Annotated in this window: 49 protein-coding genes and 1 pseudogene (1 of these 50 only partly in view); 29 read left to right on the forward strand and 21 right to left on the reverse strand. The window is 69.2% G+C overall.

Annotated features, from left to right (window positions below; translation table 11 throughout):
- The 14 genes and pseudogenes from FF041_RS34145 to FF041_RS34210 all read left to right on the forward strand — a co-directional run.
- Positions 1-101, forward strand: partial view of a DUF4326 domain-containing protein gene (locus tag FF041_RS34145; RefSeq protein ID WP_153526309.1) — the 3' end only. It extends 229 nt beyond the left edge of the window; 101 of the gene's 330 nt are visible here — the last part of the coding sequence; the start codon falls outside the window, past its left edge; its stop codon occupies positions 99-101.
- 85 nt (positions 102-186) lie between these two features.
- Positions 187-516, forward strand: a pseudogene (locus tag FF041_RS34150) (DUF6195 family protein); the annotation flags it as partial.
- A gap of 65 nt (positions 517-581) precedes the next feature.
- The gene (locus FF041_RS34155; protein WP_228388821.1) at positions 582-1,670 is read left to right on the forward strand and encodes a DUF2637 domain-containing protein; all 1,089 of its coding nucleotides are present in this window, start codon (positions 582-584) and stop codon (positions 1,668-1,670) included.
- Between the two features lie 182 nt (positions 1,671-1,852).
- On the forward strand, positions 1,853-2,308 hold the full coding sequence (locus FF041_RS34160) for a hypothetical protein (protein WP_228388822.1): 456 nt from the start codon (positions 1,853-1,855) through the stop codon (positions 2,306-2,308).
- A 701-nt stretch (positions 2,309-3,009) separates the two neighbouring features.
- Entirely contained in the window at positions 3,010-3,390 is a 381-nt protein-coding gene (locus FF041_RS34165; RefSeq protein ID WP_228388823.1) for a hypothetical protein, read from the forward strand.
- A gap of 10 nt (positions 3,391-3,400) precedes the next feature.
- On the forward strand, positions 3,401-4,378 hold the full coding sequence (locus FF041_RS34170) for a C40 family peptidase (RefSeq protein WP_153526312.1): 978 nt from the start codon (positions 3,401-3,403) through the stop codon (positions 4,376-4,378).
- 46 nt (positions 4,379-4,424) lie between these two features.
- Positions 4,425-4,763 (forward strand): hypothetical protein, encoded by a 339-nt coding sequence (locus tag FF041_RS34175; RefSeq protein ID WP_323393533.1) that lies wholly within the window; start codon positions 4,425-4,427, stop codon positions 4,761-4,763.
- Between the two features lie 2 nt (positions 4,764-4,765).
- Positions 4,766-6,085: a hypothetical protein gene (locus FF041_RS34180; protein WP_194292290.1), complete on the forward strand. Its 1,320-nt coding sequence runs from the start codon at positions 4,766-4,768 to the stop codon at positions 6,083-6,085.
- The gene (locus FF041_RS34185) at positions 6,066-7,790 is read left to right on the forward strand and encodes a hypothetical protein (RefSeq protein WP_228388824.1); all 1,725 of its coding nucleotides are present in this window, start codon (positions 6,066-6,068) and stop codon (positions 7,788-7,790) included. The genes FF041_RS34180 and FF041_RS34185 overlap by 20 nt, the downstream gene beginning before the upstream one ends.
- Positions 7,790-9,313 carry an SCO6880 family protein gene (locus tag FF041_RS34190; protein ID WP_153526313.1) on the forward strand — a complete coding sequence of 508 codons (1,524 nt, stop codon included), beginning with the start codon at positions 7,790-7,792 and terminating at the stop codon, positions 9,311-9,313. The genes FF041_RS34185 and FF041_RS34190 overlap by 1 nt, the downstream gene beginning before the upstream one ends.
- Positions 9,310-10,746 (forward strand): ATP/GTP-binding protein, encoded by a 1,437-nt coding sequence (locus tag FF041_RS34195; protein ID WP_323393535.1) that lies wholly within the window; start codon positions 9,310-9,312, stop codon positions 10,744-10,746. The genes FF041_RS34190 and FF041_RS34195 overlap by 4 nt, the downstream gene beginning before the upstream one ends.
- Positions 10,743-11,117 (forward strand): DUF6238 family protein, encoded by a 375-nt coding sequence (locus tag FF041_RS34200; RefSeq protein WP_153526314.1) that lies wholly within the window; start codon positions 10,743-10,745, stop codon positions 11,115-11,117. Before FF041_RS34195 ends, FF041_RS34200 begins: the two co-directional genes overlap by 4 nt.
- A 404-nt stretch (positions 11,118-11,521) precedes the next feature.
- Complete coding sequence (locus FF041_RS34205) at positions 11,522-12,847, forward strand: type IV secretory system conjugative DNA transfer family protein (RefSeq protein WP_228388825.1); 1,326 nt, start codon at positions 11,522-11,524, stop codon at positions 12,845-12,847.
- On the forward strand, positions 12,844-13,326 hold the full coding sequence (locus FF041_RS34210; RefSeq protein WP_153526316.1) for a hypothetical protein: 483 nt from the start codon (positions 12,844-12,846) through the stop codon (positions 13,324-13,326). The genes FF041_RS34205 and FF041_RS34210 overlap by 4 nt, the downstream gene beginning before the upstream one ends.
- A 90-nt stretch (positions 13,327-13,416) precedes the next feature.
- Here FF041_RS34210 and FF041_RS34215 read toward each other — a convergent pair whose 3' ends face one another.
- Together FF041_RS34215 and FF041_RS34220 are read right to left on the reverse strand one after the other, a co-directional pair.
- Entirely contained in the window at positions 13,417-13,650 is a 234-nt protein-coding gene (locus tag FF041_RS34215) for a DUF397 domain-containing protein (protein WP_194292291.1), read from the reverse strand.
- The gene (locus FF041_RS34220) at positions 13,647-14,510 is read right to left on the reverse strand and encodes a helix-turn-helix domain-containing protein (RefSeq protein ID WP_323393539.1); all 864 of its coding nucleotides are present in this window, start codon (positions 14,508-14,510) and stop codon (positions 13,647-13,649) included. The genes FF041_RS34215 and FF041_RS34220 overlap by 4 nt, the downstream gene beginning before the upstream one ends.
- A 485-nt stretch (positions 14,511-14,995) precedes the next feature.
- On the opposite strand from FF041_RS34220, the gene FF041_RS34225 reads away from it, so the two are divergent.
- From FF041_RS34225 to FF041_RS34265, 9 genes are all read left to right on the forward strand, one after another.
- A complete protein-coding gene (locus tag FF041_RS34225; protein WP_153526317.1) occupies positions 14,996-15,310 on the forward strand; it encodes a hypothetical protein in 315 nt (104 codons plus the stop codon).
- Positions 15,311-15,990: 680 nt separating this feature from the next.
- Positions 15,991-16,362 carry an endonuclease/exonuclease/phosphatase family protein gene (locus FF041_RS34230; RefSeq protein WP_194292292.1) on the forward strand — a complete coding sequence of 124 codons (372 nt, stop codon included), beginning with the start codon at positions 15,991-15,993 and terminating at the stop codon, positions 16,360-16,362.
- On the forward strand, positions 16,362-16,529 hold the full coding sequence (locus tag FF041_RS34235) for a hypothetical protein (protein ID WP_153526318.1): 168 nt from the start codon (positions 16,362-16,364) through the stop codon (positions 16,527-16,529). Before FF041_RS34230 ends, FF041_RS34235 begins: the two co-directional genes overlap by 1 nt.
- Complete coding sequence (locus tag FF041_RS34240) at positions 16,529-17,407, forward strand: Scr1 family TA system antitoxin-like transcriptional regulator (RefSeq protein ID WP_153526319.1); 879 nt, start codon at positions 16,529-16,531, stop codon at positions 17,405-17,407. The genes FF041_RS34235 and FF041_RS34240 overlap by 1 nt, the downstream gene beginning before the upstream one ends.
- 353 nt (positions 17,408-17,760) lie before the next feature.
- Positions 17,761-17,943 (forward strand): FxLD family lanthipeptide, encoded by a 183-nt coding sequence (locus tag FF041_RS34245; protein WP_153526320.1) that lies wholly within the window; start codon positions 17,761-17,763, stop codon positions 17,941-17,943.
- A gap of 136 nt (positions 17,944-18,079) precedes the next feature.
- On the forward strand, positions 18,080-21,139 hold the full coding sequence (locus FF041_RS34250; RefSeq protein ID WP_153526321.1) for a lantibiotic dehydratase: 3,060 nt from the start codon (positions 18,080-18,082) through the stop codon (positions 21,137-21,139).
- On the forward strand, positions 21,136-22,365 hold the full coding sequence (locus FF041_RS34255; protein WP_153526322.1) for a lanthionine synthetase C family protein: 1,230 nt from the start codon (positions 21,136-21,138) through the stop codon (positions 22,363-22,365). The genes FF041_RS34250 and FF041_RS34255 overlap by 4 nt, the downstream gene beginning before the upstream one ends.
- 31 nt (positions 22,366-22,396) lie before the next feature.
- Positions 22,397-24,481, forward strand: a complete 2,085-nt coding sequence (gene fxlM / locus FF041_RS34260; RefSeq protein WP_153526323.1) for a methyltransferase, FxLD system — start codon at positions 22,397-22,399, stop codon at positions 24,479-24,481.
- Between the two features lie 5 nt (positions 24,482-24,486).
- On the forward strand, positions 24,487-25,578 hold the full coding sequence (locus FF041_RS34265; protein ID WP_153526324.1) for a hypothetical protein: 1,092 nt from the start codon (positions 24,487-24,489) through the stop codon (positions 25,576-25,578).
- A gap of 73 nt (positions 25,579-25,651) precedes the next feature.
- On the opposite strand, the gene mobF is transcribed toward FF041_RS34265, so the two are convergent.
- Both mobF and FF041_RS34275 read right to left on the reverse strand, forming a co-directional pair.
- The gene (mobF, locus tag FF041_RS34270) at positions 25,652-29,974 is read right to left on the reverse strand and encodes a MobF family relaxase (protein WP_228388826.1); all 4,323 of its coding nucleotides are present in this window, start codon (positions 29,972-29,974) and stop codon (positions 25,652-25,654) included.
- A 290-nt stretch (positions 29,975-30,264) separates the two neighbouring features.
- Positions 30,265-31,584 carry a helix-turn-helix domain-containing protein gene (locus FF041_RS34275; protein ID WP_194292293.1) on the reverse strand — a complete coding sequence of 440 codons (1,320 nt, stop codon included), beginning with the start codon at positions 31,582-31,584 and terminating at the stop codon, positions 30,265-30,267.
- Positions 31,585-31,952: 368 nt separating this feature from the next.
- Between FF041_RS34275 and FF041_RS34280 the strand changes: the two genes are divergently transcribed.
- The 6 genes from FF041_RS34280 (at position 31,953) to FF041_RS34305 (ending at position 38,881) form a co-directional block, all read left to right on the forward strand.
- Positions 31,953-33,122 (forward strand): cytochrome P450, encoded by a 1,170-nt coding sequence (locus FF041_RS34280; RefSeq protein ID WP_153526325.1) that lies wholly within the window; start codon positions 31,953-31,955, stop codon positions 33,120-33,122.
- Positions 33,123-33,192: 70 nt separating this feature from the next.
- Positions 33,193-34,599 carry a preATP grasp domain-containing protein gene (locus tag FF041_RS34285; protein WP_153526326.1) on the forward strand — a complete coding sequence of 469 codons (1,407 nt, stop codon included), beginning with the start codon at positions 33,193-33,195 and terminating at the stop codon, positions 34,597-34,599.
- Positions 34,600-34,614: 15 nt separating this feature from the next.
- Positions 34,615-35,586: an aspartyl/asparaginyl beta-hydroxylase domain-containing protein gene (locus tag FF041_RS34290; protein WP_153526327.1), complete on the forward strand. Its 972-nt coding sequence runs from the start codon at positions 34,615-34,617 to the stop codon at positions 35,584-35,586.
- A 34-nt stretch (positions 35,587-35,620) separates the two neighbouring features.
- Positions 35,621-36,772 carry a glycine amidinotransferase gene (locus FF041_RS34295; protein WP_153526328.1) on the forward strand — a complete coding sequence of 384 codons (1,152 nt, stop codon included), beginning with the start codon at positions 35,621-35,623 and terminating at the stop codon, positions 36,770-36,772.
- The gene (locus tag FF041_RS34300; RefSeq protein ID WP_153526329.1) at positions 36,769-38,085 is read left to right on the forward strand and encodes an ATP-grasp domain-containing protein; all 1,317 of its coding nucleotides are present in this window, start codon (positions 36,769-36,771) and stop codon (positions 38,083-38,085) included. The genes FF041_RS34295 and FF041_RS34300 overlap by 4 nt, the downstream gene beginning before the upstream one ends.
- Positions 38,075-38,881 (forward strand): methyltransferase domain-containing protein, encoded by an 807-nt coding sequence (locus tag FF041_RS34305; RefSeq protein ID WP_153526330.1) that lies wholly within the window; start codon positions 38,075-38,077, stop codon positions 38,879-38,881. Before FF041_RS34300 ends, FF041_RS34305 begins: the two co-directional genes overlap by 11 nt.
- 38 nt (positions 38,882-38,919) lie before the next feature.
- Here the strand turns inward: FF041_RS34305 and FF041_RS34310 are convergent, their stop codons facing one another.
- From FF041_RS34310 to FF041_RS34385, 17 genes are all read right to left on the reverse strand, one after another.
- On the reverse strand, positions 38,920-39,936 hold the full coding sequence (locus FF041_RS34310; RefSeq protein WP_228388827.1) for a phosphotransferase family protein: 1,017 nt from the start codon (positions 39,934-39,936) through the stop codon (positions 38,920-38,922).
- A gap of 416 nt (positions 39,937-40,352) precedes the next feature.
- Positions 40,353-41,063, reverse strand: coding sequence for a hypothetical protein (locus FF041_RS34315; protein WP_153526331.1), 711 nt, complete (start codon positions 41,061-41,063; stop codon positions 40,353-40,355).
- Positions 41,060-41,338 (reverse strand): DUF6211 family protein, encoded by a 279-nt coding sequence (locus FF041_RS40665; protein ID WP_350802352.1) that lies wholly within the window; start codon positions 41,336-41,338, stop codon positions 41,060-41,062. The genes FF041_RS34315 and FF041_RS40665 overlap by 4 nt, the downstream gene beginning before the upstream one ends.
- Before the next feature lie 219 nt (positions 41,339-41,557).
- Positions 41,558-42,157: a DUF6349 family protein gene (locus tag FF041_RS34320; protein WP_153526332.1), complete on the reverse strand. Its 600-nt coding sequence runs from the start codon at positions 42,155-42,157 to the stop codon at positions 41,558-41,560.
- Positions 42,154-42,534: a DUF6181 family protein gene (locus tag FF041_RS34325; RefSeq protein WP_153526333.1), complete on the reverse strand. Its 381-nt coding sequence runs from the start codon at positions 42,532-42,534 to the stop codon at positions 42,154-42,156. The genes FF041_RS34320 and FF041_RS34325 overlap by 4 nt, the downstream gene beginning before the upstream one ends.
- 62 nt (positions 42,535-42,596) lie before the next feature.
- Complete coding sequence (locus FF041_RS34330; RefSeq protein WP_153526334.1) at positions 42,597-43,028, reverse strand: DUF6197 family protein; 432 nt, start codon at positions 43,026-43,028, stop codon at positions 42,597-42,599.
- 60 nt (positions 43,029-43,088) lie between these two features.
- On the reverse strand, positions 43,089-43,592 hold the full coding sequence (locus tag FF041_RS34335) for a hypothetical protein (RefSeq protein WP_153526335.1): 504 nt from the start codon (positions 43,590-43,592) through the stop codon (positions 43,089-43,091).
- Between the two features lie 69 nt (positions 43,593-43,661).
- On the reverse strand, positions 43,662-44,684 hold the full coding sequence (locus FF041_RS34340; protein WP_323393542.1) for a DUF3560 domain-containing protein: 1,023 nt from the start codon (positions 44,682-44,684) through the stop codon (positions 43,662-43,664).
- A gap of 322 nt (positions 44,685-45,006) precedes the next feature.
- A complete protein-coding gene (locus FF041_RS34345; protein WP_153526337.1) occupies positions 45,007-45,435 on the reverse strand; it encodes a DUF6409 family protein in 429 nt (142 codons plus the stop codon).
- Between the two features lie 108 nt (positions 45,436-45,543).
- On the reverse strand, positions 45,544-46,443 hold the full coding sequence (locus FF041_RS34350) for a hypothetical protein (RefSeq protein ID WP_153526338.1): 900 nt from the start codon (positions 46,441-46,443) through the stop codon (positions 45,544-45,546).
- A gap of 121 nt (positions 46,444-46,564) precedes the next feature.
- Positions 46,565-46,924, reverse strand: coding sequence for a hypothetical protein (locus tag FF041_RS34355; RefSeq protein WP_153526339.1), 360 nt, complete (start codon positions 46,922-46,924; stop codon positions 46,565-46,567).
- Positions 46,925-46,946: 22 nt separating this feature from the next.
- A complete protein-coding gene (locus FF041_RS34360; protein ID WP_153526340.1) occupies positions 46,947-47,579 on the reverse strand; it encodes a hypothetical protein in 633 nt (210 codons plus the stop codon).
- A 656-nt stretch (positions 47,580-48,235) separates the two neighbouring features.
- Positions 48,236-49,456, reverse strand: a complete 1,221-nt coding sequence (locus FF041_RS34365; RefSeq protein ID WP_228388829.1) for a hypothetical protein — start codon at positions 49,454-49,456, stop codon at positions 48,236-48,238.
- Positions 49,457-49,595: 139 nt separating this feature from the next.
- A complete protein-coding gene (locus FF041_RS34370; RefSeq protein ID WP_323393548.1) occupies positions 49,596-50,015 on the reverse strand; it encodes a hypothetical protein in 420 nt (139 codons plus the stop codon).
- 65 nt (positions 50,016-50,080) lie between these two features.
- On the reverse strand, positions 50,081-51,820 hold the full coding sequence (locus FF041_RS34375; protein WP_153526341.1) for a ParB/RepB/Spo0J family partition protein: 1,740 nt from the start codon (positions 51,818-51,820) through the stop codon (positions 50,081-50,083).
- A 103-nt stretch (positions 51,821-51,923) separates the two neighbouring features.
- Positions 51,924-52,367, reverse strand: a complete 444-nt coding sequence (locus tag FF041_RS34380) for a DUF6197 family protein (protein ID WP_153526342.1) — start codon at positions 52,365-52,367, stop codon at positions 51,924-51,926.
- A gap of 79 nt (positions 52,368-52,446) precedes the next feature.
- Positions 52,447-53,199 (reverse strand): DUF2786 domain-containing protein, encoded by a 753-nt coding sequence (locus FF041_RS34385; RefSeq protein WP_153526343.1) that lies wholly within the window; start codon positions 53,197-53,199, stop codon positions 52,447-52,449.
- Between the last annotated feature and the right edge of the window lie 1,190 nt (positions 53,200-54,389).

Genomic DNA, 54,389 nt, shown 5'->3' on the forward strand with positions numbered 1-54,389 from the left:
GCACCTGTCCACCGGGAACTGCCTGCCATGCCGATGTCCTGCTCCGACTCGCCAACGACCCCGACCATGACTCCCCTCTCCTGAAAGGCACCACCCGATGACCCACCCCCTCATGCTCGCTGCCGCCAAGCAGCTCGTCATGGCCGAAGAGGAGCGGACCACGGCGCGGAGAAGGCGTTCCGGACCTGGGAACCGCGGTCGGTCGCCGCCGCCACGGCGTACGCCCACCGCGTCCTTGGCGACGACGCACGCTCGCTGACGTGGGAGGTCGTTGGGTTGCTGCCGTTCGACGAAACCCTTCAGGCTGTCGCCTCGCTCGACACGGTGACCGGCCAGCACCTGGAGCTTCACTACAGCGGCACCGAGGAGGCCGGACGGATTGCCCTCCGCGTCTCGTGCATGTCGTGCCCGAACCAACGGATCGAGGATGTGACATCGCTGGAGCAGCTCGGCCGACTGCTGTCGCACACTCCAGTCTGGTCGGCCATCAACCCGCAGAACGGCGGCACGCTCTGATGGATGGCAGCCTCATAGAGCCCACCGTTTCACCGGGACGGCCGCGACGCCTCGACCTCGCGCGGATGACCGGATGGGACTCGACCGCGATCGTCCTCCTGGGCGCGGCCGGCTTCGCCTTCTCGTACGACGCCTTGCGCGAGATGGCCATCGCGATCCACGCCCGGCCAGCGCTCAGCTATCTCTTCCCGGTCTTCATCGACGGGTTCATCGCCTACGGCGTCAGGGCACTTGTGCTGCTACGGAACCGGGCCTTCGGTGCCCGGCTGTATGCCTGGTTCCTCTTCCTCGCGGCGACCGGCGCGAGCATCTGGGCCAACGTGCTGCACGCGGTCACCCTCAACCAGAATCCTCCGGACGGACCGTCCGCGCTTTACCTCGGGGACACTGCGGTCGGGGTGTTGTCCACCCTGGCGCCTCTGGCTCTGGGCGGCTCAGTCCACCTCTTCATCGTGGTGACCCGCACCGGGGAACCGTCCGTCCCGGACCGGTCCGGCACCAGCAGCGGACCGGTCCGCGAATCTCTTGAGGGGAACGGCGGCGAGCCATCTGCCCCGGAACGAACAGCCCCGGCCGGAATGCCGCCGGGCTCCGCCGGCCGGGGGAGCACCATCGGCCCGTATCAGGCTCGCGGGCGGCATGGTGGGGGGACGGACCGGTCCTGGGCTGGTCTGATGGCACAGGATGCCCCTGCGACGGGTCACCCCGCGGACGGGGAAAGGGATCCGTCCGCAGTTCGTGAGCACCGTGAGCCTACGGTCCGCGGCACCGACGAGGGGTCTCCGGAGCACGGTCCGGACGGCTTCGATCCTGCGGACCGAACTGCCACTCCAGGTGCTGGTCCGGACGTCCACTCGCCGGATTCCGCTCAGGATCAGTCACCCGCAGGTGCCGGTTCGGTCCCCGTCCCGGACGGACGTCCCCCTGCGGACCGGGAGCTGGTGGACGAGTCCCTGGTGGAGTTGTTGCCTCTCGCGCGCGAGGCCGCCCGCCGGGCGGGCCGGATCAGCCGGTCCGCAGTCGCGGAAGCGGTCCGCGCTCATCAGCCGATCAGCAATGACCGTCTCGGCGAGCTGCTCGTGCTGCTCCGAGCGGAGGAGAAAGTCGGGCAGCCAACGACCGCTGCTGCTGACGACTCCAGCCACCTCTGGTGACCTCAGCCTGATGTATCACCCGGTCGCCGCACGGTGATCTGCTGCGCGGCGGCCGGGCCGCGCTCGTCATGAAAGGACAGCTCATGTTCCTCCGCAGGAAGCCCGCCAGAGAGAGCGCACCAGACTGTGGACACGCCGCAGATCTGCTCAGGAAGCAGCTCACGGCTGGCGGTGGCCTCCCGGTGACAACGGCACCGGGTCTGCCCCTGGAGCACGGGGAGATCGCCTACGCGGACAGCATCTGCGGTACGGCCCGCCGCTACGCGACCCCGGTCGCCTACCCGCGCCCGGCCGGGTACTACGAGGACCATCCCGCCTTCGGCCGCCGCTGGGTCTCCAACCCCCGGCTGACCGCCCGGCGGAACCGTACTGCTGAGGCCGACGCCCGGGAACGGTGGCGCGATCAGACATCCGCCCGGGTCGTCCTCACCTCGGTCGGCCTCCGCATCAAGCCAGCCGGGACCGGGGTCTGGCTGCCGTTCGACCACTCCCTCCTCACCGCTGTGGTGCCCTCCCCGGAGCAACTGTCGGTGGAACTCTCCTACAGCGTGTGTGCTCCGCTGCTTCTCTCCGGGCCATCGGTGCCCTGGCTGACGGTGGCTATCGAGCACCTGACGGCCCCGAGCACGGGACCGTGAATAGAGACGGCATTAATTACCGGAACTGAATTCATGGAAGAATCTTCCTAATTCGATACGAGCTCGAATTTTCCGCACCTTCCTGCAAGGATCTGAGCACAGCCGGTCGCCCGTGGCGAATTTCGGCTACCTGACACATGAGCATTTGCCGAAGCGCTATCACGAAGCGAGGTGGTCCATCTTGATATGAGTCGAGGGCTCGCCCCGTTCTCAGGGGCAGAGCAAGAACGGTTAGACAGGTCCTCGCCACAGGCAGAGGAAAGGGCACATGAAGCCCTTTAACGAAATCATCGGTCCTGCCCTCGATGTGGACAGGGCTGCCCGCCCGGCTTCTGCCGGTCGATGAGTTCATCGGGTCTGCAACGCGCTCTGGGCTTGGCCCCGCGTTCGGATCCGCGCTTCCACTGGAGTGCTGGCCCGCGATCCGGGCCGCATGCCTCCTTTCTGCTCCTCTGCGCCAAAGGCTCCCATCACCCATGCCTCATGCCCCCCGTTTCCCTGCTCTATCAGGCTCCATAGCCGCTGCTGGATTCCTGATAGCCGCCGCGACCGGGTGCTCCGCTCTGCCCGACGCGCCACTTCCGAACGGCGGCGCCCCGGCGACGACATCGCTCTCCAGCGCCCCCACACCCCGATCCTCCACCCCGTGGACCGGCCCTGCCTCTAACGCAGATCAGGACCTCCCCTCTGACGTAGCGAAGGTGGCGACGGCGTTCACCCTGGCCTTCGTCCAGCACGATGCCCGCGCCGGAGGAGACCGCTCCTTCGCCACCGCCGGGGTCCGTGCCGCAAAGTTCGCCAGTGGCGAGCTGGCGAAGGCTCTTCCGCAGGAACGTCCCGGCCAGGCAGCGCCTTGGGCTGCCCTCAGGGCCGAGCAGGCCGTCACCACCGCCGAGATCACCTCCGTCGTCGTGCCCGACGGGGCCCCGCCCCCCACAGCCACGTCGGCTCTCGTCCGGGTGGCCTACACGCTCACCACGACGCCTGTGGCCGGTGCTCCCCGGAAGGAACGCGATCACCTCGCCCTCCGCCTGGAGCCGACACCTGACGGGTGGCGCGTCACCGCGCTGCCCTGGTCATGACGGGACCGGGATGAAGAAAGCGGTAATCGGCGGCCTGGCTCTGATATTCGCCTTGGCCCTCTCGACCGTGACCCTGCTGACGACGTTCGGCGGAGGCAGCAGTGCCTCGGCGCAGGCGGTGGGTCCCGGCGGGGGGCTCTCCGCCGACGCGCCGGTGCCCGAGTGGGTACGGGTGCTGGTGAACAAGCACGCTGGCAAATGCCCGCAGGTCACAGCCTCGCTCCTGGCCGCCCAGCTCTTCGCGGAAAGCGGCTTCAACCCCAAGGCCGTAAGTCCCGTCGGCGCGCAGGGCATCGCCCAGTTCATGCCCGCCACCTGGGCCGCGTACGGCATGGACGGTGACAACGACGGGGACAAGGACCCTTTCGACCCCGTGGACGCGATCCCCGCACAGGCGAACTACGACTGCGTCCTCGCCGGTGAGGTCCGGAACGTGCCCGGCGACTCCACGGACAACATGCTGGCCGCGTACAACGCGGGCGGCGGCGCGGTGATCCGGTACGGGGGCATCCCTCCGTACGCCGAGACCCGCTCCTACGTGAAGCGCATTCGGGACTTGACCGCGAAGTGGGCCGACCTCAGCGTCCCCAACCTGCCCGGGGGCAAGGGCGCCGCCCGTGCCATCTCGGCGGCCAAGACGGCGCTCGGCACCTGGTACCAGTGGGGCGGCCAGTGCGTCCCTCCCTACCAGGCAATGGGTGGCTGCGACTGCTCCTCGCTCACTCAGATGGCCTGGTCCGCCGCCGGGGTGAACCTGCCCCGGGTCACCTACGGCCAGGTCCACTCCGGAACTCCCGTGAAGAGCGTCGCCCAACTCAGGCCCGGCGACCTGATCTTCACCCGTCCCGGACCGGCAGGTCCCGAGCACGTGGCCATGTACCTGGGCGACAGCCAGGTCATCGACGCCCCCCGCACCGGCAAACGGGTGCAGATCACCCCCCTGAGCCAGTGGACCGCGGACATCATCGCCATTCGCCATATCGGCTAATACCTGCATGAACCTGCTCTTTTCACCACATAACTAAGGAATTGCTGTGCACAACCTCCTTGCCGCCGCTGCGGACCCGACCCTCCACACCACACTGGCGGCCGGTGCCGATGTGGTCTCCGGGGTGAAGCCCGACTGGGGCCCCTTCGGGAAGCTCGGGAACACCGCGAAGGTCGTCCTCGGCGTGATCGCCGCCATCGTGCTCGCCATCGGCGTCGGTGCCTTCCTCACCGGCATCGCCAAGTCGAAGGGGTGGTTCGGTGAGGGCCAATCCAGCATGGACAGCTCGCGAGGCAAGGGGATGATGGTCGGCGGCCTGGCCTGCATATTCCTGGTGGCCTCCCTCGGCACGATCGTCGGCATCACCTACGGCATGGGTGTGTGACCGTGCCTGCACGACGACACAGCATCGCTGGTAGGTCCGCCGAGGAAGTCAGACCTTCCCGCGCCAGGATCTGGGGAATCGCGGTCGGCTCGATAGCCGCCTTCACCGCTGCCGGTCTGGCTCTGGGCCCCATCACCGCGGAGGCCCCGGCCCCGGCCTCAGGAGCGGCTCCCTCGACGGCGACGGCGACAGCGGTGGCCCCCACCACTGTCGAGCGCCGGGGGAAGCTCGCCCACGGAGTCCCCACACGTCACGCTCGAACCGAGGCCGGCGCGAAAGCCGCAGCAGCCAACTACACCGTCGTAGCGGGCACATCCGCGTTCCTCACCGATCGGGACACGCGGCACCGTGCCCTGTCGGTCATGACGGCCCGGGAATCTCGGGCTGGGGCGACGAAGCAGGCAGACCACGCCGTCGAGCAGGCCAGCACTGATCTCGACACCGACCGGACGGGGCTGAAGAAGTCGCAGACCGTCGCGGGCACTGGTGTGCTCTCCGCGGCCACGCTCGGCTTCGATATCCACAAGGCCACGATCCGACTGTGGACAACAACCGTACGGGGAACTCCTCAGGGCTCCGTACCACCTCGCGCGGACTTCCATTCGGTGACCGTCTCCCTCATCTGGGAGTCCAACGACTGGAAACTGGAGAGGACTTCCAGCACCCGCGGGCTGGTCGCTCCGATCGACGTCCGACAGACGACCAGCGCTGCGGCCGACTTCTCCAACTACGCCGACAGCACCGCAATCAACCCCGTGTTCAGCGGAGCGACGGCGGACAGCGGCTTCCCATCGGCATACGGACGCGACGAGCGGGGAGCGCACGCCGCGGCGACCAGCGCCGCGATGCTTCACGGCGACGCTCGGGTCTTCGCGGACGCCGACTGGCGGCACCGGATGCTGGAGGCCACGGCGGCACCGGATGTCCTGGACACCGTCACCGCGGACGCGGACTCGACCGCTGATCTGGTGGTCGAGAACCGCGCACTCGGTGAGGACGGCCGGACCGCCGACGGCGGTCTCCTGGTCACGCGGACAGCGGTTCTCGGGACACGGTCGATCAGCGTCTCGGACCAGGCCGCCAGCGTCGAACTCTGGACCGCTTCCATCGGCGGCGTCGCGGGGAACGACGAGACGGAGCGCCCCCAGATCGGCTTCCTCCGGATGACAGTGGACCTGACCTGGGCTGACGGTACCTGGAAAACCACGGCTGTCACGCCGGGAGAGCCCTTGGTGCCGTCCTTCGCGCTCACCGTCCCCGCCTCCCCGGCGAACAGCTTCGTCGCGGTCGGAGGTGAGAAGCATGCGCCTGCGCTTGCGTGAGGACGCGCCCGGCCTGCTGGCTGTGGAACGGTCGACCCGGCGGCACGGTCGGGGCTGGGGCCGCTGGCTGTACACGCTGGCATCGGTCCAGATCTTCATCGGGTTCTTCTTCGTCCCGTCGGCCGTCGCCAACCCGTTCTGCCATATCCCGATGGTCTGTGAGGTGAAAGATGCCATCGACTTCGTGCAAGACCCGCTCGGCTTCCTGCTTCAGAAGCTGGTGGAGACCAACATCTGGTTCCTCCGGGAAATGCTGGAGCTGATCCAGGCCAGCACCAAGATCGACCTGACCGGCGCAGGCTTCCTGAAGCAGTACGCCATCATCTTCGCCGCCAGCTCGCTCATCACGGTGGCCCTGTGGCTGGTCGCCGTGGCGAAGCGCGCGGTACGGGGTGTCCCGGTCACGACCGCGATCAGTGAGGCGGTTGGGTTCCTCGCCCTCTCGGTCACCGTCAACGCCCTGACGCCGGGTGCCATCGGGTTGCTGATGGCAGCGATCAACGACGTAGCAGCCGTTTTCGAACCGTACGCCGTCTCCAACTTCAAGCCCTTCTTGGAGAACCTGCTCAAGGTCATGGCAGCCGATCCCACCGACGGCGTAGGAACGCTGCTGGTCGTCAACCTGGTGATGCTGTTCGGCGCTCTGCTGATGTGGGTCGAACTGCTCATCGCCAGTGCCGCGATCTACGTGGGTGTGGCACTCGGCCCCGTCGTGAACGCGGGCCTGGTGGACAAAGACCTCTGGGGCAAGAGCAAGAAGTGGTTCGCGGCCCTCCTCGCTATCGGCATGAGCAAGCCCATCCTCTTCGCCCTGCTCGGGCTCGGCGGCGCCATCCTCAGCGACTCCACTGGTAGCCGGTCGGACGCCGTCTCCCGAACGCTCGTCGGCGCGCTGATCCTGTTCCTGGCCGTCTTCGCGTCCGCCATGATCTACAAGTGGGTGCCGGTCTTCGGTGACGAGATGATGCAGCTCAACCACGACCGCAAGGCCCTGCAATCCACGGGCCCCGCGTCCGCCGTGGATGGACCGGCGCAACACGCCAACCGTGCGATCAACACCCATGTCCAGGACGCCCTGGTCGGAGGCGGACAGTCCGCGGGAGCGACAGCAGGTAGGGCTGGCCCGGCCGACGGCAAAGCCGCCGTCGGCAAACAGGCTGGTACGGCGAGCGCGAAGGGCGCAGTCGGCTCCGGTGGTACTGCTGCGGCCGGTCCGGTCGGCATGGCGGCGGCGGCCGTCAAGGCCGGTGCAGACATGGCCAAGGACAAGGCCATGAGTTCCCCGGGAGCCCAGGGAATGGAAGCGGTCGGCGGCAATGCGGTCGGAGCGGAACACGGCCCCGACTCCACCGGGGAATCGGTCCCCGCCTCCGCGACGCACCACGGCGCGGCAGCCGGACCGACCGTGATCACGCCCTCCGGCGGCGAGCCGGAGGCCACGCCCAGCCCGGCGGAGATGCCCGCCTCCGCTCGACCTCATGGTGGATCGGCAGCACCGATCGTCGGGGCCCCCGGAGCAGGAGCGGAGAGCGGCCTGACCTCCGCAGGCCCGATCGCCCCGCCGCCTTCGGCTCCAGCCGCGCCTTCGTACGGCTCCGGCAGGTCCACGGTCCCCGGCTCCGTCCCGTCCACACCCCCCGTCCCACCCGCACGACCCACCGACGATGAGCCCGCCCCGCGGCCGTCCACCGGTAAGGACAAGTAATGCCTCGTACCTATCAGTTCGGAAAGCACCGCCCTACGGGGCTGGTGGGCCGCCGGGACCTTGGTGAACAGGTCGCTCTCGGGGCCGGCGCCACGCTCGGCATCGCGCTGGGATTCGTGTTCAGCGGGCGGACCCTGCTCGCCGCGGTCGGCCTCGGGCTGCCGATCCTCCTGGCGCTGGTCGTCGTCTACCTGCCGTATCGGCCGAAGGGGACCGTACAGCGCCGCACTCTCTACCGGTGGTGGCGGATCAAGAGGTACCACCGCCGCGCGCTCGCACGGACGGGCGGCGTCTGGGTGTCCCCGGCCGTCGAGGCCGGCGTCCAGCGCGACGGTACGCCGCCGGACGCCGCTCTGGTCTCCCCCGAGGGCATCGCGGGGATGACCTGGCTTCCCGTGACCGTCCGCGGCGAACAGGCGGTCGTGGTCCTCCAGCCTGAGTCCGGCTGCGTCACCGCGACTCTTGAGGTCTCGTCCCCGGGGTTGGGCGGCAAAGAGGTCGGCGAACAGCAGGTCGCGCTGGAGCGATGGGGAGAGCTGCTCGACGCCTTCGGGAACGCCGCTGACCATCCGGTCAAGCGGATCCAGGTGATCGCGCGGCAGATGAAGTCCGACCCGTACGCGCATCAGCGGTTCGTCGGAGAGCGGGATCAGTCCGCGGCGACCGGGGGCGTGCCGGAGTGGCTGAAGGAGTCCTACGACGTCCTGACTCAGGCGGTCTCGACTTCCGCAGAGGAGCACCGCTACTACGTCACCGCGCACGCACAATTCACCCGGGACCTGGCCGCCGACGGGGCGACCCGTGGAACCGGGGACGAGGGGATCGCCGCGGCGATGGGTGCCTACCTGGAAGAGCTGTGGGCGCGGTGTGAGGACGCTGACCTGTCGGTCATCGCGCCGCTGGACGAGCGCCGACTGACGGCGTTCATCCGTAACGCCTACGACCCCGACCACCCGGTCTGGGACACGGCGCTTCCCCGGCCCCATGCCTTCCCCCGGAACATCGATGTCCGGTCCGGCGGTCACGTGAGATCAAGGGCGGCCGGTTCCACGGAGAGCTGGTTCCACGCCACGGCAGCGGTCGTCTCCTGGCCGACCACCCCGGTCGGACCGGATTTCCTGTCGCCGTTGCTCATCGGGATGCCCGACGTGATCAGGACAGTGGCGGTCACCCAGGACCTCGAACCGAACGACAAGGCCGTGGAGCGGGCACTCGCCGAGGACACGAACAACCAGGCGGAACTGCTGCGGGACCGGCAGCGGGGCAAGACCGCCGACCCGCGCGACCTGATCGCCGCTGCGGCCACCGGCTCGCGCGGCATGGCCCTGGCCTCCTCGGGCGCGGCCGGCTCCGCCGTGGTCGGATACATCACCGTCTCGGCCCGGAGTGCGGAAGAGCTGGAGCGGGTGAAGCGCACGGCGGCGTCCCGGGCACGGAGCGCCCACCTGCGAATCGAGTGGCTCGACCTTGAGCACGCCCGAGCGTTCTTCAACACGCTGCCCTTCGCCGGAGGCATCAAGTGACCAGCGCCCTCGACCTGAACCTCCTGGCCCCGGCACATCAGACCGTCCGGCGCCCCCTGCACACCGAGACCACCGCGAGTCAGGCGCTCTACCTGCCGATCGCACCGCCCACCCTGGGGACACGCGGAGCCGTCATCGGCCGGGAGCTTTACAGCGGGAAAGCCTTCATCTACTGCCCCTTCTCCACCTTCGGCGACGGGCTGCCCGGCGGAAACGTGATCGTCATGGGGGACACCGGGCGCGGCAAAAGCTCGCTGACCAAAACCTATACCGCCCGCCAGATCCGACTGGGCCGACAGGTCGTCGTCCTGGACACGAAGGAGCAGAAGGAACGGGAAGAGGGCGAGTGGGCCGCGCTCGGACGCTCGCTGACCGGGAAAGCTCCCGTGAAGTTCACCCCCGGCGGCGGGCGTGATGCCTCGTGCATCAACCCGATGGACCCGGCCATCGCGGGCAAGCGACAGATCGAGCTGGTCCGCACGATCGTGGAACTGGGGCTCGGCAAGCCTTTGGACGAGTTCGCCGGGTCGGCACTCCGGCTCGCCATCCGCAGGGCCCGCCTCCGCTCGGCGGAGACCGGGCGTACACCGGTCCTCGCCGATGTCGCGGCGGCGCTGCGAGACCCGGAGGAGACGGACGCCGCCGCCAAGCGACGGAGCCTGGACGAGTTGCTCAACGACGGACTGGAGGTCTCGTACGTACTCGACCGTCTCTGCGGCAGTGGTGACGACTCCACCGGCGACCTGACCGGCATGCTCGACGGGCCGACCAGCATTGGCGTTGACCTGGACGCGGACATGATCGTCTTCGACCTGACCAAGGTGCCCTCCGGGGGCGTCGCCATGACCATCCTCGTCGCCGTCATCTCCGTCTTCTTGGAGGAGGTCTGGCTACAGCCGGTCTGCGAATGCGGCACAGGGCCGGGCGAGCACGAGCGGACCACCGTCGATGCCCGCTCGGGAGCCTGGGAGCTGGGTGCCAATCCGGTGACTGGCTGCCGCAGGTACACCCAGCGGAAGCGGATCATGGTGTGTGAGGAGGCGTGGCACGTCCTGGGGACCCCTCAGCTCGCGGCGCTGCTGGAGCGCTTCCTGAAGTTCGCCCGCGGCCTTGGGCTGAGCTGCGTGTTCATCGTGCACCACCTGAGCGACGTGGACGACTCCCCGGAGACTCAGGCCGCGCTGAAGATGGCGGACACCGTCGTCATCTACTCGATGAAGAAGGCGGAGGCGGAGGACACCGTCGCCCGGCTCGGACTGCCGTCCTGGACTGTCGAGCACATCATGCGCCTCCGCCGGGGCATCGCCCTCTGGAAGGTCGGCGAAGTGATCTACCCCGCCGTCCAGCACCTTCTTACCGAGGCCGAACAGCACCTCTGCTTCTCATCCGGGGCCATGACGGACCTGACCAGCTCCTCTCCGGAGCTGGAGTGAACGCCACCAGCACCCACGCCCGCCGAGCCCCAGAAACCACCGAAAGGGACCCGCTGCTCACCATGTCCGCCTCACCCGTACCGTCCGCCACTCCCTCGATCCGCGACGAGATCGACGCGCTTTACGCGTCCTACCTCCAGCTGGCCCGCACGAGCGCGGACCTCGCCAAGGCCCTGGATCGCGGGGACTCGTCCGCCGCCGGCGGGCGCGTCCGCGCGGCCGTCGGCCACATCTGGCGGGCGGCCGAAGATCTCCACACCGCCTTCCACACCGCGCCGCCCCGCGGAACTGAACCGCCGACGCCGCTCGCCCGGCTGTGCGGTCGGCGCATGAGATACCTGGCCACGCGGGCAGCACGGGGGGCGAAGTAGTGGACCTCCTGCCCGCTGGCCTCTCAGTGGCGCTCTACGGGGTCGTCGCCGTGTGCGGTCTGGTGCTCATCGTCTTGTGGATCAGTTCCTCCCGGGAGCGGAGAAACGCAGGCTTCGCCACGAAGGAGCAGCTCAGGCGTCAGCTATCTGCCCGTGCAGTCCTGCGGGCATCGGAGATCCGGCCCTCACTGAGCCAGAAGAAACGATCCCCTCGGTACCCGGTGAGCCTCAGCAAATCCCGGCACTCCTCCTGACCGTCAACCGCTCTTCCCACCTGCTCGGAGCAACACGTGCACCACCCTCTTGATCCCTCGGATTTCGGGTACTCCCTGGGCACCTCCCGACGCCCCCGAGGCATGGACCTCTGGTCCCGTGCCGACAAAGCCTGCCGGGTGATCGGACCGATGGGATCCGGTAAAACACTGCGGTTCTTCGCCCCGACCACCCGCCGATGGCCGGGGCCGGTGGTCGCCACCTCGACCAAGCCGGACCTGGTGGAACTGACTCTGGACGCCCGACGACGGGACGGGCGCCCGGTACTGGCCTTCGACCCGCAGAACATCGCCCCGTATCTCCCGCGCTTCAGGTGGCTCCCGTTCGCGGGGGCCTCGTCTACCGAGGTCGCGATGACCCGGGCGAAGGCGCTCGTCGCCGGTTCCCGCTCCCCGGGCTCGACCGGTCAGTCCGAGGGGGCGTCCTTCTTCCGGGGCCAAGCCTCCAAGGTCCTGGCGGCGCTGCTGCACGCCGCCGCGCTGGACGGTGCCCGCCTAGACCACCTGCTGACATGGGCGCGGAAGATGGACGACCCCGCGCCGCTGGCCATTCTGGAGTCCCACCCCGGAGCGGGCCCGGGATGGGCGGACATGCTTCGCTCGGCGACCACCGGCGACTCCCGGACGGTCGGGAACACCGCGGTCACGCTCCATGCCGCCCTGGAGCCTCTGGCCCACCAGTCCGTGGTTGATGCCTTGCAAGGCGACGGCGGCGAACCGACTGACTTCCGGAGCTTCCTCGACGCGGGCGGCACCATCTACCTCCTCGGCAAGGACTCCGAGGCGAACTCCGTGGCGCCGTTGACCACAGCGGTCACGGAGGATCTCCTCGACCTCGCTGAATCCCACGCCATCGCCTCCCCAGCCGGCCGCCTCGACCCGCCCCTCCTCGCCGCCCTGGACGAGGCCCCGAACATCGCCCCCATCCCGTCCTTGCGCCAGCGCGTCGCCGACGGCCGGGGGCGCGGGATCACCGTGATCTACGGGGTCCAGGGCTGGGCCTCGGCCGTCGCCCGGTTCGGCCCGGACGCCGCCGCCGAGCTGGCCTCCTTCACGAACCACGTCGTGGTCTTCGGCGGTGCCAAGGACCCTGAGTTCCTGCGGGGGATGTCCGACCTGTGCGGCCAAGTCGAACGGGTACAGAAGACCCGAACCACCTCCGGAGGCGACCGCGGCGGGGTCTCCACTGCCACCCACACAGCGCTGGAGCCGGTCCTGCGCGGCGATCAGATCAAGGGGCTCGGGGAGGGGGAAGCGCTCCTACTCGCCGACAACCTGGGGCCCGTGATCACCCACTTCCCCGGCATGTGGACCTGGGACTCCTGGGGGGAGATCGAGCAGCATGTCCGTGAACTCCGGCGGTCGGCCGAAGCTGAACGGGTACGTGAGCGGACCGCGCGGGCCGACCGCGCCCGTAGTACAGCGGCCCTCTGGACAGCCCGGAAAGGAGCGGCATGACGGAGGGCCTCCTCACCGCCTGCACACCCTTCCCCGAGCAGCCTCCCGCCATCGCCGACTACCAGGCGGCCCGCATCGCCGACACCACGATGGTGGACGCACCCGCTCCATGGGACCTCGGTGCCCTGTCCGACGACCTGGTGGTACCACTGGATTCGTGGCTGGATGAGGTCTGCCGATGGTTGAACTCCACCTTCGCCTGGCAGCCGTACCAGGTGATACCGCCCTGCTGGCGCGACCACGGCCAGATCGCCTACGAGGTGGCGGCCCTGGCTTTCGCCCGCTCCGACGCCATGTGTGCAGCGGCCTCAACCGTGAGCTGGCATGAGCAGCTCGACCGGTTCGTCCAGCGAATGAACACCATGCTGGGAAGGTCTGGAGACGAGTGTCGGGCCGGGCGTCATGCTGATCGCCCAGCCCGGTACCAGCTCGGCTCCTGGCAGATCGATGGCAACCGTCCGAATTCGGAGACCATCTGATCACCGGTGGCAACCGCAGGTTGCGGCCCCACCAGAGCCTTAGGGGGACGGGTGCTTCGGCAGGGTTGACCGTTGCACCCGCCCCTGGGTTTACCGACCGTTCGCCTCTGAGACCGCGAAGCCCACGAAGGCGGACCAGGCCGGTGCCTCAACCGCCAGCGCCGGCCCGCTCTTCTTCTTCGAGTCCCGAATTCCGATCCGGTGCCCGAGGACCGCAACCTCAACACAGTTGCCGTTGTCCTGAGAGCTGTAGGAGGACTTGAACCAGGCAGTCTCCGGAGCCAGGTCCGTAGCGGTCACATGCGGGGGGAGATTCGTCTTCATTTCCACAGTCTCTTTTCAAGGTCGTCCAGGATTTGCGGGGTCTGCGACGGCCCTGGTGCCGCCATGGCCATGGCGACGAACTGCCGCTGGAACTGCCCCACGTCCGACTCCTTCGACCACATAGTGGTGGCCTTCGCGCTGTCGCTCTGAGTCACGGGCCCAAGGCCCGTGAACTCCAGCACCGTGAAGTTCCAGCCGGAGCGGTAGGTGGGAAGGTCTTCCGGAATGATCTGCACCTCCACCTTCTCCAAGGCACAGAGCCGTTTGATCTCTGCGTACTGCGCTCGCATGACCTCCGGTGACCCGATGACCGTACGTAGCGCACTCTCGGTCAGGATGATGTGCACCTCCGGTCCGTCCGACTGGGTCAGGAGCTGCTTCCGCTCCATCCTGAGCCGCACGCCTTGTTCGACAAACGACGTAGTGCGCTCCTCAACCACTTTGGCGGAGTGCGCGAGTGCCGTGGCGTAGCTCTCGTCCTGCAAGAGTCCGTGAACGACGTGGTTCTCGTTGCCACGGATCCGAGTAGCGTCCCGCTCCAGCCCGAGGTAGATCGGCATGCCGGAGGGCAGAAGGCTCGTATAGGACGTGAACGGCTCCTTGCTCAGGGAGCCTCGCTGCATTTGCAGGAGGGCATCCCTGGCGTCGATGTCGTCCACCCCGTACCTGTCAAGAAGCCGTTCGAGGTCGTTCAGCTTCGGCAGAGGGATGTCCCCGCTCTCAACCCTGCTGACCTTCGAGCGGGAGAACCCCAGCTCAAGGGAGACAGCCTCTGCCGTAAGCCCTAGCTGATCGCGAAGCGTTCGCAGTTCCTTGCCGAGCGCGACCCGCAGGTACGTCGGTCCTCGTCGTGCGGCCACCTGTCTGTCCCCTCATCCTGATGGGCTGTCCGTCAGATCGAGGCCCCTGTCCGGCTGCACAGGTTATCTGTCCACCATGCCAGGGGCTCAGTCCGGAGAGCGACCTCGCCTGCTGCGCGTTCCACAAGTTCAGTCGGTTACCGGGCATTTGCCAATGTGCACTCCTGGGAAGTTCCCCTTGAATGTTAACTGGACTGTGCATCACGCTAGTTGACCCCAGCACCTTGCCGGGGCACCTCGCGGAGCTGCACACCCTCCGCAGCAGTTGACGCCCCCTGTTCAGACCGCGGGAGACCTGTATGCCGATCACAATCGTGGTTCCTGATAGTGATCTTGGCGTCCACGGGGCTATCGCTGCCCGACAGGCCGGCGGCCCGCCGTCTCTGCCCAGGGCCCCGTCTCCGCCTGCGTATGAACCTGCGGTAGCCGAGGCCAGGGAAATCGCTGAAGCGCGCTCTGGCGTTCCGACTGAGCGCTGGGTGCGGATGATCGACGCTCTGCGCCTCAACCACTTCTCGGTCACGAGTGTCTACGACGACCTGGATGACGTCATTGGAGAGCATCCCCTCAGCGAGCCCTCCGACGTAGTGGCCGAGCGCCTGGCCAAGGTGCTTGATCACGCCTTGGTTCGCATCGAAACGCCGAAGCTCTCAGCGCGGTGTCCGCCCGATGCCATCGACCGGGCACGGCGTGCACGTGTGCGTATGCCTTCTGATGGCGTCCAGCCGTCCGTGGGCGATGTCCGGGTTCTGGCGCTGGCTGTCCTTGAACTTCTCGATTTGGTGGGTGATGTCCTGTGAGCTCTGCGTTGTTCCCCGGGATCGGAACTCCTGTCCGAAGGGAAGGCCACCGGCACGACGGCGCTCCTCAGGACAGGCTGTCCGGCGAGGCCAGACCCTCGTCGCAGCACTCCGACAGTCTGGGTGGCTACCCCGACGAGGTCATGATTCCCCGGCCGATGACTGCGGCGCTGGTCCTCATGGACGGGGGCCAGCTGTGAAATCGCCTGGTCACGCTCAGCGGGACGACGACGGCCAGGGGTTGATCCACTCTGCTCTTCACCCGGTCCAGTCCCTTCGCGCCGGTCACAGCCGGTCGCTGAAGGCCAGCGGCTTCGGCCTCGGCCAGCTCGTCGGCATGGCCGTGTCCTTCGGCGGGGTCTGCGGTTGGCTCGTGATCCAGTTCGCCCCGCACTTCCCATAGGCCGGTCGCCTCTCTCGCTCCGCCCCCCTGCGGGCGAGGGGCGACCTCCAGGAGGCGCCTTCCTCTGCTGCTCCATGGCGGCCGACCTCGGGTCGGCCGAAGCGGCATGGCGCACCAGGGGAACTCTCGCCTCCGACCTGCCGCGTAGGCGGCACGAGCTGGGGCCCCGGCTGTCAAGAAGGAGAGCTTGCGGCCGGGGCCCCTTTATCTCCCCATAGTTAGTCAGCAAGGAGTACCAGTGAGTTTGCCGCGTTTCGGCGACCGGACCTTAACCCTCATGACCGCGAACCTGGAGCACGACGGAGGACCGGACGAGAACGACGCCCCGCCCCGGAAATGGGTGGAAGCCCACGAGGGCATCTTCTCTCCGTTCAAACCCGATGTCCTGTTCCGGCAGGAGGCGACCCACAGCCATTTCCACGGCCGCCGCCGACTGCACGCCGCAGAGCGGATTCTCGGCACGAGGAGCTTCCTCAGCGAGCCGCGCGCCAGCCGGAACGCCACCGCCCTGTTCGTCCGGCCCGACCTCTTCGACGTGCACGCCCACTTCGAGCACCGGGACCCGTGGAGGACACCGCCGACGAACATCGTCGCCCAGCTACGGGGAGCGCGGAACCCGCTGGTGCTGCTGCCGGTGGGGGGTGCCTGATGCCGATCACGTCCTGGCTGGTCAGAACGCTGGTGGAACTGCTGACCACGGACACCGGGGGTTCCGGTGATCCGTACACGATCCTGGTGACGCTCCCGTACTGGAAGGGGATCGCCCGGTTCTTCGGGTCCCTGGCACCGGTGCGATTCACGGTGGAGGGCTTGTGATGCCCGGCGGGAGCACGCTCTCCCTTCCCTCGGCTCCGGTCACTCGGCCGGACGGCGACGTGCTGGTGGTCCCGTCGGCCGGCGCTCAGATGGTGGGGACGTACCTGCGGGCCCAGCGCCGACGGCGCGGACTGCTGCTGAGGGACACGGCGCGGGCGATTCGGTGGACGAGCGGCGCGACGGCCCAGCTGGAGGCGGGCCACACAGTGCCGTCCGCGAGCGTCCTTGAGCGCCTGCTGAAGCTCTACGAGATCCCTGGCCCGGACGACGACGTACGGCGGCTCTGGGAGCTGGCGCACGGCGGCGGGGATTACGCCGTCGATATCGACCCCGGCTGGTTCGAGCGGGTGGCCGCCTGCGAGTTCGAGGCGGACCGGATCATCACCTTCTCCGCCTGGGGCATCCCGCACCTCGTGCAGACCGAGGGATACGCGACCCGCTGGTGGACGAACACCCCCGTCGGGCACGTACCGCCCCCGGATGCCATCGCCGCCCGGCCCCTTACCGGCGACCACGACAAGGAACTCGTCCTCCTGCTGGAAGAGACCGTCCTGCTGCGGAGGACCGACAGCGCGGTCATGGCGGAGCAGCTCGATCACCTCCTCCACCTCGTGCGGCACACCCGTACCAGCGTCCGGATCGTTCCCCTGCACGCGGGGGTCACTCCGCCCCACGGCGCGCTCACCGTGCTCGGACTGCCCAACGGACGCTGCCTGCACGTGGAAGAGGCCGCCGCGACCGTCTACTGCACGGGCCGCCCCGCCGCCCGGCTCCAGACGGTCATCGACTCGGCGCTCGCCGCCGCACTCCCGGTGGCCGCCAGCCTCGACCTGATCCGCCAGACGCGTGCGGCGTGCGCGAGGGAGGCGGCACGGTGACCGCCCGGACACTCAAACGACTGCCCATTCCACGCCAGGCAGCGGGACGGTGCTGTGGGCCCACCGCAGCAACCAATCGACTTCGGCCATCCTCGACCGTCGTACCGACGGAATCAGGGCATCCCGGCCTCTTCGCCTTGCAGGCTCTCCAAGAGAGCGGTCCGCCTGGTTAGCCTCCCCCGCGTAGGCCGGCATCCCAGCCCACGCATAACGGCCCCGGCCTGGTGTCGCGGGTCTCCAGGAAGCCGGGATACCTCAAGCAGCATGTCTGCTCACATCTCCTGACCCGCCTGTAACCACAAGCGGATCAGGTCCACAAGAGCACATCCACATCCCCTAACAGAGGATTCGAGATGGATACGACAGCGAGCGACATATTCCTCGACCCGGGTCCCGGCGAGACGTCTGAGGCACCTGAAGGCTTCGAGCTGGACATCACCCTCCTGGAGCTGGCAGACCCGGCGGTCCTGGTCAACATGACCGACGACGGCTGTGGAACCACCTGCGCAAAGACCACCTGCATCAGCGCCGCCTGACGTTCCTCGTCGGCCGGGCGCCACCGTGTGCCGAGTCCAGTGCCCACGGCGGCGTCCGGCCGTCATTCATCCAACTCGGGAGGTACCTGTGCGAACAGCTAGCGGTGACGCGACTTTCCGGTCCACAGGCCAGGCAATGGTCCGTTCCGTCCCCCATGCCACGCTGGACGTTCCATCCTGGCCTGATCTCACCGGTTCCGACGACGAGCGCGCCAGACAGCAAGTGGACTGGCTCCGGCAGGTATGGGTGAGCTCCGATATCGCGGTCGCCATCAGCCACGCCAGCCCCGAACTCGCTCGGCAAGTCAAGGGGCTGTGTTCCGCAGACCTTCCCCGGGCACGGGAGGCGCGACGGGCGACCCTGTCAGTGGCCCGCTATCTCCTCCGGATGACCGGTCGGCCAACGCCGACCGGGCTCCTTGCCGGGGTGTTCCCCGCGGTGTTCGGCGCGGATCCATATCTTCATTGGGGCTCCGAACACCGGGCAGTGGCCAGGGCCGACGCAGGTTGGCTGGCAACCGTCGCCGACCAGGCAGAAGGGTCACCCGGAGCGCTGGAACAGCTTCTCGTGGTGACGAACTCCACCCTGCTGGTGCGTGGAGACCGTGTGATCGTCCCGTACCGGCTCCTCCCCGGTGACCGGGCAAAGGCAGCGGAGGTATCGCTCCTGAACACCGCTCCGGTACAGGTCGCACTCGAATCGGCCCGCGCACCGATCCGCTACAAGGACCTGAGCGAGAAGATCGGGGCCAGTTTCCCCACGGCCTCGGCCAAGAGCGTGGTCAAGCTGCTCATCGAGCTGGTCATGCACCGCGCGCTGATCACCAGTGTCCACGCACCCGGAACCGAGCCCGACGCCCTGGGACATTTGTTAGGTCGGCTGATGAGGGACGGTGCCTTGGAGCTGACACCCTTCACCGATCTCCTGGAGATCCACAGGCTCCTGGAGCTACACCACCGGGTACCGGCCCGCGAAGCCCGGAACATCCGCGCGGAGGCGGCCGTGCGCATGCGCCGACTGGCCCGGTCCCGACGGCATCCGGTCGCGTTGGACCTCATGCTCGACGCGGATGCCGTCCTTCCAACGGAAGTCGCCCGTGAGGCGGAGCATGCCGCCCTGCTCCTGGCCCGACTGAGCAGCGCACCACATGGAACGCACATGTGGCAGGACTACCACCGGCGCTTCTACGAACGGTTCGGCACGGGATCCCTCGTGCCGGTCCTCGATGTCGTCGCGGACAGCGGTATCGGCTGGCCCGCGGGCTACCCGGGCACACAGGAGTCGGAGCCACGGCCGGAGCGTACGCGGCGCGATGAGAGGCTGCTGAGCCTCGCGCAGGCAGCCGCGCTGGACGGCCGCAGGGAGATCGTCCTCGATCAGGCACTGCTGGCCGACCTGACACCGGACAGCAAAGGGGAGGCCCGGTTGCCTTCCCACCTGGAGTTATGTGGCCGTCTGTACGCCTCTGACCTGGAAGCGATACAGCTCGGAGAGTTCTGGCTCGCCGTCACCTCGGTGTCCCGGGCGTCCGGGGTGCTGACCGGACGGTTCCTGGGTGCTCTTGATCCGAAGAGTCGAGATCAGTTCGTCTCCGATCTCGCCGATCTGCCGGGAAGTGACCCGGAGACGGTGTGCGCGCAGTTGTCCTTCCCCCCGTTGGATCCGGCAACAGCACATGTGACCCGAACGGTCCGGACCCTCCCGACCGTGATCACTCTCGCCGAGCACCGGGACACCGCGCCATCGGATGTCCTCACCGTGGAAGACCTCGCGGTGGGGTGCGATGGCCACCGGCTGTACTTGGCCGCCCCCGCACTCGGTAAGCGGGTGGAAGCATGGGGGATGCACGCACTGAATCTGCGTCGGCATACTCCACCGCTCGCCCGGTTCCTGACCGAACTCTCCCGGGCCGGGTGCGTCCAGGTCACCGATTTCGACTGGGGTGCGGCGACCGGGCTGCCTTTTCTGCCGCGGCTACGGTCGGGCCGCGTCGTGCTTTCACCAGCTCGATGGCGGTTGAACTCTTCTGAGCTGCCCGAACGAGCCGCGCCTTGGACGGCGTGGGACACAGCCCTGTCCGAGTGGCGTTCCCGTCGCCGTCTGCCGAGCTCCGTGCATCTGGCGGACGGCGATGGGCGGCTCCCGCTCGATCTGGACGAGACCGGGCACCGGGTGCTGTTACGGGAGCATCTGCTCGCCCACCACAACGCGGTTCTTGAGGAAGCACCGTCCAGCGCTGACACCGGGTGGTGTGAAGGCCGTGCACACGAGATCGTCATCCCATTGTGTGTCCGGCAGTCGGCAGGGTGGCCGCCACTGCCGCGCCCGACGACGAAGCGGATCGTCCGACGCGACCACGGCCACGCCCCGGGTGTCTCCCCGGTTCTGTTCGCCAAGCTCTACGGCGACGGGCAGCGCCAGAACGAGATCCTCGCCAGACGGCTACCCGATCTCTTCTCCCTGTGGGGGGAGGACCAGCCGACATGGTGGTTCATACGATTCCGCGAGGGCCGTGACGACTCCATACGATTACGTATCGCACTTCCCGACGCAGGGCAGACCGCATTCGCCGAGGCAGCCCGACGCGTGAGCGATTGGGCTGACGGGCTGTGCAAGGCCCGCTTGCTCCGGGAAGTGGCCTACGCGACCTCCCACCCCGAAACCGGCCGCTGGGGTTCCGGAGAAGCTCTGTCTGCCGCCGAGACCGTGTTCGCTGCCGACTCCCGTGCTGTCCTCGTTCAGCTCGGTCAAACCGCACGCCCTCACCCTCAAGCACTTGCCGCGGCGCACTTCACCGCCATCACGACCGCGTTCGCCGGCAGTGTCGAGACAGGGATGGAGTGGCTGCTCAACCACGTCCCGGCGACCTCCACCGCAACGGTGCCGCGTCCGGTGTTCTCCCAAGCCGTCCGGCTAGCGGATCCGCGTAGTGGCTTCCGGGCCCTGCGCCGGACTCCTGGTGGAGCCTCCATCGTCGGCGCATGGTCGGAACGGTCCGCCGCACTGGCCGGCTACCGCGCTCATCTCCCCGGGCCGGGCACCGAGGGCATCGACCCAGACGCCGCCTTGGGCTCCCTGCTGCACACCCACTTCCTCCGCGCGTACGGCATCGATCCCGAAGCGAAGTCCGCCTGCTTGTACCTGGCCCGGGCAGCGGCCCTCGCCTTCACCGCCCGCGAAAGGGGCCGCTCATGACCCCGGAGGAAGCCATGGCCGTCGCCGACCGACTGGCACGGCCGGACGCACCCCACCTGCCCTCGAACGAGGCGTGGTGGGCCCAGTCACTTGCCCACGGTGCCCCCGGGATCGCCCTGCTCCACATCGAACTGGCGGCAGCCGGTCTGAGACCCTGGCGACGAGCCCAGGACTGGCTGAGCGTGGCGGCGGCCTCCCCCATCACATCCGGCTCGGGCACAGCCCTTTTCTACGGAGCGCCGGCCGTCGCCTACGCGCTCGCGGCAACCGCCGCCGTACGCCCTGCCGCGTACAGAAGTGCCCTGGAGGCGCTGGACACGCAGATCGCTGTGGACGCGCACCGTCGAGTGATGGCGGCAAACGCCCGGATCCACGCAGGGCTCTTGCCGGAACTGGCCGAGTTCGACGCGATTCGCGGTCTGGCGGGAATCGGCGCGTACCTGCTGTGGCGCGATCCAGGCGGGAGCGCGGTGAGGGCAGTTCTCGACTACCTGGTACGCCTCGTGGACCCGCTGAGTGCCGACGGGATACCAGTGCCAGGGTGGTGGACCGATACCGGGCCCACCGGGCGCCCGGATGATGAGTTCCCCGGCGGTCACGGCAACGCGGGCATGGCTCACGGCATCAGCGGGCCTCTCGCACTCCTCGCCCTCGCTGCCCGGCAGGAGATCACCGTGCCGGGTCAGCTCGACGCCATCGCCTCCATCTGCGCCTGGCTGGACTCCTGGCGCATCGAAACAGAGGCCGGCTCCCGCTGGCCATACATGATCACCCGTGAGGAGCTGGCTGTGCGGGCCACCCATCCACACCACAGTGGGGCGAGGAGACGTCCGTCCTGGTGCTACGGAACGGCGGGGCTGGCCCGCGCGCAACAACTCGCCGCGCTCGTCTCCGGCGATTCCGAACGCAGCCGAATAGCCGAGGAAGCCCTCGTCGGCGCCCTCACCGACCCGGCCCAGTTGTCCGCGACCACCGACGGGTCCCTCTGTCATGGCTTCGCCGGACTCGCCCGGATCACCGCCCGTGCTTCGGCCGACGCCACCGAACCGATAGCAGCGCAGCTGCGAGCGCTGATCCCAGGTCTGCTGGCCGCCATGGGGCGCCCAACCGACAGAGAGTCCCCGGGTCTGCTGGAAGGCGCCGCGGGCACTGCCCTGGCTGCCCTTGCCCCGGCTGGCGAGCCCACACCCTCGTCCACATGGGACACCTGTCTCCTCATCACCTGATCCACCCACCGAAGAAGGGAAAACGGACCTGATGGTGTCCGACTACACCTGGCCCCAGCGCCTGGTCGAGTTCACTCGCACGGCCGAGACAGAGCAGACCGCGGCCCGGGAGATCGCACCCGCCCTGAACACGGTCTCGGACGTCGGCGTTCGGAGGACCTGGTGGTTCATCCGTAAGTCTCCGGCGTGGCGGATCCGCTTCAGGCCCGAAGACGCGGACCTGTCTGTGGTAGACGATCTTCTCGACGGGCTGAGGGTCGGGGGCCACATCACGAACTGGACCCCCAGCATCTACGAGCCCGAAACCCTCGCCTTCGGTGGTGAAGACGCGATGGAGGCAGCCCACATCCTCTTCCATCACGACAGCCGGTACTTCCTCGAACGTGAACTCGATGGTGCGAGGCAGGGCCTGGGACAGAAGGGCACCACAACGCTGTTGTTCAGCGCCATGCTGCGGGCTGCCGGTCTGGATTGGTACGAACAGGGTGACGTCTGGGCAAGGATCGCCGTACTTCGACCGGCCAAACTCGCCCACCCGGTGCCCCCTGAGCAGTCTGCCGAACTGGACAGGGCAGTCCGCCGCCTGATGACGGCCGACTCCCGCAGCGTTCCCGGCGTTCTGTCCGATGAATGGTTGACTGCCTTCGAATCAGCAGGCCAAGCCTTGGCCGCCCTCGCCAGGAAAGGCCGACTGGGACGCGGCATCCGCGCGGTCCTCGCCCATCACTTCATCTTCCATGCGAACCGTGTCGGTCTCACAGCAGCCGATCAGGCGAGTCTGGCAAAGCTGGCTACGGAACACATCTTCCACGCGCCCGACCGGCCGAATTCCTCCGGCGCTTCGCCCGTCGCCACTAGGGTCCGCGACATGACGACCGCCGTAGGTGACAGCTCCACTTCCGCTCAAGACCTCCGCAACACCCTGGCCGACAAACTGCGATCCGCAGGGAACCTTCGCACCTCCGCCGTGGAGACCGCACTCCGCGCCGTACCTCGGCACCTCTTCCTGCCCGGCGTGTCCATGGCGGATGCATACGCTGACGAACCCATCTACACCAAGCACGACCGCAGTGGTGCCCGCATCAGTGCCGCCTCCCAGCCGGCCATCGTCGCCATGATGCTCGAACAACTCCAGCTCGAACCCGGGCACCGAGTCCTCGAACTGGGCGCGGGCACCGGCTACAACGCCGCCCTGATGGCGTCCATCGTCGGCCCCAGCGGACACGTCACGACCATCGATATCGATGAAGATCTGGTGGAGGACGCGCGCAAGCACCTCGCTGCCGCAGCGATCACCGGTACGGATGTCGTCCTCGCGGACGGGGCACTCGGACACTCCGACGCGGCCCCGTATGACCGCGTCATTGCCACCGTCGGTGCTTTCGAGACACCGACGGCGTGGCTGGAGCAGCTCGCCCCCGGCGGGAGGCTCGTCGTTCCTCTCCGGTTGGCCGGTGCCGCATCCCGCAGCGTCATCTTCGAACGCGGCGAGAATGGGTGGAGCAGTCTGGGCAGCGAGATGAATGTGTTCATGCCCCTGCGCGGTATCGGCGACGACTCACGACGTCTGATCGACCTCGCCGGGACCGGAGAGATCATGCTCCAGACCCATAAGGACAACACCTCCGCCACCGATACCACCACCCTCGTCGGGGTCCTGGAGACGCCCCGCCATGAGTTCTGGACCGGCGTCCACTTCGTGCCGATGGAGTCATTCGAGTGGCTCGATCTCTGGCTGGCCTGTCGGCTGCCCAATCCGATCATGCGCATGGAGGTCGAGCCCGGCACGAAGAGCAGCGAACTCGTCACGCCCATGTTCCCCACCATGGCCATGGCCACCACCTCCGCGGGCGGAAGCCTCGCCTACCTCACCATCCGCCCCGCAAAGCCCGCTGAAGACGGTGGAAGGCGATACGAAGTCGGCGTCGTGGGCCATGGACCGAAGGCCATCAGCCTCGCCGAACAAGTGGGCCAGGAGATCACCACCTGGAACACGGACTTCCGCACTCGGAGCGTCCGCTTCGAAATTCCCGACACTCCCAGGACAGAAGCCCCGGGCACCGGACGTTTCGTTCTAGACCGCCCCAACCATCCCATCACCATCATCTGGGAGTAATCGGGATGGATCCCACGGGGTCGATAGTCCGCCGCTTCCCACTCGTTCCCCGCCAGCGTCCTGCTTGCCGCCCCCTGGACCAACGCGTCGAGGACATCTGCCAGCAGGCTCGGACAGCCGACAACAGCAACGACCTGGCCGCCGCGTCTGCCGTATTCAACCTGGCGGCTCTGCTCGCCTCGGACTGCGGACTGCCCGACCTGGCCCGGAAGTGGTGTCATCAGCAGACGTCCATGTATCTGCGCGCCCGTCCTCTGGGCGCGCAGGCCGCACGCCTTGCTCTCGAACCGATCATCAATCTCGCTCGTCTCCATATCCGTGATGCCGAGGGCGAACGCGCCTACCGCCTGATGGAGGCCCTCTACTCTGCTGTCGCCACTCGGACCGATACGGTCCTCGACGGGATCGAAGTGCCCGGCGGCAGCCTCATCAGCGACCCGGAGGCGCACGCAGAGGTGTCCCGCTGGCTGTGGGCCACCTTGCTGGCCACCGGCGCCCGGGCCCTCGCTGTCTCGGGTCGGTGGTCTGAAGCAGCAGCGCGGCTTCGGGAGCACAAAGGCATTGGCCGTCGCATGTTCGACGGCCGCCAGGTGGCGGTCATCGCAAAAGCCTCCGAGGGCGACGCCAACGACGCTCTCGCGCTCCTCGACTCCACCGAACCTGGTGAGACATGGGAGAACACCGTCACCGCTTGCTTGACACTGCTCTACCGAAGGGACAGCCGGACCGCCTCCACGCTGTTCGATCAGTATCGGCGACTCGACGCGACGGCGTCTGGCCTCGTCGTGTTCCGAACACAACTCGGCATATCCGTCATGGATGCCCTCGGCGGTATCGAGCACCCGCACGGTCGGGACATCGCCCTCTCTCTGATCGCCGAGATAACAGCCAACCACGATGGATACGCAGCACGGGGACTCCTCGCGCATCATGGGATCACGCGTCTCATGTCCGGAATTGAAAGGCGGGCCCTTCGCAGCACAGTGGACAGGTGCGCTCTGGCCCGGCGCTCCCTCCCCTCCGTCCTGCGAAGGGACCTGGATAGCGCGCTGCGATCCAGCGCCGCCGTGATCACCCGTGTGTTGGTCTCGGGCTAGCGCCACCCCGCGGTGGTCCCCGGTGCTACCCGGGATCCGACCTTCGATCAGCGCCTCCGCACAGGCACTGCCGCTACAGTCCAGGTCCTTCAGGCGGAAGCACTGGTGAGGGGCCCGAGTGCTGAACCTCGGCCGGGGAGCTCGCCGGGTAACCGGTGGTGACTCGCGTCCCGTGCTCCGCAACCGGGGAAAGCCCATCGGATCGGGTACGCGTCACCTGTTCAGCGCGAAGGCCCTCCTCACGGTGAGCGGCTGACCGGGCCGCCGCTCTCGCCTTGATCGCCTCGGACCGAAGACTCTTGGCAGCCCGATCGTCGCGGTTCCTGGCATCGCGAAGAAGTGTGCCCGTGTCATTCCGGAACATCTCCGCCTCGGCGAGCACGGCGGCGTGTTCCGTCGTGGGGCCAGCAGTCTTCACAGCGTGGTGGAGCCGGGCCCGGAGAGTCTCCAGCTCCGTGGAGGTCGCGGTGTGCTGGTACCGCAGGCTCGCCCGCTCCGATTCCGCCCGGTTCCGGTCCGACCCTCGGAGAGCGGGACGGCCGAATCGGGTGGTGGCCGTCAGCCTGTGCTCGACCAGATCCAGCAGCTCGGCCGTGCGCCGATCGGCTTGGGTGTGTCGGTTGACGGCTGCGGTCAGGAACCTGACGTCCTGGATCGCCTCGACCCGCGCCGTCAGAACGTCCTGGCGACGGCCGAGCGCAAGGGTTTCCGGGCCGCTGCCAGCCGCCGCTTGCTGTTCGGCGTGATCCGCTCGGGCCTCCGCCTCCTCCGCTGCTCTGCGGGTCGCGTGCGCTGCGGTGACCGACCGGCGGATGGCCTCCCGCAGGTTCTCGGCGCTGAGATGGCCGTACGGACGGTCGTTCTGTCGTACGGCGTCAGCGGTCCGGTCTTCGGCTGGGATATCCGGATCGGGGCGTTGCTCGGCATACCCGGGCGCCCGGGGCACGGGAAGGTCGGTCACGGCTTCGCGGACGTGAGCGGGCACCTTGTCCTCTGGTAGTTCTGTCAGGATCATCCGCTCCTCAGTGCCCGTCTCGATCTCGCGGATGAGGCCAGCGACTGCGCGATCCAGCAGCTCCTGCTCTGTCTCAGGTTCCCCGGCTACTGCACGGTCGGCGTCACCCTCGTAGACGGCCAAGGGGAGGAAGAGGTGCGATTCCTTCCTGTCCCGGGACAGCATGGTGTAGAGCGCGTTTGCCCCCGCCCCGGGGCCGTAGACCAGGGCTTCCTGGACACTAAGCCCCTGGCTCTTGTGACCGGTGATGGCGTACCCGAGGCTCAGTCCGCCCTGGGCGATGTAGTCGGTATCGATCCATTCGGCGTGGTCCCTGTGCCCGTCGACGGTTTTCTCCCGCCATTCGACAAGGATCCGGCGCTGGTCATCCACGGCCCGGACGATTCCGCGGTACCCGTTGAGCACGTCTTCCTGCTCTCCGCCGGTCCGCCGGGAGCGGTAGTCATTGGCTCGGAGGAGAACCTGATCGCCGACGGAGATCGTCAGTTCGCCGCCACCGGCGAGCGCGTAGGTGTGCTCCGGGCCGGTGAGGTGGCCGGCCGCCTTGCGGAGGGCGCGGGCCCCGAGGTTGAGCTCCTCCACGACGCCGTTGGTGGATGCCAGCATGAGGAGTTGCTGCACGGCGGTGTGGTCATCGATGTGGGCGGCGCGCTTGTCGGCCCACACAGTGAGCATCGCCGCCAAGGTCTCGTCCTTGTCGGCGAGGGCGTGGACACGGCCGGTGCCAGCGAAGGTCCGGAGGGCTTCTGTCCGCAGGTCGTCGCGCCAAAGCTGGAGTGCGCGGCGCTCGACGGCATCGCGCTGGCGGAAGTTCTCCGTAAGTTCCAGTCCGTCCACCAGGTGGTGGACGGCGGCGAAGTGCCCACCGACACCTGGCGAGTGGAGCTGCTTGGGGTCACCGATGCCGACGATTTTGGTTCCGGTCGTCGCGGCGTGCGCGAGGAGTTCCGCGATGTCGCGGTCATCGCACATCGCGGCTTCGTCCACGATCAGGACGTCCACTCCGTTGAGCCCCTGGCCGCCGGTACGGATGCCGGTGAGCCAGGAGGCGAGGGTGCGGGAGTTGATGCCCGCTTCCGCCTTGAGGTTGGCGGCGGCGACGGCCGCCGTGCTCGCGCCCACGATGACGAGCCCCTGGGCCTCCCACGCCTGCCGGGCGGCGTCCATGATCGTGGTCTTGCCCGCGCCGGCGACTCCGATCACCGCGTCCACACCGTGCCCGGCCGTGAGCAACCGTTCCAGCACGGCACGCTGCTCGGTGGAGAACGCGAAGCCCTGCTGGGCCTCGACAGCGGACATGGTCATCTCAACAGTGTCCGGGCCGACGACGGCGGCCTGTTCGCCAAGGCGGCGGGTGGTTTCGGAGACGATCAGCGTCTCCGCAGCGACGATGTCCGCCGTGGTGTAGCGGTCGGCGTGGCTGTAGTGCTGGGCACCCTTGGGGTTGAGCTGGACCGCGTACCCGGCGTGCTGGAGTACGGACTCGGTGAGCTTCTCGGCCTCGGCGGCGGTGCCGATGCCGTACGGGAGGGCGTCCAGCACCGCCGCGATGGCGGCGGCGTGGGTGAAGGTCTTGGAGTTGCTGGTCAGACCGGTCTTCGGATCGAAGACCGTACGGCACAGCTCGTCCAGGTCCGGGTTCGCGGCCTGGGGAGGGTCCTGCACAGCACCGGTGGTGATGGCTTCGGGGTCGTCGCCGACGGCCCGGCCTTCGGCCTGCCAGTACGTACGGAGGACATCATCCGCGACGCCTGCGGCCTCACCGTTCTTGGCCGCCTTGGACGCGGCGGACGCGGCGGTGCGCTCGCGCAGGGTGGCGCTGTCGTAGTCGAGCCCCAGCTTGGTGAGCAGCTCGCGGACCTGGCTGTCGCGCTTGCTGAAGAGCTTGATCGTGCGCTCGGGGATGGCGGCGATCTCCCACGCGCCGGTGCGCTCATCGCGCCGGAAGCGAAGACCGTAGTGGTCGCCGAGTTCGCGGCGGATACGGGCGTTCATGAGGGACTGCGTCGCGCGGGCGTGGCGGTGCAGGTCCCGGCCGCCGGCGGCCATGGTGGACCACTGTCCGTCGGCTCCCTTGACCATGTTGGCCAGGGTGAAGTGGAGGTGGAAGTGGGGGTCGCCGTAGGGTGCGCCGCCGACCGGCCGGGCGGCGCGGTGAACCATCATCCACCCGGAGAACCCGCTTGTCTCGATCGTGCTCGCTTCCTGGCCGTCGCCGTGTCGGCCGCGCATGGCGTACGCGGTCCAGCGCTCCAGGGCATCGATGGACTCGCGTCCTGCCGAGGTGAAGATGCTCTCGACCACGGTGGCCATGTCGTCCGGGGCGTACGCGAGGAAAGCGGATTGGCTCTTGGGGAGATCCAGGGTGACGTCCGCACCACGGTTGCCGACCTCTACTCGGCCCTCCCGCATGGCTGCCTTGATCTCTTCCGTGTCCCACACCTGGGCGGGGTCGAGCCCTGCGGCCTTGGCCATGGCGACGGCTTCGCGGACGGCCATGGGCAGATCCCGGAGCCGCCGACCGCCTTCGGCCTCCGTCTGGAGATAGCGCCGCTTCATGGACTCGGAGCCGAACAGATCCGCGGGCTCCTGTCCCGTCGCGCGGGCCCTGGTCTCGACGGCGGTCAGCAGAGCACGGGCGTCCAGTCGGCCGCCAGCCTCGGCGGTGAGGGCTTTCTCCAGCACCTCGTCGCCGTACAGCTCGACGGCGTCGATACCGACGGCGTCGGCGAGCTTGAGCAGGGTGGAGACCGGGGCCTTGTGGGCTTCGCCGAACCGGGTGAGCTGACGCTCCATCCTGCCGAAGGCATCCTTCTTACGCTGGGAGTCGAGCAGCTCATCAGGGTGCACTCCGCGCTCGGCGGCGCTCCGGCGGATCGCCCGGACCAGGGGCGCGGCCGGGAGCTTCGCGGCGGGGGCGATGGCAAGCTTCGGCTCCACGAGGGTCTGGCCGGTGCGGGGGTCCTCGCCTCGCATGAGGCGGCGGGCGGCCTGGAGCTGCTCGGGCGTGAGGGTGCTGCCGGGGACGATGTCGAACTCGGTGAGGCCGTTCCCGATCCAGGTGAGGGGGCGCTCGCTGGGGTCAAGGTGGTAGTCCACCTGGCCGTCGGCGGCTGGCGCGGGGAGAACCTTGTCGCCGTACAGCTCACGGGCGTCCAGTCCTGCGGCGGCGGCTATCTCGACGGCGTCGAACCCGGTGAGCCGGGACGGTCTGGTGTTCCGGATCGCGGTCCGGGCGCGGAAGAACGCCTTCTTGGCCTCGGTGGATCCGAGGAGAACCGCGACGGTGATTCCAGCCGCTTGGGCCTTGGCCTCAATGGCGGCGACAAGGGGGGTGGCATCGACGGTGGTGACCGTGCCGCAGCCGTGGCCACCGGTCAAGCGGTACTCCACCTGTCCATCGGACGGGCCGATCATCGTCACCCAGCCCACCGGTCGCCCCACCCCCTCCGGTCAGATTCGATCAGATCAGGCCATTTTGACTCATCGTATCGTCACGAAGTGACGATACCTTGGTCCTTCTAAAACAAGATCGCACCTGTGAGTGCTCCGGTGAACTGTTACCGGTGGGCCCGACTGGCATCCCTCGCAGGGGGGACTAGCAGCTACAACGGGATGTCGTCCGGGGCGTCCAGGGCGCTCCGCGCCTGCTCCGCGAAGGTGGCAGGGCTTCAGCCGACGGCTCGGAGCCGTTCGAGGAGTTCACCAACGCCAGCCGTGTGCGGGTATCGCGACAGCTCCGGTTCGAGGCCGCACACCATCGTCACGCACCTGGGCGCGTCGATCCGGCTGGCCAGGTCGAGGGAACGGGTAGCGGTCGCCGCGGCGATCTCCGGTTCACCGTCCCGGAGATAGGTCTCGGCCTGGTAGGTCAGGAACACGGATTTGGTCTTGGAGCGGGTGGCGGTCAGCAGGGCGATGCCCTCGTCCATCAGCTGATGGGCCTGGCGCCGCTGGCCGAGATCCGCGAGACAACGGCCGCCGTCGGCTGCGAGGTCCGCGGTGGACATCCACGAGCACCAGGCGGGGGCCGGATCGTACGACGGAGTATCCAGCGCCTTCTCCGCGGCTGTAAGGGCCCGGCGGCACAGGCCGCCCTCGTCGAGGGCGGCGAGGGCGCGGGCCTGTCGCAGGTAGAGGAGGGACCGCGCGGTGGGGTGCTGGGTGCGGGGGATGGCGTGTTCGAGGATGTCGGCCGCGGCGCGGGCGTCCTTCAGCCACAGCAGTTGGTAGGCGAGGTCGGAGAGGATGCCCGCACCGAGGTCGCGCTGGTGCGCGGTGTGGGCGTTGTGGAGGGCGGCGTGCCAGAAGCGGCCGGCGGAGGCGTGGCGGCGTTCGTCGAAGTGCTGCCAGGCGATGGCCTGGGAGAGGGAGGCGGCCAGGGCGTGCAGCCGCTGCCCGGCGGCGGGGGTGTAGCGGGACTCGCTAATGAACTCGGTGACGGTGGTGAGGTGCGCGTCGAGCAGATGGCGGGTGCGTCGCCTGCGTTCGGTGGCGAGGCGGATCAGCTCCGCCCCGGTCGCCTCCAGCCAGTCGAGCATCTCGGTGTCGACTTCGCCGGACGCGGCGATCCGTGCGAACCGGCCGGGCTCGGTGACGGCCCACTGGTGGGCGAGAACGGCCAGCGAGCCGCTGGTGTAGGCGATGAACGACCGGCGGTCCAGGGAGGACATCAGGGCCTCTCGGAGTGAGGGGACGGCGTTGTGCGGGCCCAGCGGCAGCGGTCTGTCCTGGCCCGGGAGCCAGTGGGGCCAGCCGAGATGGGCGACGGCCGCGTAGTCGATGCCGAGGACCTCGGCGATGAGCGGCTGGGATTCGTCTTCGTCGGGGGCTGCACGGCCGGTCTCCCACTTGGAGACCCGTGACCCCCGGGTGCCCGAGCGCAGGCCGCGGCGCTTGGCGGCCTGCCGGATGCGGCGGGCCAGTTCCTCCTGCGGCCATCCGCGCTCGTTCCTGGCGTGCGCGAGGGGGTGGCGGATTTCGTCGTCCACCCGCCCATTGCACCACCGACCCCGTGCCCGGGAGAGCTGTTCGAGGAGACCGGGGATAGGGCGGGGATAGGGATTTCCTCTGTGCCCCGGGGCCGACGCCCGCTGTACTCGTCGAGTTCCGCCCGGCACCCCGTGTGACTGGGCGGAGCGCGGCGACGACCGTTCCCTATGGCCTTGTCCCGCCCGCCGGGCTGCGTCTCCCCGCCTGTCGGGCGAGGGCCGACGGGAGCCTTCGCGATCGCCGTACGCCCGCCGTCACCGACACACAGGGAGGGGCTGCCATGTCGTACGACCACTGAGCCCGAGAAGTCCGGGGCGGGCCCGTCTGATGAGGCGGGCCCGCCCTTCCCGCTCCGGAAGGACTCGCGATGCCGTCTGTGACCGACCGCTACAACCCCTTGGACGCGGAGATCCTGCGCGACCCCTACCCGGTGCTGGCCGAACTGCGGATGCGTGCACCGGTGTTCTGGCACACGGGTATGGACTCATGGACGCTGACGCGGTACGCGGACAGCGTGCGCGTGCTGCGCGACCACGAGACGTTCGCCCGTGACCCGCGGCGTACCGGGGGCAAGGTGCCGGAGCCGTCCTTGAGCGTGCAGACGCTCGACCCGCCGCAGCAGAGCCGGGTCCGCTCCCTGTTCATGACCGCGTTGCGCGCCCAGGACCTGGTCGGGGTCGAGGACCGTGCCCGCCTCCTGGTGCGCGAGCGGCTCGACCAGCTGGCCGGCGGGGGCCCATTCGATGTGGTGGCCGAGATCGCGGTGCCGCTGTCCGTGGCGGTTGTCGCGGATCTGCTGGGTGTCGAGCCTCCGCCGTACGGTGAGTTCGCCGAGGTGTCGGACGCGATCATGCGAAGCATGGACGGCGGCCTCAACCCGGCGCTCGTCGAGCCGGGCCGCGTCGCCCGCCAGCAGCTGAGCGACCTGGTCGACTCCTGGTTCGCGGCCTCGGCCCGGTCCGGCCTGCTGGCCCGGGTACGGCAGGCCATGGCCGCCGACCCCGACGCACTGACCCGGCTGTACGTGAAGAACACGGCGCGGGTGATGTTCCAGGGCGGCTACAGCACGATGGCGGCTGCCGTCGGCAACGCCGTGCACACCCTCCTCGCCCACCCGGGGGCCCTTGGCCGGATGCGGGACGGGGCGCTGCTGGCCACGGGGGTGGATGAGCTGGTGCGTTTCGACGGGCCGGTGCAGGGCACCACGCGTACGGCGGTGCGCTCCTGCCGGATCGGTCACGTCGACATCGCCCCCGGGCAGAAGGTCGTCCCGCTGTTCGCGGCGGCCAACCGCGACCCGGCGGCCTTCACGCGGGCCGACGAGCTGGTGCTGGACCGCATTCCGAACCGCCACCTCGGCTACGGGTGGGGACCGCACTCCTGCATCGGGACGACCGTCGCTCAGGCGGGGCTGCGCGCCCTGGTCGCGGCGCTGAACGACCACCCGGCACGGCTGGCTGCCGCTGGCGAGGGCGTAAGGCACCGGACGGCGACCATGCGGGCCTTCGACACGCTGCCCGCCGCCCTCCTCGTCTGATCCCTCCCCGGTCCGGGCGGTGCCGCGCGGCACCGCCCGAGGCTGCCGCCTACGTCTTCAGGAGTCTGCTGTGCGCATCCTCATCGGCAACCACATCGATCCGTCCATCCGCGAGCGCGGCGACATGCGGGCCTGGACACAGCGTCTGTTCTGGTTCGCCCGCTCCGGTGACCTGCTCGTCCTGTGCTGCGAGCCGGACGCGGCGTTCGTCGAGTACGCCCTGTCCCACACCGGCGTGAAGCACGAGGAGCTGACCGTGCTGGCCACACCAGGCGGAGCGTGGGGCGACCGGCTGCTCGATCCCGCCTCCCTGACCGTACCCGCGTTCGTGGAGCAGGTGCGGGCCGAGCTCGGCCCGGCCGGGACCGGCGCGGTGAGCGAGGTGTTCGCGCTGTGGCCGTCGGCCGCAGTGGCACGGCTCGCCGAGGCCCTGGGCGTGGCCGACCGCTTCCCGGGTTCGGCCTTCTTCGGGCAGGGAGGCGGGGAGATCGGGAACAACAAGGCGAACTTCCGGGCCCTGGCGGCGGCGGCCGGGGTGCCGACCCTCCCGGGCCGGGTCTGCCGCAGCCGCGCCGAAGCGACCGAAGCGACCGGCGCACTGCTGGAGCGCTCCGCATCGGGGGCGGTCGTGGTCAAGCAGGCCCACAACGGTGCCGGGGTCGGCAACCAGCTACTCGTACGCGAGGCGGAGATGGCCGTGGACCACGTCGGGGCCCGGCATCTGCACCACTTGGCCCCGGGCCCGGACGGCATCGCCGCGTACTGGGCAGAGCGGTGGCCGTGGGCGAGCGGGAACGACCGGTGGCCCGTCGTCGTCGAGGAGTTCGCGCCCGGCGCCGACGCGGTGTATTCCGAGCACTACGCCGCAGACGAGGGCACCCGGGCCACCGAGACGGGCCGCCTGCTGTACGTCGGGCGGCGACTGAGCCACCAGGTCGTGCCGCTGGACGGCGTCACCGAGCAGGTACGGACCGCCCTGCTGGACGGCGGCGCCCGGCTGGCCGACGCGTACCAAACGTTCGGCTACCGCGGGCACCTGAGCGCGGACGCCCTGGTCCTGCCCGACGGGGCTGTGGTGTTCACGGAGGTCAACGCGCAGGTCAGCGGGTCGTTGCACATCTACCAGTCGATCGCCCACGGCATTGTCGACGTCGCCGCCGCCCCGGCCCGGCAGGTGGTCGAGTACCACGTCCCGCCCACCTGGGCGGTGCCCTCCTTCGCCGCCTTCCTGGCCGCGCTCGACGAGCTGGGCATGGCGTACGACCCGGCCGCCCGGACCGGGGTGATCGTGTCGATGCCCGCCATCCCCCTCGCCCCCGGGGAGCCGGTCCAGTTCGTGTTCTGCCTCGCCTACGACCCCGCCGAAGGCCACGCGGCCGTGTTCGACCGGCTCGACGCGCGGTTCGCAGCCGTGCCCGCCGGCACCTACGACGCCAGCCAGCACGTCGCCACCGGTGCCGTGTCCTTCTCTTCCTGACCCGGGAGTCTCACCATGACCGCCTCCCTCACCGCGGCCACCGAGGCCGCCCAGCTCTCCCCCGTCTTCGACTCCGGCCGGCTCGCCGCCGAACTCGCGGCCGTCACCGCCCACACCTGGAACGTGCAGCGCACCCATACCTACGGCGGGCAGGTCGGCCTGCCCGCCGCGATCGACTGGCGGGTCCTGCCCCTGCGCAGCCTCGGCGGTGATCCGGAACGCACCGACCCGGGCGGCCCCGGGCCGCAGCCGTTCGCGCCGACCCGCTGGCTCTCCCAACTGCCCTACCTCGCACAGATCCTGGACTCGGTCCCCGCCCCACTGAACGCGGTGCGGCTCATGGCGCTGGGGCCCGGCGCCGTCTCGGACTCGCACCGCGACCCCAAATACCGGCTGGACCGGGGCATCGTGCGCCTGCACATCCCCGTCGTCACCGACCCGGCCGCCGTGCTCGTCCTGGACGGCGTCGAACACTGCTGGCAGCCGGGCACCCTCTGGTATGGCGACTTCTCCCGCGAGCATCTGGTGCGCAACGCCAGCCAGACGGTGACCCGGGTCCATGCCGTGATCGACGCCCTGCTCACCGCCGACCTCGCGGCCTGGTTCCCGGACTCCTGGCAGGACCTCCTCACCCACGGCGAGGTCCTGCTCAACCGCACCGGCCCGGCCACCGCTCCCGCCTGGTCCGGCGGACTGCCGTACGAGGCGCTGCTGCCGTCCGGGTTCGCGGACTTCGACGCGCCTGCCCCGCTGGACGGCTCTCTCATCCCCGCCCGCATCTACCGCGCCGACGACGGCATCCTCGCCCTGACGATCGCCGGGCGTGTTTTCGCGCTCGCCCCGGCCGACGACACCGGAGAGTTCCGGTTCTCCGGCTGGAGCGAGCAGCGCACCCTTCAGCCGGACAGCAGCGGCCTGACCCTGCGGGTCCGCCGTGGCCGCGCGCTCGCCGACCGGCATGTGGCCGCCGCGCCCCGCGCCTCCTGACCTGCCCCGCAGACCCGAGAGAAGAGGAATGCCCATGCGCCGCCTGAACAGTCACGACGATTTCACCCCGCTCAAGGAGGTCGTCGTCGGGTCCGCCGCCAACTACGTGGGACACGACCGCGACGTCAGCTTCGAGTTGTTCCACCATGAGAACCTGAGCGGTTTCCGGTCGGACTGGGCCTATCCGCGCCTGACGCGGACGGTGTCCGGCCACCGGGAGAGCTGGGCCATCAAGGAGCGGTACGCCGAGGAACTGCACGAGGACGTGGAGGCCCTGGCCGCCGTGCTCGCCGGGCTCGGGGCCGTCGTGCACCGGCCGCTGCCCCTGCCGCCTGACGCGGCCCCGATCGCGGGCCTGGGCTGGGAGGCCGCCCCGACCCCGGCGCTGAACATCCGCGACAACACGCTGATCCTCGGCGACGAGATCATCGAGACGCCGCCCGCGATCCGCTCCCGCTACCTGGAGACCCGCCTACTCGCCCCCGTCCTCACCACCTACTGGGAGAACGGTGCGCGGTGGACGACGATGCCCCGCCCCACCCTCACCGACATGTCGTTCGACCTGTCGTACGCGCGGGACACCGCGACCACCCTGGGCGGGCCGACCGAAGCCGTCGACGACCCGCAGCCGAGCCCGTACGACGTCGGCGTGGAGATGATGCTGGACGGCGCGCAGGTGCTGCGGCTGGGCCGCGACCTGGTCGTCAACGTCGCGCAGGCCAACCACGCCCGGGGTGCCGAGTGGCTTCAACGGCACCTGGGCGACCGGTACCGGGTCCACCGGGTGTGGCGGATGGCGGACAACCACATCGACAGCATGCTCCTCGCCCTCAAGCCGGGGGTGTTCCTGGCCCGGCACGACGGCATCCGGGACCTGATGCCCGAGCCGCTGCGCTCGTGGCGCTACATCGTGCCGCCGGAGCCGGACGCGGGCGCGTTCCCGGTCTACGACGACTACGAGGACCTGATCCTCACCAGCCCGTACATCGACCTCAACGTCCTGTCCGTCGACGAGAACACCGTGCTGGTCAACGAGGACTGCACCGGTCTGGTCAAGACCCTCGACGCGGCGGGCTTCACCACCGTGCCGGTACGCCACCGCCACCGGAGGCTGTTCGGCGGAGGCTTCCACTGCTTCACCCTCGACACAGTCCGCGAGGGTGCCCGCGAGGACTATCTGTCGTGAGAGCGCCCCGCGTCCTGCTGCTGGAGGCAGCCGGCCCCGAGTCCGGAGCGATCGCCCGGACCGCCGCCGCCTCCGGCTACCAGGTCCACGCCGCCACCGATCCCACCACACACTCCGCCTACGGCACTGACCTCCGACGACTCCTGTCCGGCTGTCTGACGAGCGACTTCTCCCGCCCGGACCACGCCCTGGAGGACATCGTCGGCTATGCCCGACGGATCGGCGCCGACGCGGTGCTCACCGCCAACGAGTACCTCACACCGCTGCTCGCGCAGGTATGCGCCGCGCTCGGCCTGCCGGGCAACGACCCGGAACATGCGGCCATGGCCCGAGACAAGGCCGCCATGAGCGAAGTGTTCGCCCTCCACGATGTCGCCGCGCCCCGCACCCGCGTCCTCGACAGTGAGGACGAACTACGCCTGCTCCGTGCCGCTGGGGAAATCTCCTTCCCGTGCGTCATCAAGCCCGCCGACGGCGCGGGATCCGCCGGTGTCACTGTCGTCACCGATCCTGACTGTGCGGCCGACGGCTGGCGGGCGGCGGCCCGCTCCCCACGTGGCATGTACGGCCTGCCGCCCGACCCGCGGGTCCTGGTCCAGAACTACGTCGAGGGCACCGAGTACAGCGTCGAATCGATCACACAGCACGGGATGACCACGCATCTGTGCGCCACCCGGAAGACCGTCACCCAGGGCGCCCACCGAGTCGAAGTCGGTCACAGCCTGCCCGCCGCCCTGCCCCCGGGCACCGAGCGGGCCGTGCACCGAGAGGTGGAGCGGGCGATCGCCGCGGTGGGCATCCGCAACGGTGCCTCGCACACCGAGGTCATCGTCGACGAGGACGGGCGGTGCTCGGTCATCGAGATCGGAGCCCGCCTCGGTGCCGGGCACATCGGCGTCCTCCTCCGGCACGCGCTGGGAATCGACCCGTGGACGGTACTCCTGGACACCGCCCTCGGCCGCCCCGCGCACCTCACCCCGGCCCGCCGCGCCTACGCGAGCGTACGGTTCCTGACCAGCCCGCGCACCGGCCGCCTGGCCGCGGTGACCGGCCTGCCCAAGGAAGGCCCCGGGGTGCCCGCCGTCCACCTGCGCACGGCCGTCGGCCAGACCGTGGGGCCAGCACAGGCCAACCACGGACGCCTCGGCCACTTCATCGTCACCGGTCCTGATCCCGCCGCCGTCGAGCGCCAGGCCGAGCAGATACTCGCCCGGATCACCGTCGTGGTCGACTCCGACCGCGCGCCGCACCACGCCGGATCACCCGCCGCCCGCGAGCCGGGCCCGGAAAGGGAGGTAACCCGTGCACCGTGAGCCGAGCACCCCCCACATCAGGCGAGAGGACCCTCCGGCGATCCTGCCGGGCGAGTTCGACGCGCTGTTCCACGGCGAAGCCCGCACCGGGGGCTTCAGCAGGGTGGCCCGGATCGTCGACCCGGCTCTGCCGCCGGAGGCCGAACCGTTCTCCTTCCTCTGCACCGATCTGCTGCACCACATCGCCGCCGAACTGGCCCTGAAGGAGGGCGAGGTTCTGGCCGATCTCGGATGCGGGCGCGGCGGCCCCGGTCTGTGGCTGGCCCGCGCGGCACACGCCGACCTGGTCGGTGTCGACTTCTCGCCGGTCGCGGTGGCCCAGGCACGGCAACGGGCCGCCACCTACGCGATGAAAGGCACGGCGCACTTCGTAGTGAACGGCCTGACCACCACCGGGCTTCCCCGCGCGAGTGTGTCGGCGGCCGTCTCCATCGACGCTCTCCAGTACGCCGACGACCGCGCCGCAGCAGCCCAGGAGGCCCGCCGGATTCTCCGCCCGAGCGGACGCCTCGTCGTCACCGGCTGGCACCCGCTCAGCCCCGGCGACCCACGACTGCCCGAACGGCACCGCCACAGCGACTGGCCCGCGGTGCTGTGCGCCGCCGGGTTCACCGCCGTGGAATGCCACGCCCGTCCGGCCTGGAGCGACACCTACGAGTCCATCTACCGCGTCGCGCTCCAGCTCGGCGACCCGGGCCCGGACACCGCGCTCGCCGGACTGCAAAGCGAAGCCCGCCGGCGCCTGCCCACCGCTCACCTCCTGCGCAGGGTCGCCGTCACCGCCGTATCCGGCTGAACCTCCAACCGACCCGGCGCACCAGTGGTGTGGGAACGTCAGCTCAGTTCGGCCAGAACGGCGGCCACGGCGTCGTAGGTGTTCTTCACCCCGGCGGCGTTGCCCAGCCGGTGGCGCTCCAGACGGACGGCGCCAAGGTGCCGGACCTCGTAGACCAGCGAACGCCATGCCGCGGCGGGAGAGCGGTCCCGCTCCCCGTACGCCTCCCAGAACGCCACGCGCTCGTCCTGCTTCGCCAGCGCCATGCGGATCGTCCAGTCCGCGGCCGGGTCGCCCCACCAGGTGCGGTCCATGTCGAGCACCCCGGTGATCGTGGGCTCCGCGGCCCCGGCGTCGAGCATCACATTGACCGTCCACAGGTCCCCGGTCAGCAGCCCCGGTTCGGTGACCTCGTCGAGCACGGCACGGTCGTGCGCGGCCACCACAGCGACCTTCCGTACGTCGGCCGCGTCCAGGCCGGCCCCGTCCAAGTCGGCGGCGATCTCCTCCAGCGACGTGATCACCGCCTCGCTCCATGTCCCGTACCCCGGGCCGCTGACAGGCCCGAAGTGCGTGCCCCGCACGTCGTGCACGGAGCGGGCGATAGCGCCCATCTGCCGGAAGAACGCCGGCCACGCCGCGCGCGGATACGTGCCCAGGTGCTCCGGGGCCGGGACGCCGTCCAGGTGGGTCTGGATCATCCAGTCCCGGTCGATCACCTCGTGCGACCAGTCCGCGGCGAGGACCTGCGGCATCAGCGACGCGATCACCGCCAGCCACGGCACGCTGCCGTACTCGTTGCGCATCAGATGGCGCTCACTGCGGAACTGGCGGCCCTCATCCGGCGCGACCCGCAGAATCACCGGCCGGGCCCGCCCGGCCAGGCTCACGCGGTACACGTTGTTGTACATCCCCGCGCCCAACTCGACGGCGGACACCGGCGTGGCAGCGTCCCCGAACGCCCGTCGGCAGACCTTCCCGATCTCCTCCGCGGTCAGTGACTGCTGGAATGCCTCCGAGGCGCGCTCAACCGGCTGGAAGTCCATGCCGCTCAGGATGCCCCGCTCGACGGCCATTCGTCACATCCATCGCGTACAGCGGTACGGCGGAAAAGAGGTCCGTCCTGATGACACGTCTCTGGCCCAAGGCCCGTACGCCTTCGGCTCCCGGGCGGGGGAGAGTGACGGCTCCCCGTCCGAAAAGGTGGGGCTCGCAGGACGTATGGGCCGGGACAACACCGGCTTCACCAGTGCCCGTCGCGTGGCTTATACACGAGAGCCGCCGGACGGTGAATCGTCCGGCGACTCTCGTCTATCAGTCACGGATTCAGGGGCCAGTCCCCGAACGGGATGGGCGGCTGTCCGTTGGCCTCGCGTACGGCTTCGTCCGTGCCGCAGGACGTACAGATGAAGATGTCCCGATCAGCGGTGAGCCGGGACCGGGCCGGTTGGCCGACGATGGGCTGTGCGCACCGCGGGCAGGGTTTCATGGCCTACTCCTCGGGCTCGGGGTGCAAGCGGGCGGACTTGAGGATGTTGTTCCACGTCGGACGCGAGTACATCTTCTCCGAGAGGGCCTGGAGCTGGGGGATCAGCTCGGCGTTCGTGGCACTGGGGCTGTCAGAGAGCGCCTTCCGCGCCAGGGCGAGTCGCTCGTCCCCCTGGTACGGGTACGCCTGCCCTTTGGGCCGTCCCTTCGGCCGCCCGCCGGCGTGCCCGCGGGGCTTACGATCCGCGACGTACTGCCAGAGCCGCCAGCGCTTCCACTTCGGTCGTTGTCGCCCGCTGGGCAACAGGTCGTAGGCATCCGGCTCGTCCGGCCATCCCTCCGGGGGGTTCTTGATGTAGTGGGAGACCGTGGAGGAGTCGGCGAAGCCGCAGATCCGGGCGGCCTCGGCCGGACCGACCTCTTCGTCCGGGGCGCCGGTGAGGTTGGGAGCGTTCGTGGTCGCGGCGATAGCGCGTTGCCGTTGCAGCTCGGCGTACCACCGGACCCATTCTTCGGCGTCCCAGTGCATGACGCCGTCGATGTCCGTGGCGTCCGGATGGCCGTTCGCTTCCCGATCGGTCCCGAGGTTCTGGAGCGTGGGCCGGCTGATGCCGTGGACTTCCTGAAGGTCGGCGCGCGAATAGAACGTGCGGCCGTCGGAGCGGTGCACGGTGTCCTCCTGTTCGGGTGGTGGCTCATGAACGTGGGCAGTCATGCGTCGGTCCCGGGGGACGGAGCTGGCGCCCATGTGCGGGGGCCGCTGGATGTGAGCCGGGTAAGGGTGCTCAGTTCGCCCGGTGGGACGGCTGCCGCCCAGTCGGGGTGGTCGGGGTGGTGCTCGGGAAGGTGGAGCACCAGGTGTTCCGGGCTCGGCGGAAGGTCCTCCACGATGACGAAGGTCTCGTCCGGGGAAGCGCCGACGCTGTTACCCGGCGTGAGGCGGACTAGGTCTCCGGGCCGGGGGTGGGGCCGGTCGGTCTCGCTTACCATGATGGTGTTCTTTCTGGTGAGAGAACTCCGACGGCCAGCGCCTTGTTGCCCTTGTGCGCTGGCCGTCTCACTTTTATCTGAAGGTCCGCCGCTGATCGACGCGGGGCGTCGCACAGGGGGACGGGGTGCCCGGCGAGGTCGCCCTCATCCGGTCACGGCTACGAATTAAACCACCTTTCCTCTGAGGTGGGGCCCGTGCGGGCTGCGTGCCGCTGGTGCTCAGAACAGAACCTCCTGGTCGCCGGTGTCCGCCCTCTCCTGCCTTCGCGGTGAGGCCACCCGGAGTTCGTAGCGGGGGCTGCTCAGGCTCGGCGGGTCGTGAGCATCGCCTCGGCGCCGGGCCCGTACGAGACGCGGGGCCCCGCGGTCCAGCCAGTCGGCCGGGTAGAGGTCAGCCGTCTGCCGCCACAGTCGCTGGCTCCCGTACGGGCTCCCGCTGCTCTTCAGATCCGGGACCACGGGCAGATCCCTCCAACCGGGGAACGCGTGGTCGTGGGCGTCTTCGACGGCACAGTTCAGGGCCCTGTTGCTACCGCCACCGGTGTGCGGCCGGCCTTCCCAGAGACAGCTGAGGCAGCCGCCGCGGTACTCGTCGCCGGGTCGTCCGTACATCCGCCGGGTGAGCAGGGTCGGGCTGTGGTGCGAGGGTGGGACGGTGTCGTGTCCGAGGTCGGAGTACGCACCCCCGGGGTGGCCGTAGCGAATGTGCCAGGTCTCGCAGGCGTGTACGGCGCGGAGGTCCTGGTGCCGGGCGTTGCGGACCTGCCAGTAATAGGTCTGGCGGGCGCGGGCGCCGCGCGGTTCGGGGAGGATGCTCACGGCTCTTCCCTCCATAGACCAGCGCGGACGATGTCGAGCAGGGGATCGGCGAGAAAGGCTTGCTCGGCCGGGGCATCGGTGAACCGGTGACCGTAGGCGGCGCGCACCGCCCGGCGAGCGGCCTGGTGGCGGTCGTCGTTGGAGTCGTACGGGGTCCGTCGAAGTACGTCGTATCCGTGCTGGGTGAGTACCTCGGCGATGAGCGCGCGGGTCTCGACGGGGTCGAGCACGGTCAGGTCATGATCGGCCGGGGCGGCGGCGAGTACGCGGGTTAGCTCGGAAGCGCTGAGCCGGGGGTGGAGGGGGACGGCGATCCGGGCGACGCCGTCCTTGCTCGGCTGGGCGGCACCTCGGCGGGTCAGGGTACGCGGGGACATGATGCTGGCTTTCGATTGTGGGTGCTGGGGGGGCGGTCGGGACCGCCCCCCCCCAGCACGGCTCAGAAGAGGCTGTGGTCGGCGTGGCCGGCGGCGGCACGGAGGCCCTGGGCGGCGTGCTCGGCGGTGCGGCCGGGGTCGGCGCTCCACTGGTCCATCACGTCCCGGTGGAGCCGCCGGGCGTTCTCGGGGGTGTCGGCGTCGAGCGGGCGGGCGGTCAGGTGCTCGGCGAACGCTCGGTACGCCTCGTCGCGTGCTCGGTGGATGGTGCTCCAGTCGTAGCTGTGGCGGGCGCTTTGTCGGCCTTCACCGGCGGCGACGTTGATGGCGCCGCGGGGCCAGCGCGGGAGGGTGGCGGTGCGACCGGGGCCGGCGTAGAGGCGGGCGCCCTGGTGGAGACCAACCTGCTCAATGTGGCAGGCGGCCCATTCGAGGATCGCGGCGAAGTCGCCGGGGATGACGACGCTTTCAGGGCTGTAGTAGATGCGGGGCATGGGGTCCGTTCCGGGACTGCGGGGGCGGCGCGGGGGCAGCGCCGCCCCCGGGGCGGGTGGTCAGCGGGCGGCGTACTCGGCGGCGGCCTCCGCTCGGGCGGCGGCGGCCGGGCATATCCCGGTGAGCCGGGCGAGGAGGTGGTTCACCTGGTCGGTGCCCCCCTGTGTCCGGGCGTCGGCGATGGCCTTCACATCGGCCGCGTTCTCGCCCGCGGTGATGGGGTGTGGCGTCGGGCACGCGCAGGTGGTCCGGACGTCCTCGACCAGGGCGGCGATTCGTTTGGCGTGCTCGGGCTGCGGGAGGCATCCGGGGTGGCGGAAGGCGGGCCGACCGCGCCGGAGGTGGCTGAAGAAGCGGAGTCCAATCCAGCCGCAGAGGCGGCAGCGGACCTTCCACAGCACGTCGGAGCCCGGGTATCCCCCACGGGGTTCCCATCCGAGTTCGGTGATCCGGGCGACAGCCTTGATCGCGGAGAGCATGTTGCGGCGAGTGGGTTCGAGGCCGGTCAGGTACTCACGGGGCTCGTCGGTCGCCGGGGTCGTGGTGGTCGTGTCGATGGACATGGTGGTGCCTGTTTCTGGTGTGGGTGGGCGGGCCCGCCCCGGGTGCCAGCCGCGGGGCGGGCCAGGGGGCTACGCGGCGGCGGTCAGCTTCTGCCGGGCTTCCTCGGCACTCATCCGGCCGGTGACCTCGTCGTACGGGGTTCGCCATGTCCAATCGGCGTGCTTGAGGTCCTCGGCGTGGACGACTTTCTTCCCGATGCCGACGTGAAGGTGCGGGGTCGTCAGGGACTTCGCGTTGACTCGAAGAACTACCCACCAAGTGCCGTTTGCCTTGACGTAGTCGCCACGCTGGAAGTCAGCCCGCGACCAGACCTTGAACCCCTTCCCCTCCGCTTCCTTGATCACGGCCTCCCAGTAGCTGATCTGCTCGGTCAGCTCCTGGTGCTGGATGTCGAGGTCCTGGCGGGTCTCCGGGTTGGTGATGTCCCGGTGGTATCCGTGGGCGGACTGGCCTTTCTGCCACTTCTCGACCGCGCGGAGTTCGGCGCGGAGTTTCTCGATCCGGCGCAGGGTCCGGGCGGGGTCCTTGCGGAACTGCTCGTACCCGGCGGCGGCGCGCTCCCGACGGCTCCAGTGCTCGGCGCGGTCGCGCTCGCTGATGCTGCTGCGCATGGCGTTGTCTATGCGCTCTTGGTCTCGCCGGGCGTGCCGCTCCGAGTGGTGGCCGATCAGGATCGGCTGTCCCATGGGGATGGCGTCAGCGATCTGGTGGCCTCGCTTCCACGCGGACTCGGACTTCGTCGCGGCGTTGTCCGCGTACTGGCCGAATCGCTCGGCCCTGTCCTGGGCGCTGTCGGTGCGGTTCTGCTCGGCCTCGGCGAAGGTCCGGCGGTCGGCTTCATCGATGCTGACCGTGACGGTGAAGCCCGCGTTCCGGAGCCGTTCGGCGAGGGCCTCCAGCATCGGCCGGCTGGTTCGCTTGTCGCGGCTGTGGGGGAGGTACCAGCACCCGAGAGTGCGGGACCACCGGGCGACGGTGGTGTACCCGGTTGCGTAGTGGCGGGCCCGGAGGATCTCCGCCGTGCCGTCGCCCTTGCTCGTGCCCTCGATGAGGGTGCCTTCACGACCGGTGTGAGTGATATCGATCGTCACTGAACTGCCTTGTCTGGTAAGAGTTTTCCGTTCCGGGCGAAGACCGGAACTGCTTAAAGTCCGGCGTGCGCCACCGGCGTGGGCCGTGAGGAACGAACGGTCCACGGGCCGCCGCGCCCTGCGCGGCGGCAGGGGCAGTCACGCCCCTGCGGGGCGTGTCCGCTGGCCCGGTGCCCGGTGCTGGCCGGCGGAGCCGCCTGCGGCGGAGTCGGCCAGCACCGGGCACCGGGCCTCGTCGCTGTCGCCCCCGTAGGGGGTGTCCGCTTGCCGTTGCGGGGGCCACCGGCCCGAGGGTTGCCCTCCCCGGACCGGCGGGCCGTGATCAGCCTCGGTGGCAGGTGTACTGCGCGGCGGGGTCGGCGTCGGTGAGTCCGGTCCGCTCGCGCCCCGCCTGGCGGACGGCGGCACGCAGTTCGTCTCCGTCGTCGTACGCGAACCGGCCACGGTGCAGGCTGGCCGCCAAGACCCGGAACGCCTGCCCGTCCATCGTGGTCAAGGTGTCGCCGATCGGCGTCAGCTCGTGCGGGAACATCGCCTGCACGGTCGGACCGGGCTCGGGGGCACCGCCGCTGAAGAACCACACCACCAAGGGCGAGGTTTCGGCAGCGCGCTCCCGGCCGCCGAAGGAGCCGACGACGACGGCGGGACGGGGGTCAATCTGGTTACCGCGCTCCCAAGGGCCGCCGAGTACGAATGTGGCGGCGGGGAAGTCCTGGGCAGTGGTGACCGGGGTCTGGTAGGTGGTGGTCATGAGGTGTCCCGTCTGGTGAGAGGTGGGGAGCCGGGGCCGGTGGGCCCCGGCTGGGTGTCGGTCGGGGGGTTGCCCTCCCCCTCTCGACATGCTTAATTAAACCATGTTCTAGGGGGTGGGGCAACCTCTCAAAGCGAGGTCGCCGGGTGCTGCTGCTGGCACGGACTGGTGCGACGCCTTGACGGCCTCCGCGATGGCGCGGCCGGTCTCGATGACGCGCACCGCCGCGCCGTGGACGGGCGGCTTCCTGTCGCCGGTGATAATGCCCGCGAGCGGGGGCATGACGGCGGGGCCGGGCGTGATGCCGAGAATGAGCGCGGCCACATGGGCGGCAGACGCAACCTCGGCGGGGCGCTGTCCGCGTACCAGGACATCCGCCTCCGCGATTCGCCGCAAGGCGTGGCCATACAGGAGAATGCGGGCGGCGTCGTCCGGCGCGTGTCCGCTGAAGTCGAACCCCCCTTCCGCCTCGGGATCTTCGCCGTACGCCTGCCGGTACTGGATGACCAGGGTGTCCCGTACGGCGGCTGCCGGGGTCAGCAGGGGGGCCGGGTGCCGGTAGTCGTCGCCGCCGGTCTGGGAGATATCGAACACGGGGGCGGCCTTATACCCGGAGACAGCACGGGAGTTGCTGTCAGCCGGGGACCCTGGAGCCTCCCCCACCCCTTGGGCCGCTCCGGCGACGGTGTCGGCGGGCGCGTCGGGGCGGCGTCGGATGGGGGTCCAAATTCTGATGGAAGTAGACCCCTTGGCGGGGTAGCGCCCGGCCTTCCGCCAGTCGCTGACCCCGTGGACCCGGGTGGCACCGGGGCACTGCGCCGCGATGGCGATGACGTTGACCGGGCTGCGGTCGGGGAGCGCGGCGGCGGTGCGCATCACCTCCGACCAGAACTCCTCCCCGGCGGTCATGGCCCCGTACGCGCGGTCCATGACGGCTTCCAGCTCGGCGCGCATCTGCGCGGTGTAGGCGCGGCGCTCTTCCGGGTTCATCTTCGACTTGCGGGCCATCGGTGGTTCCTCCTGGCGAGAGAGAGTGAGCGGGGGGCCGACCGGCCCCGTGTCGGAGGGGGGTTGCCCTCCCCCTCCGACAAGCGTAATTAAACCATGTTTCTAGGGTTGTGGCAAATCTCTACATTCGATAGCAGCCTTCCGCGTGACAGGCGGACCGATAAGCCTCCGAGATTTCTTTTTCGATCTCGGAGTAGTGGGCCAGGATTTCCGGATTGGTATGAACATCCCAGGTTCCACGCTTGGCCCTGCGCCACTCAGTGGCGGCCACAAGCGTTGACAACTGAGACTTCGTCAGCATCCATGGCCCAGAGTCGGAGAGTTCGTCACTGTAGAGCATGGCTATTGCGTTGTTGATGTGTTCGGCCCCCGACCACACGCTCTGCACCGACTGGAACTCCAAGGCCCGCCGGAGCGTGGTCCGCAGATAGGGAGCCTGAACGGTCCACCCTGGCTTAATGACGTAGATATCTGCACTCACGGACTCAGCCTCCTTTCGAGCCTCAGAAGTTGATTTCATCGAAAGAGTTACCGGATTCCCCTTCGAGAGTCTCCACGTGTGGAAGAAACCGGCTAACAGCGAAAACCATGGCGTTGGCGATAACGTCCGGCACGTCTGTAAGGAATAGGTTCACTTCGGGGCCGTCGATTACAATTCGGAACTCCCCCGACTCAAGCTCCAAGTGAACAAATGCGGTGGTCCCGTCCACTCGGGTTCGCGCCCCGGGAAGCCGCTCAGAAAGTCCAGAAGCGAGCGCCTCGACCTCGCGGCACAGCTGGGCCAACCGCTGATTGTGATCGAAAACCTCACCCCACACCTCGCGGTGGCGCGGGATGAGCCGCTCGGACACGAGGGCGGCGATGACATCGGGGCTTTCGGTCATCGGTACGCGGAGACTGTCCCGGTCACCCCTGCGGAACGGGTAGTCCGTAGCGGGGAAGACTCCTCGGATGACAAGAAAGCCGGGCTCGTCCCACCGCTCGGACAGGTGGAGCCGTCGCCCGTCCTCGTGGGTGAGGGTGGCGACGTGATCAAGGCGATCATTGTCGAAGTACCCCTTCTGGGGTTGCCAGACTCCCTCAAGGGCAAGGGCGATCGGTCGGGCGAGTGCCGCAACGGTAATGCGCTGATCCATGACGTCTGCTCCTGGTGAGAGTAGGTACCGGGGCCTGTCGGCTCTCCGGGTGCCGTTCGGGGGGTTGCCCTCCCCCTCTCGACATATTTAATTAAACCATGTTTAACTCTAAGGGTCAACTCCAGTCGGACGCCTGGTTGTTGTGCGCCCCCGCACAGTGGGCGTCCCCGGTGGCGTGTTCCCTCCTCGGTCGGACAGCTCCGCCGCACCTGGGACCGGACACGGGGGCCGGGCTCGGGAGCCTGCGACCGACCGCGAAGCGGCTTGGTCTGGCCCCCGGGGCCGGTGTCTGGTACGCCCCATGGGTGTCCGATCGAGGAGGGAACACCCCACCGCCCCACCTCAGCCCCGACCGCCCGCACTCGACGCGTGAGCCCCCGGCCCCTCCGAGAGAGGACTCGCCGAAGGCTCCTGTTCTTCTTGTGCCTCGGCATTGTGCTGCGGGTGGCCGGCGCGGAGCGGAACAGGAGGTACTAGCGGTCCGCCGGCCACGGAGCGCGGAGCGTTCCGTACTGCGTACGACGGCACGGCCGCCGCACTCCAGCTCCCCGACTTCGGCGGGGGCGTACGGGGTGGGGGCGGCTCGATGCCGTCCCCTCCCCGGCCCCGGCTGCCGGGGTCCGGCCGGGCGGCGGGGGTCCGCCCGGCCGGACTGATCAGGCGGCCACCAACTCGCGGGCGGCGACCCGGCACCGGGTCAGTACAGTCTGCGCCACCTCGCAGTACGTGCTGTGCTCCTTGACCGTCCCGGTCACCTCGACCTCTTCACCCTCGCCCGGCACGGTGGCGGCGCTGCTGAACCAGACGAATATGTTCCCGGCAGCGTCCTGGAATTTCAGGAGGCGGCGGCGCTGGGCGTGGTACCCGTAGAACCGCTCTTCCAGCTCGATCACGGTCTTCACGGTGGCGGTCACGGTGAGCCGCTCACCTACTTTTCCCTGCGGCTTAGAGCTCCGGGCGGCCCGTTCGGCGGCGGCCTTCTCCTGGTCGCGGTGCCATCCCGCGATGGCTGAGACCAGCGTCGGGAGGTGGCGGGGGTCCACGGTCTCCCCCCGGGCAAGCTGGCCCACCTTGTGTCGGTAGTCGTTGGGGCTGCCGTACCCCTGGACAGCCCATTCCCGGACGGCGGTGGCCGTGGCGGTCGTGCTCGGCTCGCCGTCGATGGCCGCCCGCCACTCCTCCGATGCCTTGCGGTCGAAAAAGTACGCGGAGACGCTGTCGGCGGTCGGGCTGGCGTTCTTCCATTCCTCAGCGCGGCTGTAGAACCGGCCGTCCTGGGCCACAACCCCGGCGGTCACCTCAAGCACCCTGCCCACCGGCAACCGGAGATCGCCGGGAAACCCGCCTTCGCTCTCGTCCCAATCGGAGTCTTTGAGCTTGTGGAAGCGCCACAGTGCTTGGAGCCCCTTGATCGGCAGACCGGTATACGGCTCGACACAGGTGGTCCCAAGCTGCCGGAACTCGCCGTTCTCGTGGCGTGCAAGGTAGGTCGCGGTCCGGTGACGGGCGACCTTGCAGCCGTGACAGAAGTTCTCGATCACCCGGTGGGCCCGTGCGGCTTCGGCCTCCTGGTCGGGGAGTCCGGGGAACAGGCTGAAAAGGGTCTCGCCTTCGGCGTCGTGGTCAAGCCGGGCAACGACCATCCATCCGGCGTGACGCGGGACCTCGCCGAAGATCGTGACGGTCACCATGGGGCGCTGCCCGATCACCCGGCCGTCGAACGGGTCTGTCCAGTCGGCCAGGAACGGGGCGCTGATGTCGAGCGAGTACGCCGTCAGCCCGTGGACGGCGGCGCGGGTGTTGGTGGACTCCACGATCTGGCGGACATAGCTCGCCTGGCTGGCGGGGGCGTTGAAACGCATGGCTGCGCTCTGCATGGGGTGGGTGCTCCTGCTGGTGAGAGGTAGTGAGCGCCCGGCCGGGGCGGGTTGCCCTCCGCGTGCGGCCGGACCGGGGCCGGGCCGCCTACGGCCCGGTGGTCGGGAGGGGGTTGCCCTCCCCTCCCGAAATGATTAATTAAACCATGTTTCTAGGTAGGCAAACGTCCTTGCCAGGGATGTCCAGCGCGGCGCGGTCACGCAGGAACGCGGCGAACAGGGCGGCGGTGTAACTGTCGGCGGTGCCGTAGGTGCGGCGGCAGTCGAGTGCCCCGATGCGCTCGCCCCGGTGACGGACGGGGAACGGCTGGCCGGGCTGGGGGATCGTGAGCGCGTACAGCCCGCGCGGGGTATCCACCCGAAGCGCGACGGCGGCGGCCTCGGGGTCGTAGGCGGCAGACCACCGTGCGGGACCGATGCCGAACTCTGCGAGCCCTTCGGCGATGGCGCGGGCCTGAATGATGTCGGCGGTCATGGCCGGGTCGGGCTCGGCGGGGGCGGGGACGCATCCGCACCCATGGTCGGCGGCGGTGGTCTCGAACAGGGCTGTACGGGTCACTGTCGGGCTCCTGAGCGGGCCGGGGGCGGGGTGGACTCCCCGCCCCCGGGATGGGGCGGCTGGGGTTACGCGGCGGCTTCGTCGCCGGGCAATTCGTCGGTGACTTCCTCGCCGGTCGGGTCAGCGGCGGTGGCCGTGAGCGCGGGGATCTGCTTCCGCTTCGGCTCGTACGCCTCGTCAGCCCTTACGGCCTGCTCGATGGGAGACAGGGGGTATCCGAGCGCTTCGAGGATGGCGAACCACCGGGCAGTGGGCTTCCGAATCCACGGGTCCCGCTGGTCGTCCGTGCGCCACGCCTCGCGCCTGGCGGATTTCTCCCGCACAGCGGCGATGGCGGCGAACTGAAGTTGGATCGCTCGGCGGGGGTCCTTGCTGAGGTTCTCGGTGAAACCGCTGCGATCGACGGCCTGCCGCCCGGTGAGCCCGACAAGGTCCGCGAGGATCTCGGTCGTCTTCCCGCTGTTCAGGTCTCCGCCGACGCTCCATGTCCCGTCCAGAAGTGCGGTGTTGATGTGCCCGGTGAGCGCGTTCGCGGTGTCCTTCGGGAGGGTGCGGCGCTTGATGAGATCCGCGAGCCACTGGCGGCGGCGGGTCTCGGCTGCGTCCCAATCGATGTTGCCCGCCTTCACGGCCGCGCGGGCGGCTTTCTCGGCTTCGCGCTCGGCGGCCGTCTTACCGCTGCCGCCCAAGGGGTTCCCGGGCTCCGCGTGGCCGTACAGGGCCGGGGAGGTGCAGTAGGGCATGAACTTGTCGTCGTTGGGCCCTTCCAATACCCATACCTGGCCCTGGCACCGGCTGTGGGTCTCCAACCCAATCCCCTTGCCCTCCGGTGTCCTGAGCTTCCGCAGGGGGGTCGCACGCTCGGACAGCTCCGCCGCCTCCCTGATCCGCTGCCCGGACTTCTCCAGCTCGGCGCGGTGGGCCTCGGCCTTCCTCCGCTTGTCCCGCTTGGTGCGCTCCACCGTAATGACCCACTCGACATCGGCGGACTCAACGTCATCGCCGGTGGCGGCCTCGGTGATAGCGGCGACGGCGTCGGGGGCGTCTGCGAACTCCGACAACGCGGCCAGTTGGTCAAACGTCCACTCGTACTCGGTGCCCGCGACGGCGGCGTTCAAGGTCTCGTCGGTCCTGACCTTCACCACCGCCTTGACGTCCTTCTGCCGGACCCCGGCGGCCTTGGCGATCCGGCCGACCTGTGCGCCCGCCTCCGCCGCGCTGAACATCGCGGCCGTGACCTCGGTACGGGTGAGCGACTTCCGGTGCTGGGAGGTCGTGATCATGTCGAGGAACTGCCCGGCCTCGTCCCGTCCATCGTCGTCCCATTCGAACGGAAGATGGGTAAGCCCTGCCTCGCGGGCACCGGAGTACCGCCGGTGCCCGTCGATGACCTGGATCGCTCCCCCGTCCAGCCTCCTGACCTTGACCGGGATGCGGCACCCCTCGGCACGGAGCGACTCCACGAACGCTGGGGTGATGTCGAGTTCCTCCCGTGCGTTCTTCGGGTGCGGGGTGAGCGCGTCAAGCCGGATCACCGGACGGTGAGTGACCGGCACGGCCTCCAGCCCGGCGGTGACGGCGGCGGCCAGCCGCTGGAACCCGTCGATCACCTGGGGAACGTCGCCGTTCGTGCGGACGACGTAGAGGGGCTCCACCACGCCGTTGGCCGTGACATCGGCCAGAAGGTCGGCGGGGACCTGGAGGTCACGGAGATTGCCGGAGTGTCCGGTCAGGTCCGTGACAGGGACAGTGGCCCACTGGGCAGGGGCGGTCTGGACATCGGCCGGGGCCGTGGCGTTGCTCATTGTGCTCTGTCTTCCTGGTGAGAGATTCCGCCGGGCCGGTCAGCCCGGGGGGCCGGTCGGGGGGTTGCCCTCCCCCTCTCGGCATGCTTAATTAAACCATGTTTTAGCGGAAGGGGGTACCCGCACGCCTGTGACGCCGATCACTTACATCGAGGGTGGCGGCGGACCGGAACGCGGCGGCAGCCTCCTCGGCCGTGCGCCCGGGTTCGTCACCCCAGCACCACAGCATGGTGCGACGGTAGGCGCGCTGGTCTAGGTTCAGCTCCAGCCATCGCATGGGCGAGACTCGGCGGCCGTTGACGTGGTCACTCATAGCGGCCAGTGAGTCCGTGATCGCGTGGTGAAACACAGTCCACGCCTCGCCCTTCACGGACCGGTGGGGCCTGACGGCGCGTACGCCCTGCTCCCACGCATGCAAGACGTTGCACGGTGCCGTGTCCCCCATCTTGCCGGGCTGCCAGAGGTGATCGCCGCGATAGAGGCCGACGCGTTCGATGTGCCGGGCGGCGGCATTGAGGATGCGGGCAGGGGTGATCGGGGCGGGCATGGTGTCCTCCTGCTGTCGAGTGCGCTTGGCGGTCGGGGGCACCGGGGGCGGCGCACTGCCGCCCCCGGGCACGGCTGGGTCAGGCGGTGAGAGATCGGGCGGTGCGGGCTCCGACACGGCGGCTACCGCCGCCGATGTCGGCCCGGCCGCCTGCGGCCCACCCGTCGCCGAAACCGCTTCCGGTCATGGTCGTGGTGCGGCCCGTCCGGGCGCGGGGGTACGCGCTGCGGTACTTGGCTTCCACCACGGCCTTGCGGTCGGCCAGCACGAGAGCGGTGCTGCGGCCGGTGGCCGTGATCTCGTTCTGGGCGGCTGCGCGGGCTCCGTTCTCGGCCTCCTCGATTCGCTTACCAACTCGGTGGATGAATCCCAGCAGCCAGGAACGACGCCATGCGCGAACGCCCTTGGTGCCCACGGGAACAGACTGCGCGGCAAGCCCACTGTGCATCTGGAGCAACAGCGACGTGTGGAGAAGTTCGATCCGGTCAAGGTCCGACTGATGGCCGAAGATGTGCACGCGCCGGGCAGAGGTGGCCCCGTCTCGACCCAGATGGATCAGCTGGCAGCCAAGCGCGAGCGTGATCCCGTTGATGAGCCGGACCCGCTCCATTGCCCACGGGTTGTCAAGGACGATCTGCCGGTCGGTCGGGACATCCCGACCCGGCTGCTCCTCGCTCAACATCGCCATCTCGATGCCGTACTTCGCCATCATCTCGAACGCGCGCACGCGGGCGAGTTCGGCTTCAGCTTCGGGGGTTGCGGCGTCCTCCGCCTTGGCCAGAAGGGCTCGGACCGTTGACAGCTTGGGGTTCGCATCGGTGGTAGTGCTCATGACGCCATTCCTGGTGAGAGATACCCCGAACCGGTCGGCCGGGGCTGTCGGTTGGGGGGTTGCCCTCCCCCTATCGACATGTTTAATTAAACCATGTTTAATGGTTCTGGTCAAACCCTGCTCAGCCCATCCGGCGACGACCCCGGGGGCTGGGCTCGGGCCTTGGCCACAACGGTGCCCGGCGGGGTTCCCTCCTCAGTCGGACAGCTCCGCCGCACCGGGGACCGGACGCGGGGTCCGGGCTCGGGAGCTTGCGACCGACCGCGTAGCGGCTCGGCCTGGACCCCGTGGCCGGTGTCTGGTACGCCCAACGGGTGTCCGACTGAGGAGGGAACCCCGCCCCTTCCACCGTCACCACGACGGCGCGGCAGCCGAAGGCCGTGCCCCCTCCCCCTCCGACGGAGGACCCGCCGGAGGCACTTCTGCTCTGAGGCCGGCTGCCAGTGCCCTCAGGGCGCACTCCTGGATCTCGCCCTGGAAGCCGGTGTCAGTGCATGGGCGGAGAATCGCCGGATGGACCTCGAACCGACGGCGACCGACGAGGCCGAGACCCTCGCCACCGCCTTACACGCGTATCTGTCCGAGAGCGGCTTCTCCTTCGCCGGGCTGACCGGCAAGGAGGCAACCCAGACCATCACTCGCGCGGTTGCGGGGTGGGCAGCAGCGTCGGGTTGGAAGAGCAGGGCGGAAGCGCCGATACGCTACATCGACCCACCTCGCCAAATGCCTGGGGGCTGTCGTACCTACTGGTCGCCGCCCTGGTCCGCCTACCTGGATCTTCGTCTGATTCGGAAGGCCGGCCCCTCGATCGCCGTGGAAATCGACCGGGAGGACTACAGCACCGCGGTGGACAAGCTCCGCGACGAGGCCCTCCGAGGGCGTCCCTCGTTGTGGCTCCGCTGGCACGGAGCCCTGCGTGCCGAGGTCCCGGCTGGCGTCGCCCGCTTACACCTACCGACGCGGTCCACCCGGTCTCCCCTCCGATACACGCTGGCGCCAGTAACCGGTGCCGCAGCGGTCACCTTCGGCGGGCCCGTACCTCCCGAGGCCCAAGAGGATGCCCGACGCCGGGACCAACAGCGGATGACAGAGGAGAAGCGAATCACTGCCCTCCCCCGGCAACCCGGCCCCATTCGGTGCTACTAGGGCGCGTATTTGGTCGTGATCAAGGGCCGGTCCGGGTGAGGTCC

The sequence above is a fragment of the Streptomyces jumonjinensis genome, from assembly GCF_009600885.1.
Classification (GTDB): Bacteria; Actinomycetota; Actinomycetes; order Streptomycetales; family Streptomycetaceae; genus Streptomyces; species Streptomyces jumonjinensis.

Excerpts from the sequence above, each read along its gene's own strand:
- FF041_RS34295 (WP_153526328.1), top strand. The coding sequence starts at position 35,621 with ATGCGCCGCCTGAACAGTCACGACGATTTCACCCCGCTCAAGGAGGTC.
- FF041_RS34345 (WP_153526337.1), bottom strand. The coding sequence starts at position 45,435 with ATGACCACCACCTACCAGACCCCGGTCACCACTGCCCAGGACTTCCCC.
- FF041_RS34310 (WP_228388827.1), bottom strand. The coding sequence starts at position 39,936 with ATGGCCGTCGAGCGGGGCATCCTGAGCGGCATGGACTTCCAGCCGGTT.
- FF041_RS34385 (WP_153526343.1), bottom strand. The coding sequence starts at position 53,199 with ATGAGCACTACCACCGATGCGAACCCCAAGCTGTCAACGGTCCGAGCC.
- FF041_RS34205 (WP_228388825.1), top strand. The coding sequence starts at position 11,522 with ATGGGATCCGGTAAAACACTGCGGTTCTTCGCCCCGACCACCCGCCGA.
- FF041_RS34230 (WP_194292292.1), top strand. The coding sequence starts at position 15,991 with ATGACCGCGAACCTGGAGCACGACGGAGGACCGGACGAGAACGACGCC.
- FF041_RS34250 (WP_153526321.1), top strand. The coding sequence starts at position 18,080 with ATGGTCCGTTCCGTCCCCCATGCCACGCTGGACGTTCCATCCTGGCCT.
- FF041_RS34155 (WP_228388821.1), top strand. The coding sequence starts at position 582 with ATGACCGGATGGGACTCGACCGCGATCGTCCTCCTGGGCGCGGCCGGC.
- FF041_RS34315 (WP_153526331.1), bottom strand. The coding sequence starts at position 41,063 with ATGACTGCCCACGTTCATGAGCCACCACCCGAACAGGAGGACACCGTG.
- FF041_RS34350 (WP_153526338.1), bottom strand. The coding sequence starts at position 46,443 with ATGGCCCGCAAGTCGAAGATGAACCCGGAAGAGCGCCGCGCCTACACC.
- FF041_RS34325 (WP_153526333.1), bottom strand. The coding sequence starts at position 42,534 with ATGTCCCCGCGTACCCTGACCCGCCGAGGTGCCGCCCAGCCGAGCAAG.
- FF041_RS34190 (WP_153526313.1), top strand. The coding sequence starts at position 7,790 with ATGCCTCGTACCTATCAGTTCGGAAAGCACCGCCCTACGGGGCTGGTG.
- FF041_RS34330 (WP_153526334.1), bottom strand. The coding sequence starts at position 43,028 with ATGCCCCGCATCTACTACAGCCCTGAAAGCGTCGTCATCCCCGGCGAC.
- FF041_RS34245 (WP_153526320.1), top strand. The coding sequence starts at position 17,761 with ATGGATACGACAGCGAGCGACATATTCCTCGACCCGGGTCCCGGCGAG.
- FF041_RS34265 (WP_153526324.1), top strand. The coding sequence starts at position 24,487 with ATGGATCCCACGGGGTCGATAGTCCGCCGCTTCCCACTCGTTCCCCGC.
- FF041_RS34375 (WP_153526341.1), bottom strand. The coding sequence starts at position 51,820 with ATGAGCAACGCCACGGCCCCGGCCGATGTCCAGACCGCCCCTGCCCAG.
- FF041_RS34290 (WP_153526327.1), top strand. The coding sequence starts at position 34,615 with ATGACCGCCTCCCTCACCGCGGCCACCGAGGCCGCCCAGCTCTCCCCC.
- FF041_RS34170 (WP_153526312.1), top strand. The coding sequence starts at position 3,401 with ATGAAGAAAGCGGTAATCGGCGGCCTGGCTCTGATATTCGCCTTGGCC.
- FF041_RS34255 (WP_153526322.1), top strand. The coding sequence starts at position 21,136 with ATGACCCCGGAGGAAGCCATGGCCGTCGCCGACCGACTGGCACGGCCG.
- FF041_RS34185 (WP_228388824.1), top strand. The coding sequence starts at position 6,066 with ATGCGCCTGCGCTTGCGTGAGGACGCGCCCGGCCTGCTGGCTGTGGAA.
- FF041_RS34335 (WP_153526335.1), bottom strand. The coding sequence starts at position 43,592 with ATGTCCATCGACACGACCACCACGACCCCGGCGACCGACGAGCCCCGT.
- FF041_RS34240 (WP_153526319.1), top strand. The coding sequence starts at position 16,529 with ATGCCCGGCGGGAGCACGCTCTCCCTTCCCTCGGCTCCGGTCACTCGG.
- FF041_RS34360 (WP_153526340.1), bottom strand. The coding sequence starts at position 47,579 with ATGGATCAGCGCATTACCGTTGCGGCACTCGCCCGACCGATCGCCCTT.
- fxlM (WP_153526323.1), top strand. The coding sequence starts at position 22,397 with ATGGTGTCCGACTACACCTGGCCCCAGCGCCTGGTCGAGTTCACTCGC.
- FF041_RS34365 (WP_228388829.1), bottom strand. The coding sequence starts at position 49,456 with ATGCAGAGCGCAGCCATGCGTTTCAACGCCCCCGCCAGCCAGGCGAGC.
- FF041_RS40665 (WP_350802352.1), bottom strand. The coding sequence starts at position 41,338 with ATGGTAAGCGAGACCGACCGGCCCCACCCCCGGCCCGGAGACCTAGTC.
- FF041_RS34235 (WP_153526318.1), top strand. The coding sequence starts at position 16,362 with ATGCCGATCACGTCCTGGCTGGTCAGAACGCTGGTGGAACTGCTGACC.
- FF041_RS34380 (WP_153526342.1), bottom strand. The coding sequence starts at position 52,367 with ATGCCCGCCCCGATCACCCCTGCCCGCATCCTCAATGCCGCCGCCCGG.
- FF041_RS34225 (WP_153526317.1), top strand. The coding sequence starts at position 14,996 with ATGATCGACGCTCTGCGCCTCAACCACTTCTCGGTCACGAGTGTCTAC.
- FF041_RS34280 (WP_153526325.1), top strand. The coding sequence starts at position 31,953 with ATGCCGTCTGTGACCGACCGCTACAACCCCTTGGACGCGGAGATCCTG.
- FF041_RS34215 (WP_194292291.1), bottom strand. The coding sequence starts at position 13,650 with ATGAAGACGAATCTCCCCCCGCATGTGACCGCTACGGACCTGGCTCCG.
- FF041_RS34210 (WP_153526316.1), top strand. The coding sequence starts at position 12,844 with ATGACGGAGGGCCTCCTCACCGCCTGCACACCCTTCCCCGAGCAGCCT.